At 62.2% G+C, this 57671-nt stretch carries 48 protein-coding genes (2 of these 48 cut by a window edge); 28 read left to right on the plus strand and 20 right to left on the minus strand.

Annotated elements, in window-relative coordinates:
* Positions 1-1007: the 5' portion of a polyamine ABC transporter substrate-binding protein gene (locus tag N4Q37_RS14540; RefSeq protein WP_260958698.1), read on the minus strand. 97 nt of this gene lie to the left of the window's left edge; the window shows 1007 of its 1104 coding nt (coding positions 1-1007); the start codon lies at positions 1005-1007; its stop codon lies off the left edge, out of view.
* A 139-nt stretch (positions 1008-1146) separates the two neighbouring features.
* On the opposite strand from N4Q37_RS14540, the gene N4Q37_RS14545 reads away from it, so the two are divergent.
* The 3 genes from N4Q37_RS14545 to N4Q37_RS14555 all read left to right on the plus strand — a co-directional run bounded on the left by N4Q37_RS14545 (position 1147) and on the right by N4Q37_RS14555 (position 5535).
* The gene (locus N4Q37_RS14545; RefSeq protein ID WP_260958699.1) at positions 1147-1938 is read left to right on the plus strand and encodes a helix-turn-helix transcriptional regulator; all 792 of its coding nucleotides are present in this window, start codon (positions 1147-1149) and stop codon (positions 1936-1938) included.
* A gap of 127 nt (positions 1939-2065) precedes the next feature.
* Complete coding sequence (locus N4Q37_RS14550) at positions 2066-3322, plus strand: MFS transporter (RefSeq protein WP_260958700.1); 1257 nt, start codon at positions 2066-2068, stop codon at positions 3320-3322.
* A gap of 251 nt (positions 3323-3573) precedes the next feature.
* A complete protein-coding gene (locus tag N4Q37_RS14555; RefSeq protein ID WP_260958701.1) occupies positions 3574-5535 on the plus strand; it encodes a methyl-accepting chemotaxis protein in 1962 nt (653 codons plus the stop codon).
* A 42-nt stretch (positions 5536-5577) separates the two neighbouring features.
* Here N4Q37_RS14555 and N4Q37_RS14560 read toward each other — a convergent pair whose 3' ends face one another.
* Complete coding sequence (locus N4Q37_RS14560) at positions 5578-7362, minus strand: IlvD/Edd family dehydratase (RefSeq protein WP_260958702.1); 1785 nt, start codon at positions 7360-7362, stop codon at positions 5578-5580.
* A gap of 49 nt (positions 7363-7411) precedes the next feature.
* Positions 7412-8593 carry a fumarylacetoacetate hydrolase family protein gene (locus N4Q37_RS14565; protein ID WP_260958703.1) on the minus strand — a complete coding sequence of 394 codons (1182 nt, stop codon included), beginning with the start codon at positions 8591-8593 and terminating at the stop codon, positions 7412-7414.
* A gap of 117 nt (positions 8594-8710) precedes the next feature.
* Here N4Q37_RS14565 and N4Q37_RS14570 point away from each other — a divergent pair, with 117 nt between their 5' ends.
* From N4Q37_RS14570 to N4Q37_RS14630, 13 genes are all read left to right on the plus strand, one after another.
* Positions 8711-9649: a LysR family transcriptional regulator gene (locus N4Q37_RS14570; RefSeq protein ID WP_260958704.1), complete on the plus strand. Its 939-nt coding sequence runs from the start codon at positions 8711-8713 to the stop codon at positions 9647-9649.
* Between the two features lie 205 nt (positions 9650-9854).
* Positions 9855-11237 carry an MFS transporter gene (locus N4Q37_RS14575; protein WP_260958705.1) on the plus strand — a complete coding sequence of 461 codons (1383 nt, stop codon included), beginning with the start codon at positions 9855-9857 and terminating at the stop codon, positions 11235-11237.
* On the plus strand, positions 11234-11974 hold the full coding sequence (locus tag N4Q37_RS14580) for an SDR family oxidoreductase (protein WP_260958706.1): 741 nt from the start codon (positions 11234-11236) through the stop codon (positions 11972-11974). Before N4Q37_RS14575 ends, N4Q37_RS14580 begins: the two co-directional genes overlap by 4 nt.
* A gap of 37 nt (positions 11975-12011) precedes the next feature.
* A complete protein-coding gene (locus tag N4Q37_RS14585) occupies positions 12012-12860 on the plus strand; it encodes an ureidoglycolate lyase (RefSeq protein ID WP_260958707.1) in 849 nt (282 codons plus the stop codon).
* Between the two features lie 259 nt (positions 12861-13119).
* A complete protein-coding gene (locus tag N4Q37_RS14590; RefSeq protein ID WP_260958708.1) occupies positions 13120-13788 on the plus strand; it encodes a GntR family transcriptional regulator in 669 nt (222 codons plus the stop codon).
* 76 nt (positions 13789-13864) lie between these two features.
* Positions 13865-14671, plus strand: a complete 807-nt coding sequence (locus N4Q37_RS14595) for an ABC transporter substrate-binding protein (protein ID WP_260958709.1) — start codon at positions 13865-13867, stop codon at positions 14669-14671.
* Positions 14672-14683: 12 nt separating this feature from the next.
* The gene (locus N4Q37_RS14600) at positions 14684-15460 is read left to right on the plus strand and encodes an amino acid ABC transporter permease (protein WP_260958710.1); all 777 of its coding nucleotides are present in this window, start codon (positions 14684-14686) and stop codon (positions 15458-15460) included.
* A gap of 2 nt (positions 15461-15462) precedes the next feature.
* Entirely contained in the window at positions 15463-16242 is a 780-nt protein-coding gene (locus N4Q37_RS14605) for an amino acid ABC transporter ATP-binding protein (RefSeq protein WP_260958711.1), read from the plus strand.
* A gap of 61 nt (positions 16243-16303) precedes the next feature.
* Positions 16304-17914 carry a gamma-glutamyltransferase family protein gene (locus N4Q37_RS14610; protein WP_260958712.1) on the plus strand — a complete coding sequence of 537 codons (1611 nt, stop codon included), beginning with the start codon at positions 16304-16306 and terminating at the stop codon, positions 17912-17914.
* Between the two features lie 117 nt (positions 17915-18031).
* Complete coding sequence (gene treA / locus N4Q37_RS14615; protein WP_260958713.1) at positions 18032-19669, plus strand: alpha,alpha-trehalase TreA; 1638 nt, start codon at positions 18032-18034, stop codon at positions 19667-19669.
* Between the two features lie 136 nt (positions 19670-19805).
* Positions 19806-20426 carry a TetR/AcrR family transcriptional regulator gene (locus N4Q37_RS14620; RefSeq protein ID WP_260958714.1) on the plus strand — a complete coding sequence of 207 codons (621 nt, stop codon included), beginning with the start codon at positions 19806-19808 and terminating at the stop codon, positions 20424-20426.
* Positions 20427-20661: 235 nt separating this feature from the next.
* Positions 20662-21441: a thioesterase family protein gene (locus tag N4Q37_RS14625; RefSeq protein WP_260958715.1), complete on the plus strand. Its 780-nt coding sequence runs from the start codon at positions 20662-20664 to the stop codon at positions 21439-21441.
* A 51-nt stretch (positions 21442-21492) separates the two neighbouring features.
* Positions 21493-22764, plus strand: a complete 1272-nt coding sequence (locus N4Q37_RS14630) for an OmpP1/FadL family transporter (protein ID WP_260958716.1) — start codon at positions 21493-21495, stop codon at positions 22762-22764.
* A 103-nt stretch (positions 22765-22867) separates the two neighbouring features.
* Here N4Q37_RS14630 and N4Q37_RS14635 read toward each other — a convergent pair whose 3' ends face one another.
* Both N4Q37_RS14635 and N4Q37_RS14640 read right to left on the minus strand, forming a co-directional pair.
* Positions 22868-23653, minus strand: a complete 786-nt coding sequence (locus N4Q37_RS14635) for an SDR family NAD(P)-dependent oxidoreductase (protein WP_260958717.1) — start codon at positions 23651-23653, stop codon at positions 22868-22870.
* Positions 23654-23723: 70 nt separating this feature from the next.
* On the minus strand, positions 23724-25184 hold the full coding sequence (locus tag N4Q37_RS14640) for an efflux transporter outer membrane subunit (RefSeq protein ID WP_260958718.1): 1461 nt from the start codon (positions 25182-25184) through the stop codon (positions 23724-23726).
* 201 nt (positions 25185-25385) lie between these two features.
* Here N4Q37_RS14640 and N4Q37_RS14645 point away from each other — a divergent pair, with 201 nt between their 5' ends.
* Genes N4Q37_RS14645 through fabF form a run of 3 tightly spaced genes read left to right on the plus strand, consistent with a single transcriptional unit; the run spans position 25386 to position 30915 of the window.
* Positions 25386-26495, plus strand: a complete 1110-nt coding sequence (locus N4Q37_RS14645) for an efflux RND transporter periplasmic adaptor subunit (protein WP_260958719.1) — start codon at positions 25386-25388, stop codon at positions 26493-26495.
* Complete coding sequence (locus tag N4Q37_RS14650; RefSeq protein ID WP_260958720.1) at positions 26492-29572, plus strand: efflux RND transporter permease subunit; 3081 nt, start codon at positions 26492-26494, stop codon at positions 29570-29572. The genes N4Q37_RS14645 and N4Q37_RS14650 overlap by 4 nt, the downstream gene beginning before the upstream one ends.
* Before the next feature lie 56 nt (positions 29573-29628).
* Positions 29629-30915, plus strand: coding sequence for a beta-ketoacyl-ACP synthase II (fabF, locus tag N4Q37_RS14655; protein WP_260958721.1), 1287 nt, complete (start codon positions 29629-29631; stop codon positions 30913-30915).
* Between the two features lie 201 nt (positions 30916-31116).
* Here the strand turns inward: fabF and N4Q37_RS14660 are convergent, their stop codons facing one another.
* From N4Q37_RS14660 to N4Q37_RS14685, 6 genes are all read right to left on the minus strand, one after another.
* Positions 31117-32073 (minus strand): GGDEF domain-containing protein, encoded by a 957-nt coding sequence (locus N4Q37_RS14660; protein WP_260958722.1) that lies wholly within the window; start codon positions 32071-32073, stop codon positions 31117-31119.
* Positions 32074-32076: 3 nt separating this feature from the next.
* Positions 32077-33075 (minus strand): response regulator, encoded by a 999-nt coding sequence (locus tag N4Q37_RS14665; RefSeq protein WP_260958723.1) that lies wholly within the window; start codon positions 33073-33075, stop codon positions 32077-32079.
* A gap of 233 nt (positions 33076-33308) precedes the next feature.
* The gene (locus N4Q37_RS14670; RefSeq protein ID WP_260958724.1) at positions 33309-34280 is read right to left on the minus strand and encodes an FAD:protein FMN transferase; all 972 of its coding nucleotides are present in this window, start codon (positions 34278-34280) and stop codon (positions 33309-33311) included.
* Positions 34264-36444, minus strand: coding sequence for a PepSY domain-containing protein (locus tag N4Q37_RS14675; RefSeq protein WP_260958725.1), 2181 nt, complete (start codon positions 36442-36444; stop codon positions 34264-34266). The genes N4Q37_RS14670 and N4Q37_RS14675 overlap by 17 nt, the downstream gene beginning before the upstream one ends.
* Before the next feature lie 22 nt (positions 36445-36466).
* A complete protein-coding gene (locus N4Q37_RS14680) occupies positions 36467-36937 on the minus strand; it encodes a DUF2271 domain-containing protein (RefSeq protein WP_260958726.1) in 471 nt (156 codons plus the stop codon).
* Between the two features lie 83 nt (positions 36938-37020).
* Positions 37021-37344 (minus strand): PepSY domain-containing protein, encoded by a 324-nt coding sequence (locus N4Q37_RS14685; protein WP_260958727.1) that lies wholly within the window; start codon positions 37342-37344, stop codon positions 37021-37023.
* A 134-nt stretch (positions 37345-37478) separates the two neighbouring features.
* Between N4Q37_RS14685 and N4Q37_RS14690 the strand changes: the two genes are divergently transcribed.
* The 3 genes from N4Q37_RS14690 to N4Q37_RS14700 all read left to right on the plus strand — a co-directional run bounded on the left by N4Q37_RS14690 (position 37479) and on the right by N4Q37_RS14700 (position 41178).
* Positions 37479-38138, plus strand: coding sequence for a response regulator transcription factor (locus tag N4Q37_RS14690; RefSeq protein ID WP_260958728.1), 660 nt, complete (start codon positions 37479-37481; stop codon positions 38136-38138).
* A complete protein-coding gene (locus tag N4Q37_RS14695; RefSeq protein ID WP_260958729.1) occupies positions 38135-39472 on the plus strand; it encodes an ATP-binding protein in 1338 nt (445 codons plus the stop codon). The genes N4Q37_RS14690 and N4Q37_RS14695 overlap by 4 nt, the downstream gene beginning before the upstream one ends.
* A 185-nt stretch (positions 39473-39657) precedes the next feature.
* The gene (locus N4Q37_RS14700; RefSeq protein ID WP_260958730.1) at positions 39658-41178 is read left to right on the plus strand and encodes an FAD-dependent oxidoreductase; all 1521 of its coding nucleotides are present in this window, start codon (positions 39658-39660) and stop codon (positions 41176-41178) included.
* Between the two features lie 87 nt (positions 41179-41265).
* Here the strand turns inward: N4Q37_RS14700 and yghU are convergent, their stop codons facing one another.
* The 5 genes from yghU to N4Q37_RS14725 all read right to left on the minus strand — a co-directional run bounded on the left by yghU (position 41266) and on the right by N4Q37_RS14725 (position 46140).
* A complete protein-coding gene (yghU, locus tag N4Q37_RS14705; protein WP_260958731.1) occupies positions 41266-42105 on the minus strand; it encodes a glutathione-dependent disulfide-bond oxidoreductase in 840 nt (279 codons plus the stop codon).
* A 38-nt stretch (positions 42106-42143) separates the two neighbouring features.
* Positions 42144-42878, minus strand: a complete 735-nt coding sequence (locus N4Q37_RS14710) for a substrate-binding periplasmic protein (RefSeq protein WP_260958732.1) — start codon at positions 42876-42878, stop codon at positions 42144-42146.
* A gap of 27 nt (positions 42879-42905) precedes the next feature.
* Positions 42906-44249 (minus strand): diguanylate cyclase, encoded by a 1344-nt coding sequence (locus N4Q37_RS14715; protein WP_260958750.1) that lies wholly within the window; start codon positions 44247-44249, stop codon positions 42906-42908.
* A 1-nt stretch (position 44250) separates the two neighbouring features.
* Complete coding sequence (locus N4Q37_RS14720; protein ID WP_260958733.1) at positions 44251-45012, minus strand: substrate-binding periplasmic protein; 762 nt, start codon at positions 45010-45012, stop codon at positions 44251-44253.
* 132 nt (positions 45013-45144) lie between these two features.
* A complete protein-coding gene (locus N4Q37_RS14725) occupies positions 45145-46140 on the minus strand; it encodes an aldo/keto reductase (protein ID WP_260958734.1) in 996 nt (331 codons plus the stop codon).
* Positions 46141-46252: 112 nt separating this feature from the next.
* Here N4Q37_RS14725 and N4Q37_RS14730 point away from each other — a divergent pair, with 112 nt between their 5' ends.
* Positions 46253-47176 (plus strand): LysR family transcriptional regulator, encoded by a 924-nt coding sequence (locus N4Q37_RS14730; protein ID WP_260958735.1) that lies wholly within the window; start codon positions 46253-46255, stop codon positions 47174-47176.
* Between the two features lie 42 nt (positions 47177-47218).
* Here the strand turns inward: N4Q37_RS14730 and phnE are convergent, their stop codons facing one another.
* Genes phnE through N4Q37_RS14750 form a run of 4 tightly spaced genes read right to left on the minus strand, consistent with a single transcriptional unit; the run spans position 47219 to position 50449 of the window.
* Positions 47219-47986, minus strand: coding sequence for a phosphonate ABC transporter, permease protein PhnE (phnE, locus tag N4Q37_RS14735; protein ID WP_260958736.1), 768 nt, complete (start codon positions 47984-47986; stop codon positions 47219-47221).
* The gene (locus N4Q37_RS14740) at positions 47983-48810 is read right to left on the minus strand and encodes a PhnE/PtxC family ABC transporter permease (RefSeq protein WP_260958737.1); all 828 of its coding nucleotides are present in this window, start codon (positions 48808-48810) and stop codon (positions 47983-47985) included. The genes phnE and N4Q37_RS14740 overlap by 4 nt, the downstream gene beginning before the upstream one ends.
* Entirely contained in the window at positions 48804-49601 is a 798-nt protein-coding gene (locus N4Q37_RS14745) for a phosphonate ABC transporter ATP-binding protein (RefSeq protein ID WP_260958738.1), read from the minus strand. The genes N4Q37_RS14740 and N4Q37_RS14745 overlap by 7 nt, the downstream gene beginning before the upstream one ends.
* Positions 49598-50449, minus strand: a complete 852-nt coding sequence (locus tag N4Q37_RS14750) for a putative selenate ABC transporter substrate-binding protein (RefSeq protein ID WP_260958739.1) — start codon at positions 50447-50449, stop codon at positions 49598-49600. Before N4Q37_RS14750 ends, N4Q37_RS14745 begins: the two co-directional genes overlap by 4 nt.
* A gap of 336 nt (positions 50450-50785) precedes the next feature.
* On the opposite strand from N4Q37_RS14750, the gene nspC reads away from it, so the two are divergent.
* The 5 genes from nspC to N4Q37_RS14775 all read left to right on the plus strand — a co-directional run.
* Positions 50786-51883, plus strand: coding sequence for a carboxynorspermidine decarboxylase (nspC, locus tag N4Q37_RS14755; RefSeq protein WP_260958740.1), 1098 nt, complete (start codon positions 50786-50788; stop codon positions 51881-51883).
* A gap of 25 nt (positions 51884-51908) precedes the next feature.
* A complete protein-coding gene (locus tag N4Q37_RS14760) occupies positions 51909-53153 on the plus strand; it encodes a saccharopine dehydrogenase family protein (RefSeq protein ID WP_260958741.1) in 1245 nt (414 codons plus the stop codon).
* Positions 53154-53342: 189 nt separating this feature from the next.
* Positions 53343-55127 carry a type I secretion system permease/ATPase gene (locus N4Q37_RS14765; RefSeq protein ID WP_260958742.1) on the plus strand — a complete coding sequence of 595 codons (1785 nt, stop codon included), beginning with the start codon at positions 53343-53345 and terminating at the stop codon, positions 55125-55127.
* Positions 55096-56421: an HlyD family type I secretion periplasmic adaptor subunit gene (locus tag N4Q37_RS14770; RefSeq protein ID WP_260958743.1), complete on the plus strand. Its 1326-nt coding sequence runs from the start codon at positions 55096-55098 to the stop codon at positions 56419-56421. Before N4Q37_RS14765 ends, N4Q37_RS14770 begins: the two co-directional genes overlap by 32 nt.
* A gap of 2 nt (positions 56422-56423) precedes the next feature.
* A protein-coding gene (locus N4Q37_RS14775; RefSeq protein ID WP_260958744.1) for a TolC family outer membrane protein crosses the window boundary here: on the plus strand, positions 56424-57671 show its 5' portion. It continues 147 nt past the right edge of the window; 1248 of the gene's 1395 nt are visible here — the first part of the coding sequence; it begins with the start codon at positions 56424-56426; its stop codon lies off the right edge, out of view.

Raw genomic sequence — 57671 nt, forward strand, 5'->3', positions numbered from 1 at the left:
TTGTCCGGATAGATCCAGGGATTGTCGCGCAGTTTGCGTTCGACAAACTCAGCGGCATCTTTGTTGGCGTTGGGGTACAGCGTGTGGTTGGAACTCTTGGCGATAATTTCCGGCCGCAACATGTAATTGATGAACGCCATGCCTTCCTTGGGGTGGGGCGCGTCTTTCAATAGCACCAGGTTTTCCGACCAGACCAGCGCGCCCTCGCGAGGAAGGCTGTAGGCAATCTTGCGGCCCGTGTTGTTTTTTTCGTTGATTGCTTGCGCCGCCAGTGCACCATTTGCCCAACCGACCACTGCGCAAATATTGCCATCGGCCAGGTCAGCGTCGATTCGGGAGGAGTCGAAGTAGAGGACGTAGGGGCGGATTTTCAACAGCAAGGCCTGGGCCTTGCGGTAATCGTCCGGGTTCTTGCTGTTGCTCGGGAGTCCGAGGTAATGCAAAGCAATCGAAATGATCTCGCTGGGAGAGTCGAGCATTGCCACGCCGCATGACTTGAGTTTGCTGATGTTCTCTTCTTTGAAGATCAGGTCCCAGCTGTCGACCGGAGCATTGTCACCCAATGCCGCCTTGACTTTGTCCACGTCATAACCGATGCCGGTAGTGCCCCACAGATAGGGCACGGCGTAGCGATTACCCGGGTCGTTGACGGCCACCTGGGCCAGGATGTCAGGATCGATGTGCGAGAGGTTGCTCAGTTGCGTACGATCGAGCGGCTGAAGCACGCCCGCCTTGATCAGGCTCGGCAGTACATTGGAAGTGGCGACGACCACGTCATAGCCCGTGCGCCCGGCCATCACTTTGCTCTGCATGATCTCGGCGCTGTCGAACGGATCCATCTGGAGGCGGGTGCCGGTTTCCTGCTCGAACTCTTTCGGTGTTTGCGGTGCGAGGAACTCGAACCAGTTGTAGAGGTGCACTGCGGGCTCTACAGCCGCCACCGTGGTGCTGATGCCCATACAAAGAAGTGACGCAGAAAAAATACGGCGCAAATGCGACTTGTTCATATAACGGTCCTTGTTCAAGTCGACAGTCTTCATGGCTGTCGTAACCTCGGGAAGCGAATATACCGGGCATTGACGAATAGTAAATACCTACGAATACTTATCCGCGCCCGATGAGTCCCTAACCCTAAAGGGGTAGAAAATGCCGCTCGACCTTCATAGCCTGGCTTGGCATCGATCGATTGGAAAATTGATCATGCAGTTGAATCGCCCGGAGTTCTGGAGTTCATTGATACGTGTATTGAATGAGTATGTGCAGATCGATAATTGGGTCGTGCTGATCTTTTGCAATAGTCAGGTACAAGTTGTGAGTCTTCCGGAAGTGGCGGATACGGAAGAAGTGGATGCGTTCATTCATCGCTATGTAAAAGGGCTCTATGTGCTCGACCCGTTTTATATTGCGGATCGGGAAAATCCCCAGAGTGGGTTCTTTCATCTGTTGGATGTTGCCCCGGAACATTTCCTGGAGACTGAGTATTACCATCAATACTTCGAGCAGTTCATCTCTGTGGATGAGGCGCAATACAATATTCGGCTCGATGCCGAAAGAACCTTATGCATTTCGTTTGGCAGCGGCGTGCGTTTTAGCCAGGAACAAATTACCACCCTGGATATCATCAAGCCCTGGGTCACCGCATTGATGCACCAGCGCATGGGTTTCGAGGTGGACCTGACAAAGAACACGAGCGAGCCAACGCCTCGGCCCGAAACGATTTTTTCGCTGGGTACGCAAATAACGACACGTGAGAAAGATGTGCTCAAGTTGTTGCTCAGTGGCTTCTCCAACAAAGAGATCGCCGGCAAGCTTTCCCTGTCGGCAGAAACCATCAAGGTTCATCGGCGCAACATCTACGGCAAATTGAACATCCGCTCCCAGTCCGAGCTGTTCGCTCGCTTTTTCATGCCCAGGCAGGATGTGTCTCCGGTCGATTGACCGCAAGGATTATTACCCGCTCACCTTGCGCGGGTGACTGATGGAACAGGCCGTTGTTTCGTGTGATGAAGTGATCGCACACCCCGGCGTCTATTATTTTTTGGGGTAAAGCCCCGTCGAGGCCGATGTGGATCGAAACCGTGATCGTCGTAACAACCTTTCCCTGGATGGCCTGAATTTTTTCCTCGCCGATGTGCGCGACGGGTTGGGTCCGTACCTGGCGATCTACCTGCTGGCGGTGCATCGCTGGGACCCGGCCAGCATTGGCGTGGTGATGACCGTGGCAGCGATGGCCGGCCTCGTTGCGCAGGCACCCGCCGGTGCGCTGATCGACCGGGTGCGCAGCAAGCGCGCCGTGGTGGCCGTGGCGGCCTTGCTGGTGACGCTGGGGTGCCTGGTGCTGCCGTTCACTTCTTCGTTCGGATGGGTGGCGTTGGCCCAGGCGACCGGTGCTGTGGCGGCATCGGTGTTCGCACCGGCCATCGCGGCGATTTCCCTGGGCATTACCGGTGCCAAGGCCTTTACGCGGCGCACCGGACGCAACGAAACCTTCAACCATGCGGGCAATGCTTGCGCCGCGCTGCTGGCGGGAGGGTTCGCCTGGTTGTTCGGTCCCATCGCCGTGTTCTACCTGATGGCCGCGATGGCACTGGCCAGCATCGTGGCGGTCAGTTGCGTATCTGCCGGGGCGATCGACCATGATGTGGCCCGGGGCCTGGAACTCGGTCAGCGAGTCCAGGGCAAGGCGCCGTCGGCGCTGCGGGTGTTGCTGGATAACCGCACGCTGTTGTTATTCGCCGTGTGCTGCGGGCTTTTCCACCTGGCGAATGCCGCGATGCTACCGCTGGTCAGCCAGAAGCTCGCCCAAGCCAATACGCACCTGGCCACGCCGCTGACGTCGGCCTGCATCGTTGCGGCGCAACTGGTCATGGTGCCCATGGCGTGGCTGGTTGGCGTCAAGGCCGATGCCTGGGGACGCAAGCCGCTGTTGCTGGCCGGCTTCCTGATCCTGCCGATTCGAGGTGTGTTGTATGTGCTCTCCGATGATCTCTATTGGCTGGTGGCGGTGCAGTTGCTGGACGGTGTCGGTGCCGGTCTGTTCGGCGCGTTGTTCCCTTTGGTGGTCAAGGACCTGACCCAGGGCACCGGGCGTTTCAATGTCAGCCTCGGGGTGCTGTCGACAGTGTTCGGGTTAGGCGCCGCGTTGAGCAACGGCCTGGCCGGTTTCGTCGTGCAAGGGGCGGGCTACAATGCTGCGTTCCTGACGCTGGCGGCGATTGCAACGGCGGCCTTTGGCCTGTTGCTGGCGATGCCGGAGACTGTTACGCCACGCCGTGCTCCGCAGGTCGACGCGCTTGCTGTACCTGACGGCAGGGTCGCTTGAAGTCCATGTTGCTCGTCCTATCAAGTTCGATTCAGTGAAGTTCAAAATCCTCTTGTCTATCGAATACTTGATCCTGGTCAATGCAATTAAAAATAGTTGCCTCATAACCCGGATAAATGCAAAACAGTGCGCTATCAGGGGTGATGGCAATTTGCTGTTGCGTTAAAATCCATCCAGGTCAGCGTGTATAAGAGCACCCTTACAATAAGTTCACGCTTCACTCATCCGTATTTAACGAGGCTTGAACGCAAATGCTCAGGAATGCACCGCTGCGTCTGAAACTTTTATTGATTCTGCTTCTGCCCTTGTTGGGTTTTCTCACTTTGGCGGGGGTCTTTGTAACCGACAACTACAAGACACTGCAGGACATGGACGCTACGGTGACGGCCAGCGCCACGGCCCAGAAGTTGAGCCAGTTGATCACCGCCTTGCAACGCGAGCGTGGCACCAGTGGGGTGTTTCTGGGCAGTAGCGGCAAGTCCATGGGCGAGCGGATGTCCCAGGCGCGCAAGGATTCCAATGCTGCGATCGAGGTCGTGCGTGGGTTGCCCGCGTCGGGAAGCAGGCAATTGGAGACTGTCATCCGGGCACTGGACGAGTTACCGGCGATCCGTGGGCAAGTCGATAAGTTGGGTATCAGCAGCACCGAATCGGGTGTGCGTTATACCGACATCATTCAAACACTCATGGGCTATACGCATTCGCTGGAAGCGACGATCAACAATGCGAGCATTGTTCATGCGCTCGGTGCACTCAATCAGTTTATCGAGATGAAAGAGCGGGCCGGACGTGAACGGGTCGTGCTGGGCCTGGTGTTCAGCCAGGATCGTTTCGACGAGGCGTTGTTGTCACGTTTTAGCCGCAATCTTGGCGAGTTCTCTGCCTATGCCGACGGCTTCCGTCGCAAGGTACAGCCAGCATTGCTCCAACAGTTCGATGCACAAATGCTCAAGCCCGCCGCGGTCGACGTTGGCAAGTTGCAGCGCCTGGCATTCGAGGTGCCATTGGGGCAGGCGCTGGGCATCAAGCCAGAGGCCTGGTTTGAGATCTCCACCCAGCGCATCGACCTGATGGGCCAGGTGGAAGAAAGCCTGGGGCAGAGCGTCAGTCGCCTGGCGATGCACGAACGTGATAATGCAAGTCGTGCGCTGTGGCTGACCATCGGTGCCGTCGTCGTGGCGCTGCTGGCGGTGACGGTGCTGTCCTACCTGATCATCCGCATGATCGATCTGGCGGTACGCGACGTGAATCGGGTCCTGGATGACCTCGCGCAGCGTGACCTCACTGCCAGGGCCACCTACCAGAGTCGGGACGAGTTCGGCCAGATCTCGGGTAACCTCAACCGCATGGCGCAGGAGATCAGCGGGGTCGTGCAGGAGATCGGCAACGCCACGGCGCAAGTCGCCACCGCCGCGCAAGAGTCGTCCACGGTGACGGTCCAGACCAGCCAAAGCGTCGAGCAACAGCGCCAGGGCACCGAACTGGTGGCGACGGCGATCAATCAGATGAGCGCCACGGTGCGCGAGGTGGCCCAAAGCACCAATGACGCGGCGCACATGTCGCAACAGGTCAACATCAGCACCGCCCAGGGACGCGAGGAGATTGAAGGCACGATCGGGCTGATTCGCCAACTGTCCGGGCAGGCCGAGGAGACCGCGCAAATCATTGACGATCTCAAGCATGAAAGCGATGCCATTTCCTCGGTGCTCGACGTGATTCGCGGCATTGCCGAACAGACCAATCTGCTGGCCCTCAATGCGGCGATCGAAGCCGCGCGGGCCGGGGACCATGGTCGCGGTTTTGCGGTAGTCGCCTCCGAGGTGCGCACCCTGGCGCAGAAGACGCAGGAGTCCACCGGCAACATCCAGCAGATGATCAGCCACCTGCAGGCCGGCTCGGACCGCGCAGCCCTGTCCATGCAGCAGACCCTGGGCAAGGCGCAGGACGGCGCAAGCAAAGTCGAGCGGGCGGGCGCATTGTTGGTGGAGATCGCCGAAGGCGTGGCAACCATCAGCGACCGCAACATTCAAATCGCCTCCGCGGCAGAGGAACAGAGTGCGGTGTCCGAGGACATCAACCGGAACGTGAACGAGATCAACGACCTGGTGATCCAGGTCAGCGCCGGTGCCGAGCAGACCGCGATCACCAGCCAGGAGCTGGCGCGCCTGGCCGAGTATCAGCAACAGTTGGTCAATCGCTTCAAGGTGGCGTAGCGCGTCGCTCGTTGACGAGCACTGAATCCATGCAAGGTGGATTCAGTGCGAATGACGCGGCTCACCACTGCGGGCAATGACCCGCAGATGCAGCGTCGCAGGCTCCAGGCAGCCGCCCGTGGAGAGTTGCCCCACCAACTGCCGATACAGCGCCTGCCAAGGCGTTTGCGACGGCGGGATACTGGGCGTCCACTCGCGTCGGCGCCGGGCCATCTCGGCCTCGTCGATCAACAGGTTCACGGTGCGTGTGTTCAGGTCCACTTTCAGCCGGTCGTTGCTTTTCAGCAACGCCAGGCCGCCACCCACGGCGGCTTCAGGGGACATGTTGAGGATCGACGGGCTCGCCGAGGTGCCGCTCTGGCGACCGTCGCCGAGGCAGGGCAGGGAGTCGATGCCGCGCTTGATCAACGCGGCCGGTGGCGCCATGTTCACCACTTCGGCGCTGCCGGGGTAGCCCACCGTGCCGGCACCGCGAATCACCAGGATGCAGCGCTCGTCGATGTCCAGCGCCGGGTCGTCGATCCGCGCGTGGTAGTCCTCCGGCCCTTCGAACACGATGGCGCGGACTTCGAAACTGTTCTCGGCGCCGGGCTCGGACAGGTAGGTCTTGCGAAACGCCTCGCCGACCACCGACATCTTCATGATCGCGCTGTCGAAGAAGTTGCCGCTGAGCACGATGAAACCGGCGCGGTGCTTGAGCGGGGTTTCGAAGGGGTGGATCACGTCGGCGTCGCAAGTGCGGCTGCCGGCGACGATTTCGCCGATGGTCTTGCCGCTGACGGTGGCGCAGTTTTCATGCAGGCGCCCGGCCTTCTGCAATTCATGCATGACCGAGGGCACGCCGCCGGCCCGGTGGAAGCCTTCGCCCAGGTACTTGCCTGCCGGCATGCAGTTGACCAGCAGCGGCACGTCCTCGCCGATCCGCTGCCAGTCATCCAGGCTCAGTTCGACGCCCATGTGCCGGGCGATGGCGATCAGGTGCGGCGGGCAGTTGCTCGAAGCACCCAATGCCGACGCGACGGCGATGGCGTTCTCGAAGGCCTGGCGGGTCATGATTTGCGAGGGGCGTATGTCTTGCCGGACCAACTCGCAGATGCGCTTGCCGGTGGCGTATGCCATTTGTCCGCGCTCGCGATAGGGCGCCGGAATGCTCGCGCAGCCGGGCAGCGACATGCCCAGGGCTTCGGCCAGGGCGTTCATCGACAAGGCGGTGCCCATGGTGTTGCAGTGACCCACCGACGGCGATGCCGCCGTGGTCATTTCCATGAAGCCCTCGTAATCGATCTCTCCGGCGGCCATCAGGTTGCGCGCGTGCCAGAGCACGGTGCCCGAGCCGATCAATTCACCCTTGTGGTGACCATCGAGCATCGGGCCGCCGGACAGGACGATGGCGGGCAGGTCGGTGGTCGCTGCGGCCATCAGGCAGGCGGGTGTGGTTTTATCGCAACCGGTGGTGAGCACCACGCCGTCCAATGGATAGCCGTGGAGGATCTCCACCAACCCCAGGTAGGCCAGGTTGCGGTCCAGCGCGGCGGTGGGCCGGCGTGACTGCTCGGCGATCGGGTGCACCGGGAACTCCATGGGAATGCCGCCTGCATCGCGAATGCCCGCCTTGACCCGTTGCGCCAGCTCCAGGTGATGACGGTTGCAGGGCGTCAGGTCGCTGCCGGTCTGGGCGATGCCAATGATCGGGCGTCCCGATTGCAACTCTTCGCGGGTCATTCCGTAGTTCATGTAGCGTTCGACGTACAGGGCCGTCATGTCCGCGTGGGCAGGGTCGTTGAACCATTGCTCGCTGCGCAGTCGGTGTTTGGGCGTGTCACTCATGATTCATGTGCTCTCTTGTCATTGGAATGAATCGGTCACGGTCGTGGTGTCAGCGGTCGAGCAGTCTCCGGGCGGCGAGATTGCGCATCAAGGCGCTGATGCCGTAATCCCAGGGGGCGGCATCGGCGCTGTAGGTCACCCGGTTGTGCAGGGCACCCAGCAACGGACTGCTGATGCTGACCCGGTCGCCCCGTTTGTGGGTGAACCCGCTGCCGGCATGATCGCGGTCTTGCGTGGGCGCAAACAGCGTGCCGAGAAACAGCACGAAACCATCCGGGTACTGGTGATTGGTGTTGAGGGTCTGGCCCGCCAGGTCCTGCGGGTCGCGGCTGATCTGGCTCATGGAGCTCGAACCGTACAGTCGGTAGCCATCCTCACCTTCAACCTGAAGATCCACCACGCAGGCACGCACATCATCCAGGCTGAAGCGCTCGTCGAACAGGCGAATGAACGGCCCGATGGCGCAGGATGCGTTGTTGTCCTTGGCTTTGCTCAGCAACAGCGCGCTACGGCCCTCGAAGTCCCGCAGGTTGACGTCGTTGCCCAAGGTGGCGCCCTGGATCTGGCCGCGGCTGTTCACCGCGAGCACCACTTCGGGTTCCGGGTTGTTCCATTGCGAGCCCGGATGAATACCGATCGGGCTGCCGCTGCCCACCGCCGCCAGCACCGGCGCCTTGGTGAAGATTTCCGCGTCCGGGCCGATGCCGACCTCCAGGTACTGCGACCACAGGCCCTGTTCGATGAGCCAGGTTTTCAGGCGCATGGCTTGTTCGGAACCCGGGACGATCGAACGCAGGTTGTTGCCGATCACACTGTGCACGGTGGCGCGCACTGCCTCGGCCTTGGTCGCGTCGCCGCCGGCCTGCTCCTCGATCACCCGTTCGATCATGCTGGCGGCGAAGGTCACGCCGGCGGCCTTGATCACCTGCAGATCCACGGGTGGCAACAGCACAGGCTTGGACGGATCGGCATCCGGGCCGGTATTGGCGAGGAGGGCTTCGACACTGGCGATGAAGGTACCGGGTGTCTGCCGCACGGCGGACAGCGGCGAGGCGGTTTCCAGCAGCTCGCTCACGGTCGCGAAACGCTCCGAGAGATCAAACACGCCGTCGCTGCGCAGCACGATCGGCGAAGGCCCGGCGAGGCGACCGGGCACCCAGGCGCGGCCAATCAGCGTCCCGGCCACGCCATCGACCGGCAGGGTGTTTTCTGGGGTAAGCAGTAGCGACATGGAGGCTCTTTCCTGGATGAGTGAGGCCTTCACGCTAGGTGGGCGGATCGATAAACTCCAATGAGATATATTCAGCATTTGATAACGCTTGGTTATTGGAGAACCGGGGAGCCCACCATGTCCGATCTGTCTTTTTCCAATTTTTGCGGTTGGCTCAAGTTTCGCCACCTGCTCCTGATCGACACCTTGGGCCGCACGCGCAACATGCACCTGGCCGCGCAGCAGATGAATCTCAGCCAGCCGGCCATCAGCAAGATGCTCAAGGAAATCGAGAGCCTGCTCGGCTTCGCCTTGTTCGAACGGCTACCGCGCAGCATGCCCCCCACGGCGTTGGGCGAGCCGGTGTTGCGCTATGCCCAGATCGCCTTGAACGATGCCCGTTCGTTTGTCGAGCAAATCAACAGCTTGCGCGAGGGCGGCCACGGTTATCTCAAGGTCGGCGGGATCTTTGCCGCCACGGCAGTGGCGTTGCCCGAGGCGATCCTGCAGATCAAGCAACGCTGGCCATTGCTGTCCATCGAAGTCGTGGAGCAGACCAGTAACCACCTGATGGAAATGCTTGAAGAAAAGACCCTCGATCTGGCAGTGGCGCGTTTTACCGATCAAGGCCAGCAGCAGCGCTATGACTTCCAGCCGCTGGCCCCGGAACCGTTCTGCATCGTGGTCAACGACCGGCACCCGTTGGCGGAGGCAGGGCCGGTCTCGTTGCAGCAACTGGTGGACCTACCGTGGATTCTCTATCCGGTCGGTACGCCGATTCGCGCTCGCATGGAGCAGGCCTTTGCCGAAGCCGGGGTGAGGATGCCGCGCAACACCATCGACACCATCTCCATGCAGACGTTTCTCCAGGTCCTGCAACGCGGACCGATGATCGGCATGCTGCCCAATGCGATGGTCAATCCGCTGCTTGAAAACGGCCAGTTGAAAACCCTCGAGACCCCCTTGCACCTGGTGCCGCAGGACTACGGCATCCTCACGCGCAAGGGCGAGCAACTGACCGGTGCGGCGTTGGAGTTCGCGCAGATTCTCAAGGACAACGCGCGCCGGATGACTTGATGAAGCCACCGTACCTGTGGCGAGGGGAAAAACTCCCTCGCCACAATGACTCCCCCAAACCTTCAATACTTTGATAACGAGCCGTTATCGACTAATCCAAAAATGCCATTGGGAAGAATCGATTCCCGACAGTAGAGTCCCCTTTCAATCGCCGGATGACTCGCTCATTCGACGTGACCCAATAAAAACAATCAGGGGTTACCTCATGCAAACCATATCCGAGCCGATGCCAGCGCGGGCGCAAGCCGGTGAGCTGGACTTTGAAGACCGCACCTACCGCAAAGTCATCTGGCGCATTCTTCCGGTGCTGCTCTTGTGTTACATGGCGGCGTACCTCGACCGCGTGAACATCGGTTTCGCCAAGCTCGACATGCTCAACGAGCTGCAATTCAGCAACACCGTGTACGCCTTGGGCGCCAGCATGTTTTTCTGGGGCTATTTCCTGTTTGAAGTCCCCAGCAACCTGTTGCTGCATCGCTTCGGCGCACGGTTCTGGATTGCCCGGATCATGTTGACCTGGGCAGTGGTGTCCATGGCCGTGGCCTATACCGTGCCGCTGGCCGCCTTCTTCCATGTCGAATCGAGCACCATGTTCTACGTGCTGCGCTTCCTGTTGGGCGTCTGCGAAGCCGGCTTCTTTCCCGGAGTGATCCTCTACCTCAACTACTGGTTCCCGACCCATCGGCAAAGCCGCGTAATGTCCGGGTTCCTGCTGGCGTTACCGGTCAGCCTGACCCTGGGGGGCATGCTCTCCGGGTGGCTGATGAACAGCATGCAAGGGGTGCAGGGCCTGTCCGGCTGGCAATGGATGCTGATCATTGAAGGCATCCCTTCGATCATCATGGCCGTCGTGGTGATCGCCTGCCTGGCGGACAATATCGACAAGGCCAAGTGGCTCAACAGCGCCGAAAAGACCTTGCTCAAGGCCAATCTGCACAGCGACAGCCACGGCAAGGCCACGCGCTTGGGCGAGGTGTTCTTCAACCCTCGGGTGTGGCTGTTGGTGTTGATCCTGCTGACCTTCAATACCGGTTTCTACGGACTGGCCTTCTGGATGCCCTCGATCATCAAGAGCACGGGCATCACCAACAGTTTGCACATCGGTTTCCTGACGGCCATTCCCTACGCGGTGGCCGTCGTGGCGATGCTGCTCAATGCCCGGCATTCCAACCGCAGCGGTGAGCGACGCCTGCACGCGGCGATACCGGCCTTCATCGGTGGCGTCGGCCTGATCCTCAGTGCGTTTTTCGCCGACAACCTGGTGTTGTCCGTGCTCTTTCTCAGCGTCGCCGCCTCGGGGATCCTCAGCCTGATGCCGATTTTCTGGACCCTGCCAGGGACCGTGCTGTCGGGCGTGGCCGCCGCAGCCGGCATCGGCATGATCAACGCCATTGGCAACTTGTCCGGCTTCACCGGTTCGATGATCACGGCGGTCGCGGAAAACCTCACCGGCAATATCAACAACGGCACGTATGTGCTGGCCTTGTGTCTGCTGGTCAGCGGCGGCCTGATCCTGTCCATTCCCGCCTCGATGCTCGGCAAGACACCGAGGAACGCAATCACTCCAACCGAACCGGGGCGCCCATGAACTTGCAGAACAAACGGGTACTGGTCACCGCAGCGGGGCAGGGCATCGGCCTGGCCAGTGCCATCGCCTTTGCGCGGGCCGGTGCCGAGGTGTTTGCTAGCGACATCGATATCCACGCGCTGGCGGGCCTCGAAGGGATCACCGCGCTGACCCTGGACGTCACGTCGCCCCAAGACGTCAGCGCGGCCAGCGAACGGATTGGCGGCCTGGACGTGCTGTTCAACTGCGCCGGCTACGTGCACAGCGGCACGATCCTGGAATGCGACGAAGCGGCCTGGGCGCGGTCGATGGACCTCAATGTCGCGGCCATGTACCGCATGATCCGCGCGTTCCTGCCGGGCATGCTGGTCCGTGGCGGCGGTTCGATCATCAACATGGCGTCGGTGGCCTCGAGCATCAAGGGCGTGCCGAACCGTTTCGCCTACGCGACCAGCAAGGCTGCGGTGATCGGCCTGACCAAGGCCGTGGCCATCGACTTCGTAGGCCAGGGCATCCGCTGCAATGCCATCTGTCCCGGGACTGTGGATTCGCCGTCGCTGCGCCAGCGCATCGCCGACCAGGCGGCGCAACAGGGTGTCGATCAAGCGCAGGTCTATCGGCAATTCCTCGAGCGCCAGCCCATGGGCCGTATTGGCTGCACCGAAGAGATCGCCCGGTTGGCCGTGTACCTGGGCAGCGATGCGTCGAGCTACACCACCGGTGGCGTGCATGTCATCGATGGCGGGATGAGTCTCTGACCGTGTTTTTATTCTGAATTCTTTGCAGGAGAACTCCATGAAACTGTTGCGTTATGGCGAGAAAGGCGCGGAGAAACCGGGCCTGTTGGACGCCGATCAGCGGATCCGCGACCTGTCGGGGCATGTACCGGACATCGCCGGACAGGCCCTGGCTCCGGATAGCCTGGCAGCACTCGCCGCCCTCGACCCGCGCAGCCTGCCGCTGGTTGCCGGCCAGCCGCGAATCGGTGCCTGTGTCGGCCAGGTCGGCAAATTCATCTGCATCGGCCTGAACTACGCCGACCATGCGGCCGAGTCGAATATGCCGGTGCCCACGGAGCCGATCATCTTCAACAAATGGACCAGCGCGATCTGTGGGCCGAACGATGACATCCAGATCCCCCGTGGCTCGCTCAAGACCGACTGGGAAGTCGAACTGGGCGTGATCATCGGCAAGGGCGGGCGCTACATCGATGAAGCGAACGCCATGGAGCACGTTGCCGGCTACTGCGTGATCAACGATGTGTCCGAGCGCGAGTGGCAACTGGAGCGTGGCGGCAGTTGGGACAAGGGCAAAGGTTTCGACACCTTCGGCCCGCTCGGCCCCTGGCTGGTGACCCGGGACGAAATTGCCGACCCCCATGCGCTGGACTTGTGGCTGGAAGTCGACGGGCACCGTTACCAGAACGGCAACACCCGGACGCTGATCTTCAGCGTACCGCAACTGATCGCCTACCTGAGCCGCTGCATGAGCCTGCAACCGGGGGACGTGATTTCCACCGGCACGCCACCTGGGGTTGGCTTGGGCATCAAGCCCAACCCGGTGTTCCTGCGTCCGGGCCAGACCCTGCGCCTGGGGATCGCGGGGCTGGGCGAGCAGCGTCAGGTGACGGTGCAGGCGGACTGACGTTCCCTCTGCTGTTCTCACCGCTGCGCGGGCAGCGGTGTTACCCAATCACCAGTCTTGCACCTTTACGCAACGGCCTTGAGCCATTTGGTAGCACATCGGTGCGGTCAGATTCCCGGTTTTTGCAGGTTCTCACCAACGTCGTGACGCACCCTCCGTTTGCAGATCAACCACTTGCACGTCCCTATGGGGTATTGGCACGCATTCTGCTTTTTTGAATACATGGATAATTGGATACAAAAATTCAAAAGGTGCGACCATGCAATTCGTCCCGACTTTCGCTGAACGTCCACCAATGACGGCCGAGGAGGAGGCCTACAGCTATTTGCTCGATGCCATCTGTGGTGGTCGGTTGCGCAAGGGTGACCGGCTGATCGCCGAGGACATCGCCAGCGAGATCGGCATGAGTCGGATGCCGGTGCGCGAGGCTTTTCGCCGCTTGGACGCGCAGGGCCTGGTGACCCTGCGGCCCAATCGCGGTGCCGTTGTCAGTGGCCTGGATGTCGAGGAGCTGCAGGAAGTCTTCGAAATGCGCAGTGCCCTCGAAGGCCTGGCGATCCGGATTGCGGTGGGGCGCATCAGCGAGCGCCAGTTGGCCGCCCTGGAGCGTCTGCTCGACGAGATGGACGACTACCGCGAGGAAAGCGCCGAGTGGGTCAGCCGCCATCGTGCCTTTCATGAATACCTGTGCAGCTTGAGCGGGCGTCCCCGGCTGCTGAAGCAGATCAGCGCCCTCTATTCGCTGGTGGAGGCCCCCATGCGCTTGTGGCTACAGCACGTGGAAAAGCCTTTGAGCGCGCGCCAGGAACACGAGGTGATCCTCAAGGCGATTCGTGCCGGCGATGCCGATAAGGCCGAGGCTGTGCTGCGCGCTCACATCGAAGGGACGATCCCTGAGTTGATCCATTTCCTGCAATCGAAAAAATAACCAGAGCGGGCCAGGAGCCCGCCGGTGTTTTGACTTTGAGTACTGCCCGTCATCTACTGAACTGGAGTGTCTGGTCATGCATAAGCCTCGCCTGTTGATTGCCGCCATATCCCTGGGTTTCTGCGCACAGTGGGCGTTCGCTGCGCCCGCTGTCCCGGAGCGCCTGCTCAAGGTCGATAAACTGGTCTACTGCTCGGGCATGGACTCACCGCCCCTGGTGTCCTTCGATGACGCGCAGAAGCCCAAGGGCCTGACCATTGACCTGGGCCTGGAAATCGCCAAGCGCCTGGGGGACAAAAAAGTCGAGTGGCGGGTCGTTCCGTTTTCCGGATTGCTCCCGGCGTTGCTGGCCAAGCAATGCGACATGATCGTCGACCAGTTGTTTGACAAACCCGAGCGCCGCGAGGTGATCGATATCGTCAATTACATGTATTCCAGCCAGGCGGTGGTGGTGCCCAAGGGCAATCCCAAGGCCATCAAGACGCTCGCGGACCTCTCGGCGAACAAGGTCGCGGTGCTCAACGGCTCCACCATCAAGACCCTGCTCGATACCGAGAATGAACGTCTGGCCAAGTCCGGCAAGCCGGCGATGAAACTGGTGGTGTACAACACCGACACCGATGCCTTCCAGGCCCTGCGCATCAAACAGGTCGACGCCTACGGCACCACCGTGGAAACCGCCGGGTATTACGCCGCCATGGCCCCCGACTTGTTCGAGGAAGGTGTCCCGGCTTTCAGTCGGATCCTCACCGGCCTGGGCATCCGCAAGGACGATCCGCAACTGAGCGCTGCGGTGCAGCAGATCGTCAACGACATGCGCAGCGACGGCAGCTACGGCCAGTTGCTCGACAAATGGCATGTCGCCAGCGACACCCTGGATTGAGGTGAGCCGCTGATGAATTTCAATTGGGATGTGTTCTGGCAGTACCTGTTGCAGCCCAGTGGGGTCTACCTCACCGGGCTCTGGTTGACGTGCCTGATCAGCGTGCTGGCGATGCTGCTGGGTTGTGCACTGGGGCTGGCCGCCGCACTGTTGCGGCTGTCGAACAACCCGTTGTTGCAATGGCCGGTGCGGTTCTATGTGTGGCTGATGCGTGGCACGCCGTTGCTGGTGCAGATCGTCTTTCTCTACACCGCGCTGGCGGCGGGCGGGATTTTCCGCTTTGAGGACGTCGAGCTGTTCGGCCTGGTGATCCCCGGCAATATCCAGGCGGCGATCATCGCCCTGGGCCTCAACGAGGGCGCCTACATGGCCGAGATCATCCGCGCCGGCATCGGCGCGGTGGACAAGGGCCAGTATGAGGCCGGGCGCTCCCTGGGCATGACCTTCGGCCGGCTGATGCGCCGTATCGTCTTGCCCCAGGCGTTCCGGGTGATCGTTCCGCCGCTGGGCAACGAGTTCAACGTGATGCTCAAGAACACCACGCTGGTCAGTGTGATCGGCGTGCAGGAGCTGTTGCTCAGCACCCAGATGGTCACGTCGGCGACCTTCCGGGTATTCGAGCTGTACCTGGTGGTCGCGATCTATTTCTTGTTGCTGACCACTTTGTGGGGCTTCTTCCAGCGTTGGTTGGAGGCTCGTTTCGGCCAGTCGGACCGGCCATCTTCGCCGCCGCCGGCGGCCACCCGCATGTTCGGTCGCAGCACCCTGAAATTGCTGAGGGAACGTTAACCATGGCGCACAAGAGCGAAGAGCTGATCATCGAAGCGCTGGATGTGCACAAGTCCTATGGCGACCTGCACATCCTCAAGGGCATTTCCCTGCAAGTACGTCGTGGCGAAGTGGTGGTGCTGATCGGCGCCTCCGGTTCCGGCAAGACCACGTTCATCCGTTGCATCAACCTGCTGGAAGACATCCAGGGCGGGCGTATCCGTGTCAACGGCCGGGCCATGGGTTACCGCGAGCGGGCCGATGGCAGCCTGGTGCGTGACTCGGAGCGCAACATCGCCCGCCAGCGTCGGGACATCGGCATGGTGTTCCAACGCTTCAACCTGTTCCCCCACATGACGGCCCTGGAGAACATCATCGAGGCGCCTATCCAGGTGCTCGGCATGCCGCGTGCCGCCGCCCTGGACCAGGCTCGCAGCCTGCTGGAGCGGGTTGGCCTGGCAGACAAGGCCAACCACTACCCGTCGATGCTCTCCGGTGGGCAACAGCAGCGGGTCGCGATTGCCCGTGCGCTGGCGATGAAACCCCAGGCCATGCTGTTCGACGAGCCCACCAGTGCCCTCGACCCGGAAACCGTCGGCGAGGTGTTGCAGGTCATGAAGGAGTTGGCCGAGGAGGGGATGACCATGGTCGTGGTGACCCATGAGATGGGCTTTGCCCGCGAAGTGGCGGACCGCGTGGTGGTCCTGGATCAGGGCGAACTCATCGAGCAAGGGCCGCCGGAGCAGATTTTCTGTCACCCCACTCATCCGCGCACCCGGGCTTTTCTCAGTCGGGTGTTGTGAGCGCCAAGGCCGCACATCCTGCGTCCGGTCAATCCATTCCTGTCTTGAAGAGCTTTTTGCCATGCTGAAGTTTTCTGCTCACGAGTACCCTTACCCGTCGCGACGCCAGAGCGTTTTCGCCCGTCGCGGCATGGTGGCCGCGTCCCAGCCCTTGGCGGCCCAGGCGAGCATCGAGATCCTGCAAAAGGGCGGCAACGCCATCGATGCCGCCATCGCCACGGCGGCGGCATTGACGGTGGTGGAGCCCACCGGTTGTGGCATTGGCGGTGATGCTTTCGCCTTGGTCTGGTGCCAGGGGCAGTTGCATGGCCTCAACGGCAATGGCCACGCGCCGGCGGCGTTGAATATCGAGGCAGTCAAGGCTGCTGGCCATGAGCAGATGCCGCTCTATGGCTGGACGCCGGTGACGGTCCCGGGATGTCCGTCGGCATGGGCCGAATTGTCGCAACGCTTTGGCAAGCTGCCCTTTGCCCAGTTGCTGCAACCGGCGATCAGCCTGGCGCGGGACGGTTTTGCACTGTCGCCGGTGGTTGCCCATCAATGGCAAACCGCCCTGAACGAGTTCACGCCCCATCGCGACCCGGTCCTGGAAGCCTGGTTCGAAACCTTCCTCATCGAGGGGCGCGCGCCACGGGCCGGAGAGATTTTCTGCAACCCGGCCCAGGCCCGCACCCTCGAAGAACTGGCCGCCACCCGATGCGAGAGCCTGTATCGCGGCGCCCTGGCCGAGCGCCTGGAGGCCCATTCCCGGGCCAGCGGCGGTTACCTGCGGGCCTCCGACCTCAAGGATTATCGTGCCCAATGGGTGGCGCCGATCCACATCAATTACCGGGGCATCGACGTCTGGGAAATCCCGCCGAGCGGGCAGGGCCTGGTGGCCTTGATGGCCCTGAAGATCCTGGAGGGTTTCGAATTCGATCACCGCGACAGCCAGCAGACCTGGCATCGTCAACTGGAGGCTATGAAACTGGCGTACAGCGATGGCCTGCACTACATCACCGATCCGCGGCACATGCGCGTGGCGGTGGCCGACCTGCTGAGCGACGCCTACAGCGCCCGTCGTCGCGCCGAGATCGGTGAACAGGCCCGGCCGCCCGCGCCAGGCGACCCCCATGCCAGCGGCACGGTGTACCTGGCGACCGCCGACGGCGAGGGCAACATGGTCTCGTTCATCCAGAGCAATTACCACGGGTTCGGCTCCGGCGTGGTGCTGCCCGACAGTGGGATCGCCCTGCAGAATCGGGGGCAGGAATTCAGCCTTGATCCGCGCCACGCCAATTGCCTGGTCCCGGGCAAGAAAACCTTCCATACCATCATTCCGGGCTTCCTCACCCGCAACGGCGAGGCCCTCGGACCGTTCGGCGTGATGGGCGGCTACATGCAGCCCCAGGGTCATGTGCAGATGGTGATGAACCTGGTGGACTTCGGCCTGAACCCGCAATCAGCCCTGGATGCTCCACGCTGGCAATGGCTGGGCGACATGAAGGTCGGCATCGAGCACGGGGCTTCAGCCGATTTGGCCAACGCCTTGGCGCGGCGCGGTCACCGGGTGCGGATAGCCAGCGACCTGACCGATTACGGGCGCGGCCAGATCATCCTGCGCGATCCACTCAGCGGGGTGCTGTGTGGCGGTACCGAACCCAGGGCGGACTCCCATATCGCGGTGTGGTAGGCGCGTTCGGGCAGGCATCTGCTGGGGCCTGCCCGAGCGACCCGGGAATTTAATGAACCCGGTCCATCTCCTCATGTCACTCGTTTGTCAGGAACGACAACATGATGGAGCTGCATTATGCGACCGATGGATCTCACCTGCCTGTCCTTCGCCGCGCTGCTGTGCGTGGCTTGCTCGAGCCAACCGACCGCGACCTGGAGTTACCAGGATGCCCAAGGTCGCGCCAACCCGGCCCCCGACCAGGTTTACCCGGAGCTGTTTGAAGCGGTGCAGCGAGGCCAGCTGTTCACCGACCAGAAGCACTTCGTGGATGCGCTGCCCAAGGGTGACCCGGCGAAAATCAACGCCGATTACCTGGCCCGTCGCGACAGCGCGGGCTTCGATCTCAAGAAATTCGTGAACGACAATTTCATCAAGTCCGGGCAAGCACAAAGCCCGGCCCCGAAACCCGGCGCCCCGATCCGCGAGCACATCGACAATCTCTGGCCGGTGCTGAGCCGAACCAACAGTGAGGTGCCGGCCCACAGCAGCCTGTTGCCCTTGCCGCAACCCTATGTCGTTCCTGGCGGACGCTTTCGCGAGATGTACTACTGGGACTCCTACTTCACCTTGCTTGGCCTTGAACAAAGCGGTGAAACTGCACGGGTTCGCCAGATGACCGACAATTTCGCCTACATGATCGACACCTACGGTCACATCCCCAACGGTAATCGCAACTACTACCTGAGCCGGTCGCAGCCACCGTTCTTTGCCCACATGGTGGCGTTGCAGGCGCACATCGAAGGCGTACAGGCCTACGGGCGATACCTGCCGCAAATGCAGAAGGAGTACGCCTATTGGATGGTTGGAGAGCAGGCACTCAAGGCCGGATCGGCTGCCCGGCATGTCGTCAAGTTGGCCGACGGCAGTGTGCTCAATCGCTATTGGGATGCCAGCGCGTCGCCTCGCCAGGAGTCCTGGTTGCAGGACGTCAAGACTGCCGAGCAGGCCGTCGACCGGCCTCGGGAAGAGGTTTGGCGAGACCTGCGCGCCGGCGCGGAGAGCGGCTGGGACTTCAGCTCGCGTTGGTTGGGCGACGGGAAAAACCTGGCGACCATCCGCACCACCGCCATCGTCCCCGTGGACCTCAACAGCTTGATGTATCACCTGGAGCGCACCATTGCCAAAGCCTGTGAAACCGTCCAGAACAACGCCTGTACCCAAGCCTACGACCAGCGCGCCGATCGCCGCCGACAGACCATCGAGAAATACCTGTGGGACGACGAGGGCGGTTACTACGTGGATTACGACTGGCAGTTGAACCGCCAGCGCCCGGAACTCACTGCCGCGACGTTGTTCCCGCTCTACACCGGCCTGGCTCCCGCCGAGCATGCCCGCCGCACGGCCGATGCGGTGCGCGAAGGCCTGTTGCGTCCAGGCGGTATCGCCACCACCCAGGTGAGCAGCGGCCAGCAGTGGGACGAGCCCAACGGGTGGGCTCCGCTGCAATGGGTGGCGGTGGAGGGTCTGGACCGCTACCAGCAAACGGCCCTGGCGCAACAGATTGGCAGCCGTTTCCTGCAACAGGTGCAAAACCTCTACTGCAAGGAAGACAAACTGGTAGAGAAATATGACTTGTCCGGCCAGGGGAACGGCGGCGGCGGTGGTGAATATGAATTGCAGGACGGCTTCGGCTGGACCAACGGGGTAACGCTCAGGCTGATGAAACGCTTGGGCACCCTTGCTCCGAAGGCTTGTGCAGAGGGGACGGAATAAAGCGCTTGCCGGGTCACGTGGCGCCTGCCTGATGGGGGGGAAGAGGGCAGGTGCCGACGGCATCTCGGTATTTCATGACCAGTTGACGATTTAGTCACAAGTTGTCAAGCGCCTTGGGGATGCGTAAGCTGCTGGCATGAATCAGCCATCCATCTCTTCCCCCAGCGCTCGTGGCCCAGCCGATCACGACATCCGAACCCAGATCGTCGCGGCGGCCAACGAACATTTCAGCCAGTACGGTTACGCTAAAACCACCGTTTCCGACCTGGCCAAGGCGATTGGTTTCTCCAAGGCCTACATCTACAAGTTCTTCGATTCCAAGCAGGCCATCGGTGAGGCCATCTGCACCAATTGCCTGGGCGAAATGATCGCGGCCGTTGAACAGGCCATCAATGAAGACGGCCTCTCGCCGACAGAACGCCTGCGACGCTTGATCAGGACGCTTACCACCACAGGCGCGGACCTGTTCTTCAACGAGCGCAAACTCTACGACATCGCCGCGTTTTCCGCTTCGGAGCGCTGGCCCAGTTCGCAGGGATATGACGCGCGGATCAAAGGCTTCATCGTGCAGATCATCCGGGAAGGGCGCGAACTCGGAGAGTTCGAACGCAAGACGCCGCTGGATGAAACCGTAGACGCGATCCATTTTGCCCTGCGGCCTTTCGTCAACCCATTGCTGCTGCAATACAATCTCGACTACGTCGAAGAAGCACCGACCCTCACGGCCAACCTCATCTTGCGAAGCCTCATGCCATAAGCCTGGCTTGAGGTATTCCATGCATCCGTAGATCAAAGCTGCACGTTCCGGCCGGGTACATTCCCGGTCTTTGCGTTGCCTCGTGGTATTACGGGTTGTGACTGTTGACTAATATGGTCACTTGAATAAACATGGCGCATCTGTCCTCTGGGAGGATCGCCATGATCCAGTGCCGCTATTGCCCTTTGATCCTGTTGCGTGGTGTGTTCCCTCAGTCGGAACCGGGAGCCTCGCGATGAGGAGCTTTGCCCAGGTGCTGGCGCAATTTGATCCAGACGTGCCGTTCGTTTCTCCTCCCAATTGGCAGCAGGGCCGCACGATTTTTGGCGGTCTGTCCGCGGCATTGTCGTTGCAGGCAGTCTTGTGCCGGCAACCGGTGGGGTTTCCTCCGTTCAAGTCCGCGCAAGTGTCATTCATAGGTCCGGTCAACCAGGACCAGACTTTCGATGTCAGCGTGTTGCGCCAGGGACGATCGGTCACCTCGGTCTCTGTGGACTGTCTCTCAGGCAATGACCTTGCGTTGCGCACGACCCTGCTGTTCGCCAAGCCACGGGCAAGCAAGATCACCCACGACGCCTGGGGGCGTCCGCTGGTCGATGGGCCATCGCGGTACGCAACGCTGCAGTTGGACAGTCGTGTCGCACCGGCCTGCGCCTATAACTTCGAAATGCGCCCGGCGGGTGGTTCGCTGCCGGTGTCCGGCGCTGACAATCCCGAATTATTGATGTGGGTTCGCCATTTGGATGCCCAGGGCGTAGACCCGGCGGTCGCGCTGATTGCGCTGGCTGACAGTCTGCCACCCGCCGCCATGACTTGCTTCACTGAGCCCGCAGCCCTCAGTTCCGCCTCCTGGACGATTGACCTGCCGCAGCCGGCCGTCAGCGGGGAGTGGTTCCTGATCAGCTCTTTCAGTCAGCAGGCGCAGGAAGGCTACTCGCTCCAGGACATGGAAATCTGGGACGAAGACGGTCGGCGTGTGCTGTGGGGCCGTCAGACCGTGGCGATTTTTACGTAACACAACTCAACCGTTCTACTACCCCTTGCTACAGGCCCAAGAGTTCCAATAATGAAAAAAACCATGCTCAGGACCCCGCTGGGTCTCGCTGTTGCGCTCGCCACTTCTCATGTGATGGCGAGCGGTTTCGCGTTGAACGAACAAAGCATCAGTGGGATGGGGTCGGGATTTGCCGGTCGCTCTTCCGCCGCAGAAGACGCCAGCACCGTCTTCGGCAATCCGGCGGGCATGTCCCGATTGAAACAAGAACAGGTCAGCGTGGGGGTTGCGGCGTTGTTCGCGAAGTCTGACATCAGCCAGACCCGCAGCACCTTCGGCGGGCAGGAGGACGGAGACATGGTGCCCACGACCACAGTACCCATGGGGTACTACGTCAAGCCCATCGATGAGCATTGGGCGTTCGGCATCGGGTTCTACGTGCCGTTCGGGTTGAGAACCGACTATGGCAGTGGTTTCGCCGGACGCTACTACGCCAACAAGAGCGAGGTCACGACACTCACGTTCCAGCCCACCATCAGCTATGCCTTCAACGACAGGGTTTCCATCGGGTTCGGTCCGACCATCAACCGCATCAGCGGCGAGCTGTCCGGGATGGTGCTCAATCCTCTGAGCCCTGGTCGTAATGACGGAAAACTCAAAAGCAACGGTGACGACACAGCCCTGGGTTTCAACGCCGGTATCCTGGTGCAGGCTACCGATCGAACCCGCCTGGGCATGACCTACCATTCCAAGGTCAGCTATGAATTGGATGCCAAGAGCAAGGTGACTGATGGCATCTTTGGTGTGTTGGGCGTCAGCGGTCGCAGCTATGACGCTTCGCTGGAGGTGGATACCCCGGAGTCCGTGGATTTCTCGGTGACCCATCAATTGAATAACGACTGGACCTTGTACCTGGGGAGTACCTGGACACGTTGGAGTCGCTTCAAGGAGTTGACCATTGAAAACAGCGGATTGCCGCCGATACTGGCCGGCCAGTTGGGCACTGTTTCCGAAGAACAGAACTGGCACGACACGTGGGCTCATGCAATCGGCACGGCTTATCGGCTCAATGACCAATGGGTGCTTCGCACCGGTTTTTCGGTCGATCAGTCACCGGCCAACAATACCAACCGCGGACCACGGATCCCGACGGGCGATCGCAAGGTGATCAGCTTCGGTGCGGGCTGGACGCCAGTGAACGATGTGACGATCGACGTCGCCTATTCCTATCTGTGGGAGGAGAGCGTTCGTATCAACGAGGTCTCCGCGACCCGGGGCGCCTACAGTGCCAAATACAAAAACAGCGCAAGCGGTCTGGGGGCGTCTGTCAGTTATCGCTTTTGATTGACCGCTGTTTTCGCTGACAAAAGGCCGGGAGGGCATGTTGCCCCTCCCGGCCTTTTGATTCTCACCCGGCATGACTCCTCGGAAATATCCCGGCGCCGCCTCAGACGCCCATGACGCGGGTCATGAGCGCCTGATGAAAGCGTCGTGGCGTGGCCCAGGTCAAGACGGTGATGGCCTTGTTGCCAAAGCCCGGCACGACGCTCATGCGACCGGCTTGCAGCGCACGGATGCCGGCACTGACGACCGGTTGAGGCGGCATCATTACCTTTTGCAAGATCGGCGTGAGTTTCTGCCTGGCGCTTTCGGCGAACCCGGTGTCGGACATGCCCGGGCAAAGGGCCGTGACCACGACACCGTCGCGCTTGAGTTCGCGATGGAGCGCATCGGAGAAACGCAACACATAGGCCTTCGCCGCCGAGTAAACGGCGAAGTGCTTGACGCCCTGAAAGGACAGCAGGCTGGCGACCATCAGGATCTGTCCGCGTTTGCGGGTGCGCATGTCGGCCGCGAAGAGGTGGGTCATGGCGGTCAGGCTGGCGATGTCCAGGTCGATCATGGCCAGGGATTCATCCAGGGGCTGGTCCAGGAAAGGCCCCTGCAAACCATGGCCGGCATTGTTGATGAGCACATCGATCACGATATTGCGCTCGCTGAGTCGCTGGTGCAGTTGGACGACCGCCGCGATCGAGGACAGGTCCACCTGCTCGACGATCACCGTCACGCCGAAGCGTTCACGCAATTCCCGTGACAGGGCTTCGAGCCGATCCAGCCGGCGTGCCACCAGGACCAGTGATTTGCCCTGGGCGGCGTATTGTCGCGCGAATTCCTCGCCGAAGCCGCTCGATGCGCCGGTGATGAGCACCCAGGCATTTTCATTAGATTTCATGTCGCTGTTCTCTGATTGTCGGGCTGAAAGAAGAGGGCGGTGCGTCGGAAAAGCGCGGCATCGGGTCAAGTCATCGCGTGGCCAACGGTTGGGTCTCAAGCGGTTGCCAGCCACCGCCAAGCGCCTTGAATGCCGCGACCGCCGCCCGGGCCGATTCCGTTTGCGCCTGTGCCCGCGCGTCGGCCACTTGCAGCACCGTCTCGTCGGCGTGCAGGACATCGATCAGGCTGGCCGTACCTTTCTGATAAGCAATGAACGACGATCGGCGAGCCTTGGTCAGCGAGGTCTCGCCGTCGACGAGGGTGGTGGATTGGGCTTGCCGGTTCACCAGCGCGGAGAACGCATTCTCGACGTCCTCGGTGGCACGCAAGACCGATTGACGGTACGCGGCCAAGGCTTCGGCTTCCTGCCCCTTGGCTTGATCGATCCGGGCATTGATGCGGCCAAAGTCAAACAGTCTCCAGCGCAGCCCCAGCGTCCCCGTCGCCTGGCTGGCGCCGTTGGAGAACAGGTGCCCCGCGGAGACGGAGGTGGCGCTGCCGAGCAATGCACTGAGGGAAAACTTGGGATAGTACTCGGCGACGGCTTCGCCGATGCGCGCGTTGGAGGCGGCGAGGCGACGCTCGGCGACGATGAGGTCGGGTCGGCGGCGCAACAGATCGGCGGGCGTCCCGGTGGCCTTGATGGCTGGCGCAAGCGGAATGCTGCCGGTATTGGCCAGTTCCGCGCGATGGGTGCCTGGCGGTGCGCCGAGCATGACATCCAGGGCATTCATCGCCGCTTCGAGACCGGTTTGCAGGACTGGCACTGTCGCCTGGACCTGCGCCAACGAGCCCTCGGTCTGGCGAACCTGGTAGTCAGCGGCGAGGCCCTTGCCATAGAGCAATTGGACTTTTGCCAACAGGTCCTGCTGGGTTTTGACTTGTTGGTTGGCAATCTCCAGCCGGGACTGCAAGCCGCGCAAGGTGATGTAGATATCGGCGGTTTGCGCCGCGACGGCCAGTCGCGTAGCGACGGCGCCAGCTCGGGAGGCCTGGTACTCGGCCAGCGCGGCTTCTCGTGCGCGTCGCAGGCCACCAAACAGATCCACTTCCCAGCTGGCCCCCAGGTCGAGCCCGTAGGCATTTGCGTATCGATCAGAACCAGGCCTTGAATCGAGTATCTGGCCGAGAGGTGTCTCGACCGACTGATAGGCGCGAGCGGCCTGGCCACTGATGTTTCCCGACGGCAGCAACGCGGCATTGGCGGCGCCCAGGCCTGCCTGGGCTTGCGCGACCCGCGCCGAAGCCTGCATCAAGTCGAGGTTCTGTTGGAGTGCCTGGGAGACGAAGCGGGTCAGTAGCGGATCATCAAAACCTTCCCACCACGTTTCGAGATCGGCCGGCGTCGTGGCAGACCGCTGCTCGACAGAAGGCCGACCCAAGTAATGCTCCGAAAGCGGAGCGTCCGGACGCTGGTAGTCCGGACCGACCGCGCAACCTGCCATCAGGCTGGTGCTCACCAAAAGAGCTAGGGGACGGAAGGAAGGCATCGAGGTTCTCTGGGATGAAAAATGGTTTGTGACCATATTAAATAATGGTCACTACCTGTCAATTTATTTCATGCAGATGTTGCCGTTAATCTGCTAAATGGCCGGCTGACGTTTTGTGCTAGTGTGTGACTATTGACAATTGTGGTCACTTGCTTTGAATATATGATCTCCATCATATATTCGCTTCTAAGTAGGGAACCTATGCTCCGGCTCCGACCTGTCACGCTCGTCGCTTGCTTGTTACCTCTCGTCCTGACGGCGTGTGGCGATTCCTCCACCGCTGAAGATCCGCGCACGCTCGCGCCTTTGGTGCGGGTTTCTGAAGTGCGGGGTTCGTCAGATCTCTCGCGTTCCTTTAGCGGTGTTGTCGCGGCGCGTGTGCAGAGCGACCTGGGTTTTCGCGTGTCTGGCAAAGTGCTGGAGCGCTTGGTGGATGCCGGTCAAAGCGTGAAAAAAGGTCAGCCGCTCATGCGCCTGGACCCCATCGACCTGGGCTTGCAGGCCCGTGCGCAGCAAGAGGCGGTCACCGCCGCGCGTGCCCGGGCCAAACAGACCGCCGATGACGAGGCGCGGTATCGCGAGCTGGTCGCCGCCGGGGCGATTTCCGCCTCGGGCTACGACCAGATCAAAGCGGCGGCGGACACCGCGAAGGCACAGCTCAGCGCTGCCGAAGCGCAGGCCGACGTGGCCCGTAACGCGTCCGGTTATGCCATGTTGCTCGCCGATGCCGATGGCGTGGTGATGGACACGCTCGCCGAGCCCGGACAAGTCGTCAGCCCCGGTCAACCGGTGGTTCGACTGGCGCGGGCCGGGCAGCGCGAGGCCGTCGTGCAATTGCCCGAAACGCTGCGGCCTGCCGTCGGGGCGAGCGCCCAGGCGACGCTGTATGGCAACAGCACTGCGGCTGTCACCGCCCGGCTCAGGCTCCTTTCGGATTCCGCTGACCGCGTGACGCGCACCTTCGAGGCGCGCTATGTGTTGGAGGGCGCGTTGGCCAACGCGCCGTTGGGCTCCACCGTCACCCTGCGCATCGCCGACGGTGCGGCCCAAGGGCCGGTGCTGCAAGTACCGATGGCGGCGTTGTACGATCCGGGCAAAGGCAGCGGCGTGTGGGTGATCGACGGCGAGCCGGCCAAAGTCACCTGGCGAGCGGTGCAAGTCCTGGGGCTGAGCGACGACTTCGCGCGCGTCACCGGTGATCTCGCCGTGGGTGCGCGCATTGTCGGGCTGGGCGCGCATTTGCTGCACGAAGGCGAGCCGGTGAGGCTGATCCTGCCGGGTGACGTGAAGGTTGCGGGGGGCGGCCAATGAGCCTCAATCTGTCGGCGCTCGCTGTTCGCGAGCGCGCTATCACGGTGTTCCTGATTTTCCTGATCGCAGTGGCGGGGACCTTGGCGTTCTTCAAGTTGGGGCGTGCGGAGGATCCGCCGTTCACGGTCAAGCAATTGACCGTCATCAGCGCCTGGCCGGGCGCGACGGCGCAAGAGATGCAGGACCAGGTCGCCGAGCCCCTCGAAAAGCGCCTGCAAGAACTGAAGTGGTACGACCGTTCGGAAACCTACACCCGACCCGGCCTGGCTTTCACCATGGTGTCGCTGCTCGATCGCACGCCGCCCTCGCAAGTGCAGGAGGAGTTCTACCAGGCCCGTAAAAAACTCGACGACGAAGCCATCAAGCTACCCGCGGGTGTCATCGGACCGATGGTCAACGACGAATTTTCGGACGTGACCTTCGCGCTGTTCGCCCTCAAGGCCAAGGGTGAACCGCAGCGCCTGCTGGTGCGCGATGCCGAGGCATTGCGCCAGCGCCTGCTGCACGTGCCGGGGGTGAAAAAGGTCAACATCATCGGCGAGCAGGCCGAGCGCATCTTCATTTCCTTTTCCCATGATCGGCTCGCCACCTTGGGCGTATCGCCCCAGGACATCTTCGCCGCGCTGAACAGCCAGAACGTGCTCACACCCGCCGGTTCGATCGAAACCAATGGCCCGCAGGTTTTCCTGCGGGTGGACGGCGCCTTCGACAAACTGGCGAAAATCCGTGAAACGCCCTTGGCGATCCAGGGCCGTACGCTGAAGCTCTCCGACGTGGCCACCGTCGAGCGCGGTTATGAAGACCCGGCGACGTTCCTCGTGCGCAACAACGGCGAAGAGGCCTTGCTGTTGGGCATCATCATGCGCGAGGGCTGGAACGGACTGGACTTGGGCAAGGCGCTGGATGCGGAGACGAGCAAGATCAACGCAGGCATGCCCTTGGGCATGACGCTGAGCAAAGTCACCGATCAGTCGGTCAACATCGACTCGTCCGTCAACGAGTTCATGATCAAGTTCTTCGTCGCGCTGCTGGTGGTGATGGTCGTCTGCTTCATCAGCATGGGCTGGCACGTCGGGATCGTGGTTGCGGCGGCGGTGCCGTTGACCTTGGCCGTGGTGTTCGTGGTGATGGCGGCCACTGGCAAGAACTTCGACCGCATCACCCTCGGGTCGCTGATCCTGGCGCTCGGGTTGCTGGTGGACGACGCCATCATCGCGATCGAAATGATGGTGGTGAAAATGGAGGAGGGCTACGACCGCATCAAAGCTTCCGCCTACGCGTGGAGCCATACGGCCGCACCGATGCTCTCCGGTACGCTGGTGACCGCCATTGGCTTCTTGCCCAACGGCTTTGCCCAGTCGACCGCCGGCGAATACACCAGCAACATGTTCTGGATCGTCGGCATCGCGCTGATCGCTTCCTGGGTGGTGGCGGTGGCATTCACGCCTTACCTGGGGGTGAAGATGTTGCCCCACATCGCGGAAGTCGAGGGCGGCCATGACGCCATTTATGACACGCCTCGCTACAACCGTTTTCGTCGGCTCCTGACCTGGGTCATTGCCCATAAATGGCCGGTGGCCGGTGCGGTGATCGCGGCCTTCATCGTGGCGATTCTCGGCATGGGCCTGGTCAAGAAGCAGTTCTTTCCCACTTCGGACCGTCCGGAAGTCCTGGTGGAAGTGCAAATGCCTTATGGCACCGCCATCGAGCAGACCAGCGCCGCCACCGCCAAGGTCGAGGCCTGGCTGCAACAGCAGGCGCAAGCCAAGATCGTCACGGCCTACGTCGGCCAGGGCGCGCCGCGTTTCTTCCTGGCCATGGCACCGGAACTGCCGGATCCGTCATTCGCCAAGATCGTGGTGCTGACCGACAGCCAGGAGGCGCGCGAGGCCCTCAAGTTCCGTCTGCGCGAGGCAGTGGCCCAGGGACTGGCCCCGGAGGCGCGGGTCCGGGTGAGCCAACTGGTGTTCGGGCCGTACTCGCCATTTCCCGTGGCGTACCGGGTGATGGGACCGGACCCTGTGACGTTGCGAGAGATCGCTGCCCAGGTCCAGGACGTGATGCGGGCGAGCCCGTTGATGCGCACCGTCAACACGGACTGGGGACCGCTGACGCCGACGCTGCATTTCAACCTGGACCAGGACCGTTTGCAGGCCGTGGGCCTGACCTCCAGTGCCGTAGCGCAGCAACTGCAATTCCTGCTGACGGGGGTGCCGATCACCTCGGTGCGCGAGGACATCCGTTCGGTGCAGGTGGTGGGGCGCGCGGCGGGCGAGATCCGTCTCGATCCGGCCCGGATAGAAGGCTTCACCCTGGTGGGCGCGGCGGGGCAGCGCATTCCGCTGTCCCAGGTCGGCGAGGTCGATGTGCGCATGGAAGATCCGATCCTGCGCCGCCGCGACCGCACGCCCACCATCACCGTGCGGGGCGACATCGCCGAAGGCCAGCAACCGCCGGACGTGTCGAGCATCGTCATGAAGCAACTGCAACCGGTGATCGACACGCTGCCTGACGGCTACCGCATCGAGCAGGCGGGCGCCATCGAGGAGTCGGGCAAGGCCGGCATGGCCATATTGCCGCTGCTGCCGATCATGATTGCGATCACGCTGCTGATCATCATCGTGCAGGTGCGTTCGATCGCGGCGATGATCATGGTGTTCCTCACCGCGCCGCTGGGGTTGATCGGCGTGGTGCCGACGCTGCTGATCTTCCACCAGCCGTTCGGGATCAACGCCCTGGTCGGCCTGATCGCGCTCTCGGGCATCCTCATGCGCAACACGCTGATCCTCATCGGGCAGATCCATCACAACGCGAAGGAGGGGCTGGACCCGTTCCACGCGGTCATCGAAGCCACGGTACAGCGCGCCCGTCCGGTACTGCTGACGGCACTGGCGGCGATCCTGGCGTTCATCCCCCTGACGCACTCGGTGTTCTGGGGAACGCTGGCCTACACCCTGATTGGCGGCACGTTCGCCGGCACCCTCATGACGTTGGTGTTCCTACCGGCGATGTATTCCATCTGGTTCAAGATCCATCCCGCCACGGCGGGGCAAACTCAAACAGCGCGGCTGGCATGAACAAACGGATGCCGCTGCTGGTCATGAGCATCGACTGAGAAATGAAGAGGTTTTTTATGATGACTGCCGAAGGTCAAAAGCGAATCGTCGTCGCGGGCGTGGGCATGGTCGGACCACTGGGGTGCGGCGTGGAAGAGGTCTGGTCGCGGTTACTGGCCGGGCGTTCCGGGATCCGTCAGTTGCCCGGCGAGATCACCGAGGGCACCGGCGTGGCGGTCGGCGGGCAGGTGCCGTCCCTGGAGGAAGACGCTGTGGCTGGTTATGACCCGCAACGTCTCATCTCGCCCAAGGACCGCAAGAAGATGGACCGTTTCATCGAGTTTGCCCTGGTGGCCGCGCACGAAGCGCTGGAGCAGGCCGGCTGGCACCCGACCGATACCGCAAGCCAGGAGCGCACGGCGACGATCATTTCATCGGGAGTGGGTGGGTTCGGCACGATTGCCGACGCCGTGCGGACCACCGATGAGCGCGGTCCTCGGCGATTGTCGCCATTCACCGCACCGGCGTTTCTCGCCAACATGGCGGCCGGGCACGTTTCCATCCAGCACGGGTTCAAGGGGCCGCTCGGCGCCCCCGTCACGGCGTGTGCCGCCGGGGTGCAGGCCATTGGCGATGCGGCCCGGTTGATCAGGAGCGGTGAGGCCGACATTGCCGTCTGCGGTGGCACGGAAGCGGCGATAGACCGCGTGACCCTCGGCTGTTTTGCCGCCGCCCGGGCACTGTCCACGGGCTTTGCCGAGCGCCCGCAGGAGGCTTCGCGTCCGTTCGATCGTGACCGCGACGGCTTTGTCATGTCCGAAGGGGCCGGGTTGCTGGTGATCGAGTCGCTGGAACATGCCCTGGCCCGCGGCGCCAAGCCCCTGGCGGAACTGGTGGGTTATGGCACCAGCGCCGATGCCTATCACCTGACGGCAGGGCCGGAAGACGGCAACGGCGCCCGGCGGGCCATGGAGCAGGCGCTGCGCCAGGCCAAGGTGAGCCCTGGCGACGTGCAGCACATCAACGCCCATGCCACTTCTACCCAGGTGGGGGACAACGGGGAGCTGGCGGCGATTCGCGCGGTGTTCGGGCGTGATAGCGGTGTGGCGATCACCTCGACCAAATCTGCCACTGGGCACCTGCTGGGCGCGGCCGGAGGCATTGAGGCGATTTTTACAGTCATGGCGCTTCGCGACCAGGTCGCACCGCCGACCTTGAACCTGCACAATCCCGACGAGGGCGCAGAAGGGCTCGACCTGGTCGCCCTGCAATCACGGGAAATGCCGATGACGCATGCGCTTTCCAATGGCTTCGGATTCGGCGGGGTCAATGCCAGCGTGCTGTTCCGGCGGTGGGAAGCCTGAGCTTGGCTGAAAGACTGAACTGAACCTGTGGTGGGGGATCGATTTCGGGCTTGAGTTTTGGGTGAAGGTAAGATTGCCATCGTGAGCAAGCGTTGCTCCCACAGGGATCTGAAGTGAACGCCGGATCTGCAAAAAAACGCAATCCGTTGTGGGAGCAAAGCTTGCTCGCGATGAGGCAAGCTCGGACCTCCCAACGCTGCGTTACGACTCGTACACCGTCACTTGGTTACGCCCGTTTTTCTTCGACGAATAGAGCGCCTGGTCCGCCCTGCTGATCAGTTCGGCATGGCTGTTCGAGGGGCCGTTCAGTTCGGCCACGCCCAGGCTGATGGTGAAGCGGATGCTTTGGTCGTTGTAGCGTACCAGCAGCGTTTCGACGGCTTTGCGCAGACGTTCGGCGAAAATCTGTGCGCCTTCCTTGTCAGTGTCCGACAAGACCACGCCGAACTCTTCGCCGCCATAGCGCCCAGCCACGTCGGATTCGCGGACATGCTCGTGGAGCAGCCCGGCGACTTGCTCGATGACCTTGTCGCCTGCCTGGTGACCATAGGTGTCGTTGACCCGCTTGAAGTGATCGATGTCGAACATCACCAGGCTCAAGGCCGTGCCGTAGCGCTGGTGTCGGGCGTGAGCGGTTCTGAGGCTTTCTTCCCAGTGCCCCCGGTTGTACAGGCCGGTCAGCCGATCGGTGCTGGAGAGTTTTTGCAGTTGCGCATTGGCGGCTTGGAGCTGATGCCGGTTGGTGGCGACGTCGGTGACGTCGTAGATCACCAGGCAGACATGGTTGATGCTGTTGTCGGGGGAGCGCAGCGCCAGCAGGGTGGTGTTCTGGTACATGAACTCTTCCTGGCCGGTGATCGGCTGGTAGCTCTTGAAACGCACCAGGTAGGGCCGCTGCTCCCAGATGGTGAATGCCGGCGTGCCGAGGGTCGCGACGCTTTCGACCTTGCGGCTGAACCATTGCTGATCGAGGTCGGGAAACAGGCTGAAAATATGCTGGTTATGGGCGTCCTTTGGCTGTATCCCGGAGCGGTTTTCCATGAAAGTGTTCCAGACCTGCACGCGGTATTGGCGATCGAGCACCACCACGCCCACGTCAATGCTCTGGACAACCGCCAACAGCCAATGGAACTCATGCAGATCAATAGAGTGATTCATGGCTCAGCTCATCAAGTAGGCGAGTTTGTGGGTCAACCGCCCGATGGAGTCTTCCGTGAACAGCAACAACAGGTCGAAGCGAATATCGTGTCCTTCCAGGCCGTAGCTGATTTCCACGGCCAGGGTCTTTTTCCAGCGCTTGTGGTTGGCCACGATCAGTTCCTCGATGGCGGCGTGCTGGCCGAGAATCTGCGGATGGCCCTGGGAAAACACCACGTCGATCTGTTCGGCGATGCTGCTCAGGCAGGCGCCGATGAGGACGCTGGAGAGGTCGAGCAGCATTTCCAGGTCCGAATAGTCGGCGCTCTGGCGCTGCATGAGTTTCCCGATGTCGGCGATTTCCGAATCGTGGAAGATCAACAGGGCTTCGCCGGCGATGCCGCTGCCGATAAAACCCTGGCAGATGGCCGTGAGGTCCTGGGAACTGCCCGCGTCGTTCAGTGCCATGTGCAGCTCACCGACCTCCAGGACGTTCACGTTCGGCACGGGCAGTTGCACGAAGACCCCAAGGACCTTGGCGATCAGGGCGGCCGCCCGGCCGATGGCCACGTTGATCGTCTCACGGAATGCATCGTGGAAGCTGACGGCTGTGTTCGAGCTTGCATGCTGGCGCAGCGCAGCTTCGCCCGGTTTCGTCAGCAGCCCCAACTGGCTGAGGGTCTGGCGCAACTCGCTTTCGTCGAACGGCTTCTTCAGGAATGCCAGCGCGCCCAACTCGAGCACGCGGCGCACCGCTTGTTCCTGGACGTCCCCGGAGATCACGATGACCTGCGCCTTCAGCCCTTCGCTGCGCAGTGCACCCAGCACTTGGTAGCCGTCCATCTCCGGCATGGTCAGGTCGAGCAGCACCACCTGTCCCAACCCTTGGCGGATGGCGTCCATCGCCTGGCGACCATTCACGGCCTCGGTGACCGACACCGGCCAATCCGCCGGCAGCGCCCGCAAGACTTGCTTACGGGCCATGGTGGAGTCATCACACACTACTAGGGGAATCACTGACACAGTAGGGGCTCATCTGGGTTGAACATCAGGGAAAATCCGATGATCATCATGCCCTTATTGGTGCGTGAAGACCACTCGCCGGATCGGTTCATCAAGCACAACGTCCAATATTGGGACGTCAGCAGGACGTTTCCGGTTCCCGGCGTTATTGTCCGTAGTGTTCAACATCGATCGCCGGGGCGGCGGACCATGAGCGTCCGGCGACTGGGCGCTCGGCGATGCTGCGCAGTGGTTCAGCGCATTTGCAACTGTGCCTGCAATTGCCCGCCGGCAATGGCTATTTCGTGGAACCGGTCACCGTCACGCAGCACGAACAACGCATCCATCCCCCGTGCTTGCGCCAGGCGAGGGCCTTCGGTCGGGCCCAACACCATCAGCGCGGTGGCCCAGGCATCGGCCAGCATGCAGGAGCTTGCCACCACTGTGACCGCCGCCAGGGCGTTGCAGACAGGGGCCGCGGTGGCCGGGTCCAGGGTGTGGGCATAGGACTGACCCCTTACATCGATCCAGTGTCGATAGTCGCCGGAGGTGGCGATGGCCGCGTCGCTGAGGTCCATCACGCCCATGACTTCGCGAACACCCCGGCAGGGCTTCTCAATGGCCACGACCCAGGGCTGAGCGCCGGGCTTGGCGCCACGGGCTCGCATTTCCCCATCGATGCCGACCAGGTAATCGGTGATGCCCAGACTGTCCAGGCAGCGGGCCAGTTCATCGACACCGAAGCCTTTGGCGATACCGTTCAAGTCCAGGCTCAGCGGTCCCCGTTTGCGCACCCGGTTGTGCTGCGGGTCCAGCGCCAGGCCGGCGCAGGCGGACAGACGCGGTCGCGGTGCCGTCATATCGAGCGCCGCGGTCGGGAGGCTCGGTTGGTCGGGGCCGAAGCCCCAGGCATTCACCAGGTCACCCACGGCGATGTCAAAAGCACCGCTGGAAAGCCGACCTACACGCAATGCTGCCGTCAGGACCTTGAGCAACGCTTCGGGCACCACCTGCCATTGTTGTTCGGGGGCGGCATTGAGGCGGTTGAGATCGGAGTTCGGTTTGTAGAGAGACATCTGCTGGTCCACCCGGTCCACGACACGGGACAGGTGGTGATTGAGGCTGTCGGTGTCGAGGCCGGCTTCGGCGTAGAACAGGGCGGTGTAGCGGGTGCCCATGGTCTCGCCGTTGAGGCTGTAGCGTTTCAGTTCAGTAGACGTCTTCACGGTAGCGTCCTTGTGCCTTGAGGGTCAGTACACTCAGGTTGAGCGGTGCCAGCACTTCGTCCAGTACCTGCATCACGCCCTTGGCCATCTCGCGCCCGCCACAGACCAGAACCTGGGCGCCTTTTTCGATCAGACGGCGCAGGATCAGGGCATCGCCGAGCAGCCGGTCTTGCACGTAACTGCAGTCCAGGGCCTGGGAGAACGCCGGCCGTAACGCGGTGAGTCGTCGGTCCGCCAGGTAATGCTTGAGCTCGGCTTCATAGAGAAAGTCCGAGGTTGGGCTGCGTCCACCCCAGTACAAATGCATGGAGTGACGGGCCTTGTTGTTGCGGATAAACCCGGCCAGGGGGCCAATGCCCGTGCCAGCACCGATCAGGATCACCGGATGATCACCCGATGCCGGGCGAAACTGCGGATTGGGTTGGATAAACGCCTGGATCGACGCGCCGATGCTCAGGTTGTGGAGGAACTCCGAGCATAAGCCGCCCTTGTGTTTGCGCACGCAGATCTCCAGCAAGCCATCCTGCGAGCCGCTGGCCAGCGAGTAGAACCGCGGTGTCGTACTGCCTGGAGGGACGATTGCGACCAGGTCGCCGGCCTCGAAATCCGGCAAGGTGGCCGGCGCCTTGAAACGCAGTATGTGGGTCGGAGCATTGACCTGTGCACCGTAGGCGCGACGTTCGGCCAGCACCAGTTCATGAGTGGGCGGTTGTGGTGGGGTGTAGGTCAGCTGGAGCCCTTGCCCCAGTGCTTCGCCCAGGCTGTCGCCCCAGCGCGCGAATGCCTGGGAGGACTGCCGGTCGATGGTTTCCAGTTCCAGCAGTGGTCGGCCACCGGCCTGCAACATGGCATCCTGGACCTGATGGGCGAACTGGCAGAACTGCGGGAACTGTCGGTCACCAAAGCCCAATACGGCAAACGGCAGTCCGGGTTTCAGGCCGGTCTTGGCCAGCCGCGACAGAAACTGCGAGGCCTGGGCCGGGGCATTGCCGTCGCCGTGGGTGGAGGTGAGGATGAACAACTGCCGGGCGTTACCGCAGTCGTTGGCGTACTGGTTCATGGCCGCGCTATGGACGCGATGTCCGGCCTGGTGCAGGGCGTCATGCAACGCGTTGGCGAAGCCCCAGGTGCTGTTGTTTTCGCTGCCTACCAGGATCACGCTGTCGGCCAGTTGCACGGCGCAGTTGTGGCGGATGTCTGGTCTGGCCTTGCGGCGACGCCACCACATCAGGACACCGGTCATGCTCATCAACGGCACGCCGAGGGCGCTCAGCCCCAGCAACAGGCCGAGCCACCAGATACCCTCGCCGGTGTGCAACTGATAGATCAGTTCGTAGAGGTTGTACATCGCGTCATGGGCTTGATAGGACACTAGCGTCCCGCTGGCCGGGTCCACGTAACCGTCGCCTTGGACCGTGCGCAAGGAAAACATATCCCGTGGGTTGTCGGGGCTCGGATAGACGAGTTCGCGCAGGTCGTTCAAGTCCGTCGCCTGCAAGGCAGCCAGGCTTGCCACCGGCATTGCCGGCCCGGCGCTGATCTGGGCCGGGAAGGGCGGCTCGTCCTGGTTGCCCCCGTCGATCAGTTCGAAGGTCGTGGCGCACAGGTAGAGCCCGCTCAGCGACGACAACAGCAACCCGAGCAAGGCCAGGCGACCGACTTGCGCATGCCAGCGCTGGCTGAAGTTGCCACGCAACGGTCGTAGCAGGTTACGCCAGCCACCGACCCGCCGCACCAGCAGCAGCGCGCCGGACACCGACAGGAGCAGCATGAGCAGCGCCCCGATTCCTGCCAGGCCGTGACCGGTGGTACCCAGCAACAGCGAGCGATGCAGGTCTTTTATCCAGCGTGAAACGTCGGACGGCTGGTAGGCCGCGAGGCCTTGCCCGGTCAGTGGGTCGACCTTTTCAGCGGCGGGCTGGCCTTGCTCGGTGTAGTAGACGATGAGCGTGCCGGACGCCGTGCGCCGGATCTGCTCCACGCCCGGAAAGTGCGTGGCGACGCGCCCGGCCAACTGCGCGACATTAACCTGTCCGACTTCGGTGGCGGTACCGTGCAGCCTTTCCAGGGCCGGGTCGACCGAAAGGATCGCGCCGCTGACGGACAGCAGCGCCACCAGCAGGGCGGCCACCAGGCCGGGCAGTGAGTGGAACTGGCGAAGCATGTTCAGCCTCCAGGAATGACCACTACAGGTCGTAGGTAAAAGACTCGACGTAGGTGTTGCCGGTCGTCGGCTGGCCTGACCCTGCGGACGTCAGGGGCACGCTGACATCGGCGCGGGCATCTCGCTTGTCCTCGACGGCGCTGTCGATGCGGATCTGGTACCCGGCGTCAATCAAGGTGTCAGCCAGCTCGACGCTGACTTTGAGCGTGCGCCCGCTGCCGACGCTGGCGCCGCTGACGCCGTCGTACTCGCTCGGGTTCATCTGGCTGCCACGGGCCCAGTCGCCCAGGTGTTTGTAGTACTTGGCTTTCTTGCCGGCGACCCAGAGGGTTTTCTGGTATTGGCCGTTGGCATCGGTGAGGTAGATCGCCAGGTACGCATCATTGCCCCTGTAGGGCTTGAGCTGAGTGGTCAGGGTCACTTCACGGGCCTGGGCCAGCGCTGGCAAGGCGAGGGCGCCGACGAGGCAGGTTGCGGCGATGAACTTTTTCATGGGGGTGTCCTTTTTGATCGGTCGGTCGCAAGCCTGAACCTGCTTGCTGACAACAACCTGAAGCGCAGCAGGGGGAACGCGGTTCATTGGGAGAGCGGGCTGCCGAGGTAATCCCGGGCATCACTGTCGTCCTGGAAATAAATCTTGAGCGTGCGCAGATGCAACGAGGCCGGCAGGAAGCTGGCCTGGATGACATTGCCCTTGCGGTCCAGTCCCATGAGCTTGTAGCAACCGTCGTCGACCTTGATGCGCTGCACGCTCCAGCCGTATTGCTGCTCCACTTGCTGGCGCAAGGTTTCGCGCGGCTGCCATTGATTCACCGGGTCGCTGCAGTCGTCGTCTGCCAGGGCGTAGCCGCACAGCAGCGCGCTTAACAGGGTGGTGCTTGCCATAAAAGCGGATTTCATTGATCTGTCTCCTGCCGGGGGTGTCGTCGTTGGCCTACCTTGAAGGGCATTCCTGACAACCAGCTGAATCTTCAGATTCACGTCAGGTAGGGCGCTTAAGGTGCGGCACGACAACCACCACAGGAATTGCCAAGATGCGGGTTTTACTGGTCGAGGACGCGCCAGGGCTGGGAGACGCAGTGCGTGAACAGATCGCCGACGACGGCCACGCGGTCGATTGGGTGCAACGTCTGGAGCATGCGCGCAACAGCGTGCGTAGCACTTCCTACGACCTGATTCTGCTGGACCTGATGCTGCCGGACGGTCGCGGACTGGATTTTTTGCGTCAACAGCGGCGTGCAGGTGATCCGACGCCGGTCATCATCCTGACCGCCCAGGACCAGATTTCCGATCGCATCGCCGGCCTCAATGCCGGGGCCGATGATTATCTGGTCAAGCCGTTCGACCTGAGTGAACTCTCGGCCCGTGTGGCGGCGGTGGCCCGCCGTTACAGCGGCAACCCCAACCCACAGATCAGGGTCGGCGAATTGGATATCGACATGAGCGCTCGCACGGTGCTGCGAGCTGGCGCGACGGTGGACCTGACCGCGCGCGAGTGGGCGCTGTTCGAGGCCTTCGTCCAGCGTCCTGGCGCGTTGCTGTCCAAGGCGCAACTGGAGGAGCGGCTGTACGCTTTTGGCGCCGAGATCGAGAGCAACACCATCGAGGTGTACATCAGTCGCTTGCGCAAGAAACTGGGGCGCGACCTGGTTGAAACCGTGCGCGGCATGGGCTATCGGTTGGCGTCCTCATGAGGGCGCCGTCGAGCCTGCAAAAACGCCTGGGCGTAGGCCTGACCTTGGGCATCACCTTGCTTTGGCTGGGCGCGACCGTCGGCGCCTGGCTGGCGGTGCGGCACGAGCTGAACGAGGCGTTCGATAATGCACTGCAAGAGACCGCGCAACGGATCCTGCCTTTGGCGGTGCTGGAGATCAGCAATCGGGAAGCACCGGACAAGGCGCAGCAGGTCGCGCCGCTGAAAATGCACAAGCAATACCTGATGTACCTGGTGCGCGATGCCGCGGGTGAGATCCTGATGCAATCCCACGACGCCAACCCGAAGGTCTTCCGCAAGCATCCAACCGAAGGCTTCACCACCACGCGCAAATACCGGCTCTACGGCACCAGCGCGTTGCGCGAGACGGTATTCATCGAAATCGCCGAGCCCTTGGAGCATCGCCGCGAGGCTGCACGGGAAGCCCTGTTCGCCTTGCTCTTGCCATTACTGGCGCTGATTCCGATCAGCTTGTTGGGCACCTGGCTGTTCGTCCGGATGAGCCTGGCCAGTGTGGTTGCCTATCGACGTGCAGTGGAGGCCCGGGGGGTGGGCGACTTATCGCCGATCAAGGTGTCGCGCCTGCCGGCGGAGATCAATCCGTTGGCCGAGGCGGTCAACCATCTGTTGGAGCGCTTGCGCAAGGCCTTGGAGAGTGAACGCAGCTTTACCGCCAACAGCGCTCACGAATTGCGCACGCCCTTGGCCGCGACCCTGGCGCAGGTTCAGCGGCTGCGCCATGAGGCGCCCGAAGGGTCGTTGCGACTGCGTGCGGCAAAGATCGAAAACGCCTTGCGCGAGTTGGCGCGGCTTTCGGAAAAACTCATGCAACTGGCCAAGGCCGAGGGCGGTGGCCTATTGTCGGAAGCACCCGAGGACCTCATTCCATTGTTGGCCCATGTGGTGGACGAATGGCGCCAAGGCAGCACTCGCCAGGTTGAGCTGCTGCTGCCGGCGCAGGCCAGCGTGTACTCGACCATCGACCCGGACGCCTTTGCCATTCTGTTGCGCAACCTGATCGAGAATGCCTTGAAATATGGCGCACCGGACCAACCCATCGAGGTCAGCCTCACGGGCCAGGCGCTGTTGCGGGTGATCAACGGCGGGCCGGCCGTGCCGGAGCCGGTACTACAGCACCTGACCGAGCGCTTTGTTCGCGGCCAGAGTGACGTCGGTGGGGCCGGGCTGGGGTTGGCGATTGTCAAGACCATCGTGCAGGGCGTGGGCGGGCGGATCATGCTGACGTCACCGGCGACGGGGCGCCAGGACGGCTTCGAAGTCCGTGTCTGGTTGCCGCTTGCGGCGGCCGACTGACGCCATTGCGGGCAAGCCTTGCTCCCACATTCAGTTGTTTGGGGTGGTTTCAGGGGGTGCAGACACCCCCATATTGAGCTGCGCCCAAGGTGCCGGACCGGCCGCCGGCAGGTCGTTGACTTTCACTTGGCCTCGACCATGATTAAGTGACACCTCAAGGTCATGGGTCATCCCGGGACGCGATCATGGCAGCAACGGACATCCTCATCGTGGGCGCCGGGCCTACCGGATTGATCCTGGCGTTATGGCTTACCCGGCAAGGGCTTGCGGTCAGGATCATCGATAAAAGCAGCGGGCCGGGGGAAACCTCCCGAGCCATGGCCGTCCAGGCGCGCACTCTTGAGCTGTATCGCCAGCTCGACCTGGCCGCGCCAGTCATCGAAGACGGCTACAAGACTCCGGCGATGAACATGTGGGCGCTGGGCAAACGCAAGGCGCGCATTGCGCTGGTGGACGCTGGCCGGGAGGTCTCGCCTTATCCTTTCGTGCTCATCTACCCTCAGGATCATCATGAGCGCCTGTTGGTAAAACAGCTTCAGGCCCTGGGTGTCGAAGTCGAGCGGCAAACCGAACTCCTGTCCTTCGACGACGGTGGCGACCAGATCACCGCGCGCCTGAAACACGCGCAGGGTGATGAAGAAACGCTCACCGCCCGTTACCTCGCCGGTTGCGATGGCGCGCGTTCGCTCGTGCGTCATCAGGTGGGCAGCGGCTTCGAAGGTGGCACTTATAAGCAGCTGTTCTACGTGGCGGACGTTTCTGCCAGCGGTCTCGAGCCTGCGGACGAGGCCCACGTCGCCCTCGATCAATCCGAATTCGTTCTGGTGTTCTTTTATGGCGAGGCCGACCGCTATCGCCTGATCGGCATCGTCCGCGACGAACGCGCAGAACACCCCGAGACCCTCACGTTCGACGACGTGGGTCACGCCGCCATCAACGGCTTGAACATCAAGATCAATGCCGTGAACTGGTTCTCCACCTATCGGGTCCATCACCGTGTCACGGACCAGTTCCGTTGGGGCCGGGTGTTTTTGCTGGGGGACGCCGCCCACGTCCACAGTCCGGTCGGTGGGCAGGGGATGAACACGGGCATCCTCGACGCGATCAATCTGGCCTGGAAACTGGCGGCCGTCGTGAAAGGGCAGGCCACCGACACGCTGCTCGACAGCTACCAGGCGGAGCGTCAGGCATTTGCGCAGAAACTGGTGGAAACGACGGACAGGATGTTCACCTTTGTCACCGCCCAAGGCAGTTTCGCCGACTTCGTGCGAACCCGCATCGCGCCGGTCTTCGCCAGCGTGGCCTACAAAAACGAGAACTTGCGCGAATACCTGTTCCGGATGGTGTCCCAAACCACACTGCACTATCACGAGAGTCCGTTGAGTGTCGGCAAGGCCGGTGATGTAAGGGGCGGTGACCGTTTACCGTGGGTGCCTGTGCCGGGCGCGGATAACTATGAGCCGCTGTCGACCATTGGCTGGCAGGTGCATGTCTACGGCGAGGCGCGAGCCGACCTGCAAGCGTGGAGTGAGCAGCATCGAGTTCCCTTGCACACGTTCGCCTGGCAGCCTGCGCATCGGCAGGCCGGGTTGTGCCGGGACGCCGCTTACTTGCTGCGCCCCGATACCTATGTCGCCGTGGCGGATCCCCAGGCCGATGTGGTCGCCTTGGGTCGGTACTTCAGTGACCGGGGTTTTCGCGTTTAGGCTCTGTACGAAAAGCCTTGATACTCGTTCATGCTGCGTTGAAAACAGCCTCGCCTGACCTTCGTCTCAAAACTTTTCGTACAGACCCTAGCCCAGGTCCTGCGCCTGATGCCGTTCCGGCACCTGGCTCGCCTCGTCGCCCCACGTGCGGTTGACGCGCTGCCCACGGAGGACGGCCGGGCGCTTGGCAATTTCCTCGGCCCAGCGCTGCACATGGGTGTATCGCTGGGCGTCGAGAAATTCCGCGGCCCCGTACACGTTGTTGCGCACCAGTTGGCCATACCAGGGCCAGACCGCGATGTCGGCGATGGTGTAGTGCTCGCCGGCCAGGTAGCGGCTTTCGCCCAGGCGACGATCCAGCACGTCGAGCTGACGCTTGGCTTCCATGGTGAAGCGATTGATCGGGTATTCGAGCTTCTCCGGCGCATACGCGTAGAAATGCCCGAAGCCGCCACCCAGGTACGGTGCGGCGCCCATTTGCCAGAACAGCCAGTTCAGCGTTTCGGTGCGACCGGCCAGGTCGGTGGGCAGCAAAGCGCCGAATTTTTCCGCCAGGTAAAGCAAAATCGAGCCGGACTCGAAGACCCGGATGGCCGGCTCGACACTGCGGTCCAACAGGGCCGGGATCTTGGAGTTGGGGTTGACCTGGACAAAGCCGCTGGAGAACTGGTCGCCCTCGCTGATGCGGATCAGCCAGGCATCGTATTCCGCGCCGGTATGCCCCAGGGCCAGCAGCTCCTCCAGCAGGATGGTCACCTTCACGCCGTTGGGCGTGGCCAGGGAATAGAGCTGCAACGGGTGCTTGCCAACCGGCAAGGTTTTTTCGTGGGTCGGCCCTGCGGTAGGGCGGTTGATGCTGGCGAACTGGCCGCCAGATGGGGCGTCATTTTTCCAGACCTTGGGCGGAACGTAGGCCGCTTTGCTCATCGGGACATACCTCATCGTTTGGTGTGATCCCCCAGAGTCTACCGCTGTTCGTTCATCATCCGCGCCACTTCACCGGAAGCCTTGAGCTGCTCGAAAGCGTGCTGGGCCTTGGCGACGACGTCGTCCGGCGTGCTCAGGCTGAAGGCCAGGTGGACCCTGTGGGGTTGCTCGTCGAGGGTATAGACCTCTTCCAGGGAAGTGAACTCCACTTGGGCATCCTGGCTCATCAACCGCGCGGTATTTTCCGGCATTGGCACCAGCTGGACCTGGTGATTCAGCAGTTTTTGAAAGTTGTCGTGGTTGTTGCCCGACATGACCAGCCGGGTGAAGCCGCGCTGTTGCAAGTAGATCTGCTTGGCGTCATTTCGCACCACGCCGATGCTGTACTGCTTGGCGTCTTCGAGGTTGTTGATGGTGATGCCGTCAGTCCCACGCAATTTATAGAGCCGGCTCGCCACCCGATGGATTTCCCCGACCCATTTGAACAGCGCCTCGCGGGCCGGGGTGCGGTCCAACGGGAAGATCAGCACGTTCGGCTCGTGCAGCGCCTTTTCGTAGGCCCGGGCCCATGGGTACAACGACAGGCTGTAGTCAGTGAGCCCCGCGTCCTTGAGCGTTTGCTCGGCGATGCGAATGCCGGGGCCAGCGACCTTGTCGTCACGCTGATAGGCGTACAGGGAGTCTTCGGTGATCACTTCGATCGTTTCGGCGTGGCTTTTCAGGCTGATCAAGGCGAGTAGCAGGCATGAGCAGAGCGACAGGCGATTGTGCATATACAAACCTCGTGGCATGCGATGGTTTTACAGGGCGACGCAGTCGCGGCCCTGGTGTTTGGCCCGGTACAGCGCCTGGTCGGCGCGTTGCAGCAGTTGATCGAAATGCCCCATGGTTTGCGGCTCCAGTTCGGCGACGCCGATGCTCACGGTGACGAAAGGCGAGACCTTCGAGCCGCTGTGGGGCAGTTCACGCGCCGCCAGGGCTGTGCGCAATCGCTGGGCGGCTTCGCAAGCCTGGGTGGTGTCGATGTTGGGCAGGACCACGACGAATTCTTCGCCACCGACGCGAGCGGTAAGTTCGCCGGAGCGCCCAAAGACACTGCGCAGGGTCTTGGCGATCTCTTTCAGGCACTGGTCCCCCTGCATGTGGCCATAGGTGTCGTTGTAGATCTTGAAGAAATCGACATCGCACATGAGCACGGCCAGCGGGGTCTGGTGGCGGATCGCCCGGCGAAACTCGACTTCCTTCAGTTCGTCGAAATAGCGACGGTTGGCCAGGCCGGTCAAGGCGTCGTGACGCGACAATTCTTCGAGGGCCTGGTTGGCTGCCTTCAGTTCAGCGGTGCGCGCCTCGACCAGTTCGGCCATTTGATCGCGGCTGGCGGCCAGGGCCAATTCGTCCGAATGCTGGCGCTCCAGGTGGGCATGGAGATTGTCCTGCAGTTCATTGACTTGGTATTCGAGCAAGCTCAGTTCGTCCTGACGGTGCACCGTGCGTTGCAACTTGAGGTGATGCTTGAGGGTCTGCGGTGCGAGTTCGCCCAGGTGCCGGGCGATGTGCACCACGTGCACGGTCACCAGGCGGTTGAACATGGTCATGATCAACCCGGCCAGCAACAAGGACTGGATGATCTGGGTAATGACGATGCTGCGGGCTTCGCCCCAGAGCCGTTCCCAAAGCAGGTTATGGTCGCCTTCGATGGTCAGCTCGCCGACTTTTTCATGGGCCCCGGCGTAGGGCTGGGCGATGAGCTGGCGATGCAACACCGGCACCACGCCCGATTGCGCGACGGTGTATCGATTGCGCTCGATGACTTCAGGCGCTTGTCCGGGGCGCAGGATATTCAACACCACACGGCCCACGGGAGCTGCCGTGGCGACACTGCTGATTTGCTGGTCGAGGGACTCGCGGTCCATCTCCCAAATGGCGTGGGCAAGGGTGTTCTGGAATACCTGGTCGATCAGGGCCAGCTCCGAATTCATTTCCGCCAGGTTGTTTTCCCACGCCTGCCAGGTACGCCAGGTGACCATCGCCAGGGTAAAGAGCAGGCAGAACAACAGCGTCGCCAACACCAGGCGCCGGCCTAGCGAGCTGAGGACCCTGGTCTGGGGTCGCGGGGGGGACACCGTGCGGAAGTCGTCACCCATGTCATAACCATTTGCGCACGATGGCATCGTAGACGCCATTGCGACGGATGGTTTCGAGGCCAGCGCGGAATTTCTCCACGGTCTCGGTCGGGGTCTTGCGGCTGAATGCCATGCTGAAGCCCCCGGCGCTGCTCAGTTCGGGAAGCGGCAGCGAACGGACCAGCACTTTGTCCGGGTCCTCGCCGTTCTGGCGAGTCATGTACAGCGCGTTGAGTTCATTGGAAATCCACAGCTCGACGTGGTCGACCTTGAGCTTGCGGTAGTTGTGTTCGTACTTGGTACTCGACTGCAATTCTTCGCCGATGCGAAAACCCTTCGAGATCAGGTATTGCTCGCCGACATCCTGATTGACGGTGGCGATCTGGTGACCATGGGCATCGGCCAGGGAGTTGAGTCTGACCGGCCGGTCCGCCAGTGAGTACATGTACCACTGCGTCGGGGCAATAGCGCCTACCCACTGGAAAAGCCCTTCACGGGCAGGCGTGCGGACGATCGAATAGATCAACACGTTGCTTTCATTGAGCGCCAGTTCGTAGGCCCGGGCCCAAGGCATGGGTTGGATAGGCACGTCCATGCCGACTTCCTTGAGCACGGCCTGGACCACTTCGGTGCTCATGCCGGTCACGCGACCGTCCAGCGTCATGTTGTAGGGCGGCAGCTCCTCCGTCACGATGCGCAGCGGTGCCTCGGCCGCGCAAGCGTTCGCGGCGAGGCACATCAGGACGCCCCACATCAGCAGGCGATTGAGAAGCGGCAAACCCATCGACCATTACCCTATGCAACCAGCAGCGCCCAGGGAGGCCTGGGCACTATCACTGTCAGGGTTATCGGCCGGGCTGACGGCTGCTTGAGTCCAATCTGTCGAAACGGCAGGCTTGTCAACCCCCTGGCGCAATCAGCCGTTCAACAGCGCCATCGTCTGCGCCGCGTATCGATCGCCCGCCACCCCACCTTCGCCCGTGAAAATCTCATCCAACCGGGCCAGTTCATCCGCGCTCAATACCACCGAAGCCGCTGCCACGTTGCTCTCCAGGTACTTGCGCTGTTTGGTCCCCGGGATCGGGATGACCTGCTCGCCCTGGGCCAATACCCAACCCAGGGCCAATTGTGAAGCGCTGATGCCCTTGTCCAATGCCAGCGCCTTGACTCGCTCCACCAGCGCCAGGTTGCGATGGAAGTTGTCTGCCTGGAAACGTGGGCTGGAGCGGCGATAGTCATCGGCGGCGAAATCCTCCGGCGACTTCAGCGCGCCGGTCAGAAAACCGCGGCCCAGGGGGCTGTAGGCGACGAAGGCAATGCCCAGGCGCCGACAGGTCTCGAGCACGCCATTGTGTTCGGGCTCGCGGGACCACAATGAGTATTCGCTTTGCACCGCCGCCAGGGGATGCACGGCGTGGGCCCGTTGGATGGTCTCGGCGCTGGCTTCCGAGATGCCGATGTGGCGGACCTTGCCGGCCTTGACCAGCTCGGCCATGGCCCCGATGGTGTCTTCGACCGGTACTTGCGGGTCGATGCGGTGCTGGTAATAGAGGTCGAGGTAGTCGGTGCCCAGGCGCTTGAGGCTGCCGTCGATTGACTGTCGGACGTATTCGGGGCGGCCATTGACGCCTCGGGCATGGGGATCGCTGCTGCGCACCAGGCCGAACTTGCTCGCCAGATACAGGCCCTCTCGCTTGCCACGCAAGGCCCGTCCGAGCAGTGCTTCGTTGGTGTGCGGGCCGTACATGTCGGCGGTGTCGAACAGCGTCACGCCCAGTTCCACGGCGTGGTGAAGCGTGGCGATCGCTTCTTTCTCGTCCACACCGGTGGTGTAGAAGTCCGACATGCCCATGCAGCCCAGGCCGATGGAGGAAACGTGAGGGCCGCGATGGCCGAGTTGGCGGGTTTTCATGTTGATAGCTCCTGGAGATGAACGACCCGTGCAGTCTCCGGTAAACGGATGTATGGATAAATCTACGATTTTTGATTTAACTATTCGCAATATCTGAATAGTGAGGTGGGCAGTGGACCGATTGCAGGCCATGCAGGTGTTCCGTCGTATTGTTGAACTGGGTGGGTTTGGCAAGGCGGCCGATGACCTGGGTTTGCCCCGGGCCACCGTCAGTTTGTTGATCCAGCAATTGGAAGCCCACCTGGGCGTACAGCTATTGCAGCGCACCACGCGGCAGGTGCGGGCTACGCTCGACGGCCAAGCCTATTACCAACGCAGCGGCCAGTTGCTGGACGACCTCGATGAGCTCGAAAGTTCGTTGTCGGTGCAGCGCAGCCAGCCGCGCGGCACCTTGAAGGTCGACATGCCCATCGCCTTTGGTTGCAGTTGGATCCTGCCACGGCTGCCGGATTTCTATCGGCGCTACCCAGCCTTGCAACTGGACATGGGTTTTCATGACCACCAGGTCCATTTGCAGCGCGAGGGCGTGGATTGTGCGATCCGCGCCGGCAACATCGTTGACCAGGCCCTGGTGGCGCGTCCTATCGTGCGCCTGCATCAACTGACGTGTGCCAGCCCCGGCTACCTCGCTCGCGCCGGCACGCCCCGGCAACTGGAAGAACTGACGGGGCACCGGGCAATTGGTTTCGCGTCCGGCAACGGGCGGTTCTTCCCGTTCGAATTCGAAGTGGCAGGGCAGGTGCGCGAAGTGCAAATGCCCAGTGAGCTAGCCGTCAACAACGCCGACGCCTACGTGACGGCGTGCGAGGCGGGATTTGGCCTGATCCAGGTGCCGCGTTACCACGTCCAGCTTCAGTTGGCCGAAGGCCGGTTGGTTCCGGTGCTGGAAGCATACAGCGTACCGTCGTGGCCGATTTCAGCGGTCTACCCACCCCATCGGCAACTGTCGCCCCGGGTGCGAGTGTTCATCGATTGGGTGATCGAGCTGCTACACGGGGAGGCGGATGCGCAGCCCGCGTTGATGGAGAGGATCTAGAGCGATCTCAGCTCGCCACAGGCGCTCGGTGTCATGGCCTCATCACGCCTTGACCCACCGTTGACGACTCCAGCCGCTCAACGTATCGACCGCAAAAACCAGCAGCAGCATGGCCAGGATCACGGTGCTGCCCTGGGCTTCCTGGAACAGGCTGAGGCTGACGTAGAGCATTTGCCCCAGCCCGCCGGCACCGACGAAGCCGAGCACGCTGGCCATGCGGATGTTGTTTTCCCAGCGGTACAGAATGTACGCCAGCAACTGGGGCATGACGTTGGGTAGCGTGCCGTAACAGAACGCCAATACGGCATTGCCACCTTGCAGGCGGATGGCGTCGGCCGGTTCAGTGGGGGTGTTTTCCAATGCCTCGGCAAACAGCCGGCCGAGCACGCCGGTGGTGTGCAGGGCCAAGGCCAGGGTGCCGGCATTGGGCCCGAGGCCGGCGGCCAGGACCATCAGCGCGGCCCACACCAGTTCGGGCACGGCGCGCAAGGCATTGAGCAGCAGGCGTGAAGCGCTCTGCAAGGGCCAGCCGAAGCGTCCGGCGGCGGGCAGTGCCAATAGCAGGCCGAAAACCGCCGCGAGCAGGGTGCCGAGGGCCGACATGGCCAAGGTTTCCAAGGCGCCATGGCCGATCGCTTGCAGATGGCCCGGGCTCAGGTCCGGGCTCAGGAAACGTTGGGCGTAGGCACCCATCCGGCCGAGGTTGCCGCTCTCGCCAAGCTCGCCCAGATCGACACCCAGGTAGACGAACGAGGTGACGATCGCCGCCCCCAGGCTCAGGACAATGAGCGTGTTGAGCAGGCGATTCACGTCAGCCTCCAGCGCAGCAGGCGGCTGAGTTGATCGGCCAGCAGCACCAATATCAGGAACGTCAGCAGCAGGCTCGCGACTTCACCGCCGGCAAACATGCGCAACGACAAGTCCATCTGCTGGCCCAGGCCGCCGGCACCGACGAAACCCATCACCACCGAGGCGCGGATCGCGCATTCCCAGCGGTACACCGTGTAGGACAGCAGTTCCGCCGCGACATTGGGCACGATCCCATAGCCGAAGGCGCTGAGTCGGCCGCTGCCGGCCTGCAAGAGCGCGTGCATCGGTCGTTGATCGACCGACTCGTAGATTTCCGCGTAGACCTTGCCCAGCATGCCGCTGTAGGTAATGGCGATGGCCAGCACGCCGGCCGTGGGGCCGAGGCCGACGGCGCGCACGAAGAGCAAGGCCCAGACGATTTCCGGCACGCTGCGCAGGAAGATCAGCAGCCCGCGCACGGGCCAGCGCAGCCACTGGCCCCAGCGGCTCGGATGACCGGCCCGGGACGCCGCCGACAATGACAATGCCCGGCTGGCCAGCAGGCTGGCGGGCACGGCCAACAGCAACGCCAGGGCCATGCCGGCAGTAGCGATGGCCAGGGTTTGCAGGGTGGCTTGCCACAGCAGGCCAAGGAATTCGTCGCCATGGGCAGGCGGCCAGAAAGCCGCTACGAACCGGCCCATCTCGCGGCGGCTGTCGCTGGTCACCCACACGCTGAGGTCCAGTTCGCTGAGCCGGACACCCGGCCACAGCAGTACGAGGGCCAGCAGGCCGAGCAACAGGCGAGGGCGGGTGGCGGGGTCTCGGGTATCGCGTGTCAGCATCGGGGGATCTGCACGGTCAGGGGCGAGGGCGGCATGGGCGACGACTGCAACTGTTCATTGGCGTAGAGCGCGTCGAGCAATGGACGGTCGACCGCCTCGGTGGGCAGATCGAACAGGACTTGCCCCTCGCGCAGGCCAATGACCCGCGAAAAATGCGCCAGCGCCAGGTCCACCGCATGCAGGCTGGCGACCAGGGTGACGCGGTGCTCGCGGGCATGCCGGCAAAGCACCGACAGGGTATGTCCGGCCAGCATCGGATCCATCGCCGAGACCGGTTCGTCGGCCAGCAACACCTCGGGCGCCTGGTACAGTACCCGGGCGATGCCGACACGTTGCAGTTGTCCGCCGGACAGTTGCTGGCATTGGGCGAACAACTTCTCGCTCAGGTCCAATCTGGCCAGGGCCGCGCGCGCGCCCGGTACATCCAGGGGCAGCAGCAGGTTCAACAGGCTCCTGCCGAGGCTCCACTGCCCCAGCTTCCCGGCCAGCACCGCGGTGACCACGCGTTGGCGCGGCGGCAGGGGTGGTGCTTGATGGACCAGGCCGATGCGTGCCCGCAGACGCTGGCGCCGGCCGGAAGACAACTGCCAGGCACGCTCGCCGAGCACCTGCACGTCGCCCTCGACCGGTCGCAGGGCGGTTGCCAGCACATGGAGCAGGCTTGATTTTCCCGCGCCGGACGGGCCGATGATCGCCACCTGTTCGCCCGCGCCGATGTGCAGGTCCACGCCACGCAGCGCATGGACGCCGTTGGCGTGGGTGACGCGGACCTGGGCCAGTTGCAGGGTCATTTGAGCAGTTCGGCGGCGCGCGCGGCTTGCTCGATGCCCTGGTAGTTCTCAGGCTTGGTTTCGATGAAGCGGCTGGCGGCCTGCAAATCGAGGATTTCCTTGTCCTTCGGGTTGGCCGGGTCGAGCGCCAGGAAGGCGGCTTTTATCTTGGCTGCCAATGCGGGGTCGAGGGTCCCGCGCACGGTCCAGTTATAGTCGAAGTACGCCGGGGTGGTGGCGAAGACCTTGACCTTGGAGGTGTCGACCTTGCCGGCCGCGACCAGTTTTTCCCAGACGCTGGCGTTCAGTACCCCGGCGTCGACCTTGCCGGCCTGGACCCAGGCAACGGTGGCGTCATGGGCGCCCGAATAGCCCACGCGGCTGAAATAGCTTTCTGGCTTGATACCGTCCTGGAGCATGAAATAACGCGGCATGAGGCTGCCGGAAGTCGACGACACAGAACCGAAGGCAAAGGTCTTGCCCTTGAGGTCGGCGAGGGATTTGACGTCAGGGTCGGCGGTGATGAACTTGCTGGTGAACTGGGCATCCTGTTCGCGTTGCACCAGCGGGATGGCATTGCCGGTCTTCAGGCGCGCCTGGACGAAGGTGAAACCGCCCAACCAGGCCATGTCGATCCGGTCAGTGGCCAACGCCTCGACCACGGCCGGGTAGTCGCTCACCGGCACGAACTCGACTTTCATGCCAATTTGCTGCTCCAGGTAAGCCCCCAGCGGCTTGAATTTGCGCAGCAGTTCGGTTGGTGCCTCATCGGGAATCGCGCTGACTTTCAACGTATCGGCGGCCAGGGTCAGCAGGCTGCAAAAGGACAGGGTCACGCCGACGGCCAATGCCAGGGAACGCTTGAGCATGGAAAATCTCCGGTATCAGGAAGGCAAGGGAGGGTGCAATATCGCGCAGGATGATGCACCGCAGTGTGAGGGTAGACGAAGGGGAGCGATATTAACCGTTTCTGGCCGAACAGATGAATGTCGGTGAATTGACACACAGCTCAACCAGACTGGTCATCCTGTGGGAGCACAGCTTGCTGGCGCTAACCCCTCCTGCATTCAGGCCGATCCCCGTGCAACGCGTCGCCCAGGAGCCAGGGGATTGCGTGAATGGGGCTTTTCGCTCTTTCGATATGCGGTCAGTGAAGGCACAATGCGCATCCTTTTTTTTGGCTCGCCTTGCCGGAGGCCGCGAAAGTGATCAAAACGCCGTACTACCTCATCGACAAACAGAAGCTGCTGGCGAACATGCAGAAGATCGCCTACGTACGCGAGCAGTCCGGGGCCAAGGCCTTGCTGGCGCTCAAGTGCTTCGCCACCTGGTCGGTGTTCGACCTGATGCAGCAGTACATGGACGGCACCACCTCGTCGTCGCTCTATGAGCTCAAGCTCGGCCGGCAGAAGTTCGCCGGCGAGACCCATGCCTACAGCGTGGCCTGGGCCGACGACGAAATCGAAGAAATGCTCGCGAACTGCGACAAGATCATCTTCAACTCCATCGGCCAGTTGCAGCGCTACACCGAGGCGTCGGCCGGCAAGGTCCGTGGCCTGCGGGTCAATCCGCAAGTGAGCAGCTCCGATTACCTGCTGGCCGACCCGGCGCGTCCGTTCAGCCGCCTGGGCGAATGGGATCCAGTGAAGGTCGAGCAAGTCATCGAGCAGATCTCCGGCTTCATGTTCCACAACAACTGCGAGAACGACGATTTCGGTCTGTTCGACCAGATGCTGGGCACCATCGAGGAACGTTTCGGTCATCTATTGCATAAAGTCGAGTGGGTCAGCCTCGGTGGCGGGATCCATTTCACTGGCGAGGGCTACGCCCTGGATGCCTTCTGCGCACGCCTCAAGGCCTTCTCGCAGAAATACGGCGTACAGGTCTACCTGGAGCCGGGCGAGGCCGCGATCACCCAGAGTGCTTCGCTGGAAGTCACCGTGCTCGACACGCTTTACAACGGCAAGCACCTGGCCGTGGTGGACAGCTCCATCGAAGCGCACATGCTCGACCTGCTGATCTATCGCCTGAACGCCAAGCTGGCGCCGAGCGAGGGCGAACACACCTACATGGTGTGCGGCAAGTCCTGCCTGGCCGGAGACATCTTCGGCGAGTACCAATTCGATCGTCCGCTGTCCATCGGCGATCGGCTGTCGTTCATCGACGCAGCGGGCTACACCATGGTCAAGAAAAACTGGTTCAACGGCCTGAAAATGCCGTCCATCGTAGTGAAACAACTCGACGGTAGTGTCGAGGTGGTTCGCGAATTTGTTTACGACGACTACCTGTCCAGCCTCTCTTGAGCGGACAGAAGGAGACCTGAAAAAATTGAAGAAGAACGTACTTATCATTGGTGCAGGAGGTGTCGCCAAGGTGGTGGCCCACAAGTGCGCGCAGCACAACGACGAACTCGGTCGTATTGCTATCGCGTCGCGCAACATCTCCAAATGCCAGGCCATCATCGACAGCGTCAAGGCCAAGGGTAGCCTCAAGCAACCCGCCGACATCAAGGCCTTTGCACTGAACGCACTGGATGTCGAAGCGACCAAGGCGCTGATTCGCGAAACCGAGTCGCAGATCGTCATCAACGTCGGCTCCGCTTTCCTCAATATGTCGGTGCTGCGTGCCTGCATCGATACCGGCGTGGCCTACCTGGACACCGCCATCCACGAAGAACCGGGCAAGGTCTGCGAGACGCCGCCCTGGTACGGCAACTACGAGTGGAAACACCTCGAGGAATGCCAACAGAAGAACATCACCGCCATTCTCGGCGTCGGCTTCGACCCGGGTGTGGTCAATGCCTATGCGGCATTGGCGCAGCAACAGTATTTCGACCGCATTGATTCGATCGACATCCTCGACGTCAATGCCGGCTCCCACGGCAAGTATTTCTCCACCAATTTCGACCCGGAAATCAATTTCCGCGAATTCACCGGACAGGTGTGGAGCTGGCAGGACAGCCAGTGGACCAGCAACACCATGTTCGAAGTCAAGCGCACCGACGACCTGCCGGTCGTAGGCTCGCATAACCTGTACCTGACCGGCCACGACGAAGTGCATTCGCTGTCGAAGAACCTCGACGTGCCGAACGTGCGTTTCTGGATGAGCTTCGGCGAACACTACATCAATGTGTTCACCGTCCTGCGCAACCTCGGTCTGCTCTCCGAGCAACCGGTCAAGACCGCCGAAGGCCTGGAAGTCGTGCCGCTGAAAGTGGTCAAGGCCGTGCTGCCTGACCCGAGTTCGCTGGCGCCGGGCTACACCGGCAAGACTTGCATCGGCGACCTGGTCAAGGGCACCAAGGATGGCCAGGCCCGCGAAATGTTCATCTATAACGTAGCCGACCATGAGGACGCCTACGCTGAAACCGACAGCCAGGGCATTTCCTACACCGCCGGCGTACCACCGGTGGCCGCGGCCTTGCTGGTCGCGCGTGGCGAATGGGACGTGCAGCGCATGGTCAACGTCGAGGAGCTGCCTGCCGAGGCGTTCCTCAAGGCGCTGGACGTCATGGGCCTGCCGACGCGCATCAAGGATGAGCATGGCGATCGTCCTTGGGACCAAAACGCCTGAGGCCTTTGCCCGGTAGTTAAAAAATGCCCCGTATCGCAAGATCCGGGGCATTTTTCGTTGTGGCTTCGTCAAGGTGAACACGCGCCACAAGAGTTTTCCGGTATCCAAAGAAGATCTGGCCCGTTGCCCCCACACACTCGTTCGGTGTGATCTAAGCTCCAAGGAGAATTACACCAGCAGGGGGTTTCCATGCGGAGCGTTCCTGAAAACAGTCTGAAAAAAGCACTGAAGGCCTGTAGAGACAGTTTCATTTCTGTCGGCTTTTTCAGCCTATTCATCAACGCGCTCATGCTGGTGCCGACCTTTTATATGCTCCAGGTGTACGGTCGGGTCATCACCAGTGGCAGCCTGACCACCTTGGCCATGCTGACGCTGATCCTGACCGGGCTGGTGGTCACGCTGGGTTTCCTGGAATGGATCCGATCGCGCATCATGGTCCGGGTCAGTACCCGGCTGGACGTGCTGCTCGGTCGCCAGGTCTACAAGGCCAGTTTCAAGCGGGCCCTGGACAGTGGCGGGATGGACGCTTCGGCCCAGGCGCTGAACGATCTGACCGGCCTTCGCCAGTTTCTCACCGGCAACGGCTTGTTCGCGTTCTTCGACGCGCCGTGGTTGCCGATCTACATCGCTGTGATGTTCATGTTCCACCCCTGGTTCGGCTGGGTGGCGACGGGCAGTGCCCTGTTGTTGCTGGCGCTGGCGTTTCTCAATGAACGACTGACCGGCCCCACGCTGGCCCAGGCTAACCGCGAGAACATCGGGGCAACGCTGCACACCACGAAAAACCTGCGCAACGCCGAAGTCATCGAGTCCATGGGCATGCTCGAAACCCTGATGGAACGTTGGGGGCGGCGGCAGAAGAGCATTCTGTTGTTGCAATCGCAGGCCAGCGACAGGGGCGCGGTGGTCAGTACGTTTTCCCGCACGTTCCGGCTCCTGGTGCAATCCTGGGTGTTGGGGTTGGGGGCGTATCTGGCGGTGGATCATCAAGTGGGGGCCGGCATGGTATTTGCCGGCTCGGTGCTGTTGGGACGTGCCCTGGCGCCCATCGACCTGATCATCGGTAGCTGGAAAGGTTTCATTGCGGCCCGTTCCCAGTACAACCGCCTCCACGACATCCTCGCCAAACAACAGGCGCAACCCGAGCGCATGCCATTGCCAGCGCCCCAGGGCCATGTGCAGGTCGAGAACCTGATGGTCATGGCGCCTGGCTCGAAAACCCCGATCATCAAGAACATCAGCTTCAGTACCCCGGCCGGTTGCGTGGTGGGAATCATCGGTCCCAGCGCAGCGGGCAAATCGACCCTGGCCCGGGCGTTGATCGGCGTCTGGGCGCCGCACAATGGCGTGGTCCGCCTTGACGGTGCGGACATCAGCGCCTGGGACAAGCATGAGCTCGGGCCGCACATCGGTTACCTGCCCCAGGACATCGAACTGTTCGAAGGCACGGTCGGCGAGAACATCGCGCGTTTTGCCGAGGTCGATTCGGCGAAAGTCATCCAGGCGGCCCGGATCGCCGGGGTCCACGACATGATCCTGCAATTCCCCGACGGCTACGACACCGTGATCGGCAGCGAGGGCATCATGCTCTCGGCGGGGCAGCGCCAGCGTATCGGCCTGGCGCGGGCCCTGTATGGCAACCCGCGGCTGATCATTCTCGACGAGCCCAACTCCAACCTGGACGACGTCGGTGACCGCGCCCTGGCCGCAGCCATTCATCAACTCAAGCAGAGCGGCGCAACGCTGTTTGTCATCACCCACCGCACCAACATCGTGTCGCAACTTGACCGGCTGATGCTGCTGAACGCCGGGGTGATCAGTCTCTACGGGCCACGCGAGCATGTGCTGGCCGAACTCAACGCGCAGCATCCACAGGCGCATACGCAAGCCATGCCAGCAGGAGTGGGCATGGCTTCGGTCGTTACCAGTAAAGGTGATACCGATGAACCCCACAGTGCCCATCCGCCAAATTGAAAACGCCAGCGAACTGCCAACTTCCGATCACAAGATTCGCCGCCTGGGCATTGGCATTGTAGGGTTGACCTTCGGGTTGTTCGGCACCTGGGCGGCGTTTGCGCCACTGGATGGCGCCGCCTATGCCCCTGGGGTTGTCACCGTGCAGTCCTACCGCAAGACGGTCCAGCATCTGGAAGGCGGCATCGTCAAGGCCGTGCTGGCCCGTGACGGTGACATCGTCAAGCAGGATGACCCGCTGATCGTCCTGGACGATGGCCAACTGCGCTCCGAATACGAAGTGACCCATAACCAGCTGATCGCGGCCAGCGCCATGGAGGCCCGGCTCAAGGCCGAGCGTGACCGGCTGCCGGCGATCGGCTTTGCCCAGGTGGTGGATGCGAGCAGCCCGCGGGGCGTCGAGGCCGTGCAGGGTGAAACCCAGGTGTTCAATGCCCGGCAGGGCTCGCGCCTGGGGCAGATCGCCGTGCTGCGTGAGCGCATCGGGCAGTTGCAGCAACAGATCAAGGGCCTGGAGTCGATGATCGGCGCCAAGGTTAATTTGGAGAACTCCTACAGCGGTGAAATCGGTGAACTGAGCGAGCTGCTCAAGCAAGGCTTCGTCGATAAGCAACGCTTGCTTGAGCAGGAGCGCAAGTTGGGGTTACTCAAGTCGGAGGTGGCCGATCACCGCTCGATGATCAACAAGACGCGGCTACAGATCAACGAAACCCAGTTGCAGATCCTGCAAGTCGACAAGGATTTCGACGCCGACGTGGCCAAGCAACTGGCCGATGTCCAGACCAAGCTCTACGACCTGCAAGAGAAAACCGCGGCGCTGGAGGACCGGCTCAGCCGCATCGTGATCCGCGCGCCCGACGCAGGCATGGTGATCGGCATGACCGTGCACACCATCGGCGGGATCGTGCGCGCGGCGACGCCCTTGCTGGACATCGTGCCGTCGATTTCCGAACTGGTCATCGAGGCCCAGGTGGCCCCGGTGGACATTGACCGCATTGGTATTGGCAAACGGGCCGACATCCGCTTCAACGCGTTCAACAGCGCCACCACGCCAGTGATCGAAGGGGAGGTCAGCAGTGTCTCGGCTGACCGCTTGACCAATGAAAAGACCGGCGCGGCCTATTACCTGGCACGGGTCCGCGTGACCGATAAAGGCGTGCGCACCTTGGGCGAGCGCAAACTGGTGCCGGGCATGCCGGCGGACGTGTTGATCATCACCGGGCAACGCACGCTGTTGCAGTACTTGATGCAGCCGGCCCGCAATGCCCTGTCTCAATCATTGATCGAGGAATGACCATGGATGCGTCTGCAGTTCTGTTGGGGGGGATATTCATGCTGGCGGCGGGGGCCGTCGGGGCGCAAACCGATGCAGCGAAAACGCAGGAGGCCAGACCGACCGAGGTCAGCGCCTCGACGTTTTCCACCGACCTCGTGCAGTTGTACCGCGAGGCACGGCTGGAAGACCCACAGATACTGGCTTCCCACGCCCGGGCGCAGGCGGGCCAGGAGCATCAGAGCGAGGCTTTTGGCGCCTTGCTGCCGCAGCTGTCGTTCAATGCCGGGACGAACCGTATCCACCAGGAAAGCGACCTGGTGCAGCGCAGCTTCGACAGCGAAAGCTACGGTCTGGTGTTGCGTCAGTACCTCTACAACAAGGCCGCGTGGGAGAACTATCAGAAGTTCAAGAGCCTGGCCAAGCAGTCTGAATCCCAGGCGCTGGATACCCAGGCCGAGGCCACGGTGGAATTGGCGCAGCGTTACTTCACCGCGTTGGCGGCCGAGGATGAACTGGAGTTGGTCAAGGCCGAGCGTCTAACCACCCAACGGAGCCTGGACCGGGTCAACGCGTTGTACGAAAAGCAGATGGCCCTGGTGACCGATCAGCTCGACCTCAAGGCCCGGGTGGATCTGCTCGCCGCGCAAGAACTCGACGCCCGCAACCAGGCCAGCCTCAGTCGCGAGGCGCTGGCGGAAATCGTCGGTCGACCAGTGAAGGAAAAGCTCAATCGGATCCGCGATGACGTGAAATTGCAGGTGACGGCGCAAAGCCTGGAAAGTTGGGTGCGTGACGGCATCGCGCTGAACCCGGCGCTCAAGGCCAACGAAAGCGGCGTCGAAGCGGCGGGCGCGGCGTTGCGCAGCGGCAAGGGCGGGCACTATCCGACCTTGAGCCTGAACCTCAGTGCGCAACAAACCAACGAGGGCTACAACAACTCCCTGGCGCCGCGCACCGACAGCTACGTCGCCGGTATCGGTCTGCAAGTGCCGCTGTACAGCGGCGGCTCGACCTCGGCGCGGGTCCGTGGGCTTTACCAGGACCAGGTGGTTGCCGAGCAGGAGCTGGAGGCGATCCGGCGGCGGGTGGTCAAGGAGATCACCAATGCCTACCTGACCGCCAATTCCAACGGCGAGAAGATCGGTGCGAACCGCCTGGCCCTGGACTCGGCCCAGCTGTCCAGGGTGGCGGCGGAGAAAGCGCTGAGCTATGGCATGGTCAATTCCGTCGACGTATTGGCCAGCGTACGCAATGAGTTTCGCGCCAGG

This window comes from Pseudomonas citri (assembly GCF_025336485.1).
Taxonomy (GTDB): domain Bacteria; phylum Pseudomonadota; class Gammaproteobacteria; order Pseudomonadales; family Pseudomonadaceae; genus Aquipseudomonas; species Aquipseudomonas citri.

Excerpts from the sequence above, each read along its gene's own strand:
- N4Q37_RS14635 (WP_260958717.1), bottom strand. The coding sequence starts at position 23,653 with ATGAAATCTAATGAAAATGCCTGGGTGCTCATCACCGGCGCATCGAGC.
- N4Q37_RS14645 (WP_260958719.1), top strand. The coding sequence starts at position 25,386 with ATGCTCCGGCTCCGACCTGTCACGCTCGTCGCTTGCTTGTTACCTCTC.
- treA (WP_260958713.1), top strand. The coding sequence starts at position 18,032 with ATGCGACCGATGGATCTCACCTGCCTGTCCTTCGCCGCGCTGCTGTGC.
- N4Q37_RS14750 (WP_260958739.1), bottom strand. The coding sequence starts at position 50,449 with ATGCTCAAGCGTTCCCTGGCATTGGCCGTCGGCGTGACCCTGTCCTTT.
- N4Q37_RS14555 (WP_260958701.1), top strand. The coding sequence starts at position 3,574 with ATGCTCAGGAATGCACCGCTGCGTCTGAAACTTTTATTGATTCTGCTT.
- N4Q37_RS14690 (WP_260958728.1), top strand. The coding sequence starts at position 37,479 with ATGCGGGTTTTACTGGTCGAGGACGCGCCAGGGCTGGGAGACGCAGTG.
- N4Q37_RS14685 (WP_260958727.1), bottom strand. The coding sequence starts at position 37,344 with ATGAAATCCGCTTTTATGGCAAGCACCACCCTGTTAAGCGCGCTGCTG.
- N4Q37_RS14560 (WP_260958702.1), bottom strand. The coding sequence starts at position 7,362 with ATGAGTGACACGCCCAAACACCGACTGCGCAGCGAGCAATGGTTCAAC.
- N4Q37_RS14570 (WP_260958704.1), top strand. The coding sequence starts at position 8,711 with ATGTCCGATCTGTCTTTTTCCAATTTTTGCGGTTGGCTCAAGTTTCGC.
- N4Q37_RS14580 (WP_260958706.1), top strand. The coding sequence starts at position 11,234 with ATGAACTTGCAGAACAAACGGGTACTGGTCACCGCAGCGGGGCAGGGC.
- N4Q37_RS14765 (WP_260958742.1), top strand. The coding sequence starts at position 53,343 with ATGCGGAGCGTTCCTGAAAACAGTCTGAAAAAAGCACTGAAGGCCTGT.
- N4Q37_RS14740 (WP_260958737.1), bottom strand. The coding sequence starts at position 48,810 with ATGCTGACACGCGATACCCGAGACCCCGCCACCCGCCCTCGCCTGTTG.
- N4Q37_RS14565 (WP_260958703.1), bottom strand. The coding sequence starts at position 8,593 with ATGTCGCTACTGCTTACCCCAGAAAACACCCTGCCGGTCGATGGCGTG.
- N4Q37_RS14575 (WP_260958705.1), top strand. The coding sequence starts at position 9,855 with ATGCAAACCATATCCGAGCCGATGCCAGCGCGGGCGCAAGCCGGTGAG.
- N4Q37_RS14620 (WP_260958714.1), top strand. The coding sequence starts at position 19,806 with ATGAATCAGCCATCCATCTCTTCCCCCAGCGCTCGTGGCCCAGCCGAT.
- N4Q37_RS14650 (WP_260958720.1), top strand. The coding sequence starts at position 26,492 with ATGAGCCTCAATCTGTCGGCGCTCGCTGTTCGCGAGCGCGCTATCACG.
- N4Q37_RS14710 (WP_260958732.1), bottom strand. The coding sequence starts at position 42,878 with ATGCACAATCGCCTGTCGCTCTGCTCATGCCTGCTACTCGCCTTGATC.
- N4Q37_RS14610 (WP_260958712.1), top strand. The coding sequence starts at position 16,304 with ATGCTGAAGTTTTCTGCTCACGAGTACCCTTACCCGTCGCGACGCCAG.
- N4Q37_RS14700 (WP_260958730.1), top strand. The coding sequence starts at position 39,658 with ATGGCAGCAACGGACATCCTCATCGTGGGCGCCGGGCCTACCGGATTG.
- N4Q37_RS14725 (WP_260958734.1), bottom strand. The coding sequence starts at position 46,140 with ATGAAAACCCGCCAACTCGGCCATCGCGGCCCTCACGTTTCCTCCATC.
- N4Q37_RS14770 (WP_260958743.1), top strand. The coding sequence starts at position 55,096 with ATGAACCCCACAGTGCCCATCCGCCAAATTGAAAACGCCAGCGAACTG.
- N4Q37_RS14545 (WP_260958699.1), top strand. The coding sequence starts at position 1,147 with ATGCCGCTCGACCTTCATAGCCTGGCTTGGCATCGATCGATTGGAAAA.
- N4Q37_RS14675 (WP_260958725.1), bottom strand. The coding sequence starts at position 36,444 with ATGCTTCGCCAGTTCCACTCACTGCCCGGCCTGGTGGCCGCCCTGCTG.
- N4Q37_RS14590 (WP_260958708.1), top strand. The coding sequence starts at position 13,120 with ATGCAATTCGTCCCGACTTTCGCTGAACGTCCACCAATGACGGCCGAG.
- yghU (WP_260958731.1), bottom strand. The coding sequence starts at position 42,105 with ATGAGCAAAGCGGCCTACGTTCCGCCCAAGGTCTGGAAAAATGACGCC.
- N4Q37_RS14660 (WP_260958722.1), bottom strand. The coding sequence starts at position 32,073 with ATGAATCACTCTATTGATCTGCATGAGTTCCATTGGCTGTTGGCGGTT.
- N4Q37_RS14640 (WP_260958718.1), bottom strand. The coding sequence starts at position 25,184 with ATGCCTTCCTTCCGTCCCCTAGCTCTTTTGGTGAGCACCAGCCTGATG.
- N4Q37_RS14715 (WP_260958750.1), bottom strand. The coding sequence starts at position 44,249 with ATGGGTGACGACTTCCGCACGGTGTCCCCCCCGCGACCCCAGACCAGG.
- N4Q37_RS14605 (WP_260958711.1), top strand. The coding sequence starts at position 15,463 with ATGGCGCACAAGAGCGAAGAGCTGATCATCGAAGCGCTGGATGTGCAC.
- N4Q37_RS14680 (WP_260958726.1), bottom strand. The coding sequence starts at position 36,937 with ATGAAAAAGTTCATCGCCGCAACCTGCCTCGTCGGCGCCCTCGCCTTG.
- fabF (WP_260958721.1), top strand. The coding sequence starts at position 29,629 with ATGATGACTGCCGAAGGTCAAAAGCGAATCGTCGTCGCGGGCGTGGGC.
- N4Q37_RS14625 (WP_260958715.1), top strand. The coding sequence starts at position 20,662 with ATGAGGAGCTTTGCCCAGGTGCTGGCGCAATTTGATCCAGACGTGCCG.
- N4Q37_RS14745 (WP_260958738.1), bottom strand. The coding sequence starts at position 49,601 with ATGACCCTGCAACTGGCCCAGGTCCGCGTCACCCACGCCAACGGCGTC.
- N4Q37_RS14720 (WP_260958733.1), bottom strand. The coding sequence starts at position 45,012 with ATGGGTTTGCCGCTTCTCAATCGCCTGCTGATGTGGGGCGTCCTGATG.
- N4Q37_RS14695 (WP_260958729.1), top strand. The coding sequence starts at position 38,135 with ATGAGGGCGCCGTCGAGCCTGCAAAAACGCCTGGGCGTAGGCCTGACC.
- N4Q37_RS14585 (WP_260958707.1), top strand. The coding sequence starts at position 12,012 with ATGAAACTGTTGCGTTATGGCGAGAAAGGCGCGGAGAAACCGGGCCTG.
- N4Q37_RS14600 (WP_260958710.1), top strand. The coding sequence starts at position 14,684 with ATGAATTTCAATTGGGATGTGTTCTGGCAGTACCTGTTGCAGCCCAGT.
- N4Q37_RS14630 (WP_260958716.1), top strand. The coding sequence starts at position 21,493 with ATGAAAAAAACCATGCTCAGGACCCCGCTGGGTCTCGCTGTTGCGCTC.
- N4Q37_RS14595 (WP_260958709.1), top strand. The coding sequence starts at position 13,865 with ATGCATAAGCCTCGCCTGTTGATTGCCGCCATATCCCTGGGTTTCTGC.